The organism is Pseudomonas soli, assembly GCF_900110655.1.
GTDB lineage: Bacteria > Pseudomonadota > Gammaproteobacteria > Pseudomonadales > Pseudomonadaceae > Aquipseudomonas > Aquipseudomonas soli.
This window is the reverse complement of the sequence record NZ_FOEQ01000001.1, coordinates 57,672-112,096: the sequence shown is the minus strand read 5'-3', so window position 1 is coordinate 112,096 and position 54,425 is coordinate 57,672. Positions and strand designations below refer to the sequence as shown.

Sequence of the window (54,425 nt, the reverse complement as noted above, 5' to 3'; positions counted from 1 at the left end):
CGCACGGCCGGTTTTTCCCAGGTGCCGGGCACGCCAGACTGGCTGGCAATCAACTGACCAGGAGCGTGACGTGAACACACAAGACCTTCCCCTCGTTTCCCTTGCCATCCTCAAGGCCAAGCCAGGCCAGGCAGCAGCGCTGAAAGAGGCCTTGCTGGCCCTGATCGAGCCGACCCGGGCCGAGCCCGGCAATCGTGACTACATGTTGTTCGAGCGCAGCGACGAGCCCGGGACGTTTTACATGCGCGAAGCGTTCGACCATCAACAGGCTCTGGACACCCACCTGGCCACCGAACACTTTCAGTATTTTGCCGAGCAGGCTGACCAGCTGCTGGCAGAGCCATTGCAACTGATCTTCCTTGACCCAGTATCCAGTGTCGTTGCGCCCTATCCCTGACACCCCTGCAAGTCACCAGGGAATTTGCCTTCCGTCCCAAGCCCAGAAGGTACCGGTCTGTGATGGTCCATGCCGGCCGATGAGTTCGAGGATGCAACCGGCGGCAAAAGCAGGCGAGAACAGTTTGTCGATTGGCACATTGCCCTGGAAGGGGCGCGAGAGCTGGGTGTCGGTGGTCCCAGGGTGCAGGGCAAGGACTGTCGAAGCGGGGTTGAGCCGCTTGAGTTCGATGCTGGCCGTGCGCAACAGCTGGTTGAGCGCGGCCTTGCTGGCGCGATAGCTGTACCAGCCGCCAAGGTGGTTGTCGCCGATCGAGCCGACCCGGGCCGACAAGGCGGCGTAGGTGACCGGTTGCTGGCGCAGCAAAGGCAGCAGGTGCCTGAGCAGCAGGATAGGGGCGAAGCAATTGGTCACGAAGCTGGCCTGCAACCCCGCGATGTCCAGTTGCGCCAGGGACTTCTCGGGGCGAGCCGGGGGTTCGTGGAGTACGCCAAGGGTACTGATGACCAGATTCAACTGCGCACAGCTGGCCTGGACCTGCGCCGTCAGTGCTTGCAACGCCCGTTCATCCCGAGCATCGCAATCGATGCGCATCAACCTGCGGCCATGCGTCAGGGCCAGCGCATCGAGCGACGTGCTGCGGGTTGCCTGGCGCGACACGGCGATCAGCAGGCCCACGTCTTCGCGTGCCAGCAGTTGTTCGCACAGGGCAAGCCCGATGCCTTGGCTGGCGCCGCAGACCAACACGTTTGCGGGGCTGTGGAGGTTGGTGATGACACTCATCCGAAGTGCTCCCTGGTATGAATCGAGCTGCCCTTAATTTCTATACAACATTGAAAATTATCTGTACAAAGCCATAATCTTGTACAGGATTTGTCTTCTGTACAGGTTTTTCATGGTTTGCTCCGGACGATTAGCCTGCCTCTGTCTGCTGCTGATTTCGCTCACTTCGGTCGGCGCGGATTGGCGAGCCACGCTTGTGACGGCTCAACGGCTGGGTGAAGGGGAATTCACCTGGTTCGGCCTGCGTCTGTACAGCGCCCGTTTGTGGGCCGAGGGACCGGTGCTGGACTGGAGCCGGCCATTCGCCCTGGAGCTGAGCTACCACCGGTCGTTGTCCCGGGAAACGCTGGTCAAGGCAAGCTTGGAGGAGATGCGCCGTCTTGGCGCCGGCACCGTCACCACGCAACAGTTCGACGTATGGGCCCGTGAAATGCAGGCGGCATTCGTGGATGTGCGCCCCGGTATGCGCATCACCGGGGTGTTCCTTCCGCAAACAGGTTGCCGCTTCTACGTCGATGGCCGACTGCGCCATGAAGTGGCCGATGTGGCTTTCGCCCGGGCCTTCTTTGCCATTTGGCTTGACCCGCGCACCCGGGATCCACAATTGCGCCAGCGCCTGATCGGCCTGGCCGGTAACGATCGAGGACACTGAATATGTACAAAGCTTTGTTGTTGACCATGTGCCTGTTGCTCGGCAGCTGTGGCAACGTCGGCGTCGAGCACTACGCCGGCGAGCAACCCAAGCTGGACCTGGCGGCCTTCTTCGCGCGTCCGGTGCAGGCCTGGGGCATGTTCCAGAAGCGCTCAGGCGAGGTCGTGAAGCGTTTCCATGTGCGTATCGATAGTCACCGCGAGGGCGAGCGGCTGATCCTTGACGAGCGGTTTCTCTACAGCGACGGTACTCGACAGCGGCGCACCTGGACGCTGGAGCCCGATGGCCCCGGTCGCTGGCGTGGCACCGCGGGCGACGTGATCGGCGAAGCCCGCGGCGAGGTGGCTGGCAATGCGCTGCGCTGGCGTTACCAACTGGACCTGCCGGTTGACGGGCGGCACTGGCAGGTGGACCTGGACGACTGGATGTACCTGATGGACGACGACACCCTGATCAACCGCTCGCGCATGAGCAAGCTGGGCGTGGAGATCGGCCAGATCACCCTGTTCTTTCGCCGCCTGCCGGAGGGCACGCCATGAATCTCAATACACTCTTCGAGCAGGTCGCTGCCGGCCAGGTGCAGGCATTGGAACTGCTGTCGCTGGAGGGCGGTTTCTACCTGCTGCGGGCGATGGCCAATGCGGGGCCGGTCACACTGAGCGACGATCAGGGGCAGGCCGTTCGTTTTCACTCCATCACTCAATTGCGCCAGACGCTGGCCGGTTTGCAGCCGGTGCCGTGCATGCTGGTCCAGCAAGTGGTGCACGATGAAATGTGTGGGCAGCGTGACGGCCCTGTTGCGCCGCTGCGGGTGCCGGTGACGTTGGACGAGCAGTGGTAGCTTCGGCGATGCGTCTGGGCCTGGTGCTGGGCGACCAGCTGTCGTTCGACCTGGCCAGTCTCGCCGCGCTTGACCCGGCCCGCGATGCGATTCTGATGGCCGAAGTGGAAGGTGAGGCGCGCTATGTGCCGCATCATCCGCAAAAAATCGTGCTTGTCTTCAGCGCCATGCGTCATTTCGCCCAGGCGCTCAGGGCACGTGGCTGGCAGGTGCACTACGTCGAATTGGACGCCGACGGCAACAGTGCCAGCATTGCCGGCGAACTGCGGCGCTGGCAGCAGGCTCTGGGCGCCAGCGAGGTTCACTTGACCGAGTGCGGTGAGTGGCGCCTGGAACAGACGCTCCGCGAGGCGGGGCTACCGTTGGTGTGGCACCGCGACACCCGTTTCCTGTGCTCGCGAGAGGCGTTCGCGCGCTGGGCCCAGGACCGTACCCAACTGCGCATGGAGCATTTCTACCGCGGCATGCGCAAGCGCTGCGGCCTGCTCCTGGAGCCCGACGGCAGCCCGGCGGGGGGCGCATGGAATTTCGATAACGACAATCGCAAGCCGTTGGCGCGCGGCCTGCGCGGTCCGTTCCCGGCGCATTTCGCACAGGATGCCATAACCCGTGGCGTGGTGGCCCTGGTACGCCAGCGTTTCAGCGACCACTACGGCGAACTCGACGGTTTCGACTATCCCGTGACCCATACCGAAGCTCAACAGCTCTGGCAGCATTTTCTCGACTTCGGCCTGGCGGCGTTCGGCGACTACCAGGACGCAATGGCTGAAGGCGAGCCTTACCTGTTCCATGCGCGCATCAGCGCGGCGCTGAACATAGGGCTACTGGATGTGCGCTGCCTTTGTGAAGACGTGGAAAGCGCCTGGCGCCAGGGCCGGGTACCGCTCAATGCCGCAGAGGGCTTCATCCGCCAGTTGATCGGCTGGCGCGAGTATGTGCGTGGCATTTACTGGCTGCGTATGCCCGAGTACGCCAGGCTCAACCACCTGGGCAACACCCGCGGCCTGCCGGGCTTCTACTGGAGTGGGCAGACGCGCATGCGCTGCATGGCGCAGGCGATCGGACAGACCTTGCGCCTCGGTTACGCACATCACATCCAGCGGCTGATGGTCACCGGCAACTTTGCCCTGCTAGCCGGCATCGCGCCGCCCGCGATCTGCCAATGGTACCTGGCCGTGTACATCGATGCGTTCGATTGGGTAGAACTGCCCAATACCCTGGGCATGGTGATGCACGCCGATGGTGGCTACCTGGGTTCCAAACCCTACTGCGCCAGTGGTCGTTACATCCAGCGCATGTCCGATCACTGCAAGGCCTGCAGCTTCAAGGTGGATCAGGCGGTTGGTGAAGACGCGTGCCCGTTCAATGCGTTGTACTGGCATTTTCTCATTCGCCACCGCGCCCAGCTTTCAGGCAACCCCCGCCTGGCCTTGGTGTATCGCAGCCTGGACGGCATGGCGCCTGCCCGTCGCGAGGGTGTGTGGCAACGCGGTGAAACGCTGCTGGCGCGGCTCGATGCCGGCCAGGACCTATGAAGAAGCAGCATCTCCCGAGCAAAATATGCGCGGTGTGCGGCCAGCCTTTCGCCTGGCGCAAGCGCTGGGCGCGGTGCTGGGCGCAGGTGCGCTATTGTTCTGAACGCTGCCGCCGCTCAGCGCCGCGCGGCGAGACGCACCAGCAAGGGGAGGGCCAGGGCCCAGATCGGCACCAGCAGCAAACTTGTCACCACCGCCCCCAGGGGCAAGGTGACATCAGCTAGCCTGGCGCCGCCCAGGTACGCCAGCGGGCCTCCCAGCGCGCCCACTGACGCGCCGCGCCAGAACGGCCAGCCCGCCCACGCCAGGCTGTGGCGAAGGCCGCTGGCCAGTACCAGCCACAGCAATACCAGCCACAATGGCAGTGGCCATGCTTCAAAACGAAACAAGCCGATCGCCCCCAGCAGGCTATCAAGCACGCAACCGGCCAAGATCACGCGCAACAGTGCGCGAACTTCGCTGCCGCGAGCCGCGCACAGTGTCAGGTGCACCGCCATCCCCAGCGGCACCAACAACAGTAGCCAGGGAACCTTGGCGCCCAACACGCAGGCCCACCAGCCAACCTGCAGCCATAGCGCATTGGCGATCAGCCAGGCGCGGGGCATCGTCATTGCCCGGGCAACGGCGCCCGCCGCGCCTGGGGCGCCGCCCACAGCAACTGGGCCACGCCGATGGCACGTTCCTCGAAGCCGCCCTGGCAGTAGCACAGGTAGAATTCCCACAAACGCTGAAAGGTCTCGTCGTAGCCCAGGTCCGCCAGCGTGCCACGTGCTTGGCGCAGATTGTCGCGCCAATGCCCCAGGGTGATGGCGTAATCGACGCCAAAATCCTCCAGGTGCACGAGGTTGAGCGCGGTGCGCCGGCTGGCGGTGTCCAGCAACACACTCAGCGAGGGCAGGGCGCCGCCGGGGAAGATGTAGCGCTGGATGAAATCCACCGAGCGGCGCGCCCGGGCGTAGCGTTGGTCACGAATGGTGATGGCCTGCAGCAACATCAGCCCGTCAGGCTTGAGCAGTGACGCGCACTGGCGGAAGTACACGGGCAAGTAGCGGTGCCCCACCGCTTCTATCATCTCGATGGAGACCAGTTTGTCGAAAGTCCCCGTCAGGTCGCGGTAATCGTCACACAGCACGGTCACCCGTTGCTCCAGCCCAAGGTCCTTCACCCGTTGCAGGGTATAGGTGTACTGCGCGTGCGACAGGGTCGTGGTGGTCACCCGGCAACCGTGGCGGGTGGCGGCGTGAATTGCCAGGCTGCCCCAGCCACAGCCGATTTCCAGCAGGTGATCCTGCGCGCTGAGCTCAAGCTTTTGGCAGATGCGCTCCAGCTTATGCTGCTGCGCCTGCTCCAGCGATTGCCCGGGGTATTCGAACTGCGCGGCCGAATACATCATGGTCGGGTCCAGCAGTTGCTCGAACAGGGTATTGCCCAGGTCGTAATGGGCCAGGATGTTGCGTCGAGCGCCGCTGCGGTTGTTGCGGTTTAGCCGGTGCAGCAGCCGCAGGGCAGGACGTCCCAGGCGCGCCAGGCCGCCCTCGAGGGCGTCGAGCACATCGAGGTTGGCCACGAACAGACGGGTGACCAACGCCAGGTCCGGGCTGCGCCAGTAACCATGGATATAGGCTTCGCCCGCGCCAATCGAGCCATTGCCGGCGATCAGGCTCCAGGCGGCATCCTCGAGTATCTCTATCTCGGCCTGCAGGGCGCTGCCAGGGTCGCCGAAGGTCCACTGGCGACCGTGGCAGAGCAGGCGCAGATGGCCGTGACGCAGTTTGCCCAGCTGGGCGAGCACGGCGTTGCGCGCCAGGCTGCCAAGCAGCGGCGCCAAGCCCGCAGACTTGCTAACACTCAGGGTCGGATTGGACATGATCGGGGTCCTCGCAGGGGTGGCCGAGTGCCAGGTCGCCCCGGCTGGCGCTGTGGTCGTGTATGGGGGTGCGTTTGATGAACAGGCGCAGGGCTTGCCAGTAGATGGCCCAGACGGTGCGCAGGCTCATCCAGGGGAAGGTCAGGACGTAGGCGCGTATGTCCTTGCCATCCAGGGGGCGGCGTTTCAGGGCCAGGTCGGCTTCGAAGACCTTCTGCTCGCCTTGCCAGTTCTCCATGTGAATGCGTACCTGCGCCTGGTCCAGGTGAAAACGCAGCCGATAGTCCATGTCCAGGGGCAGGAACGGCGATACATGAAAGGCCTTGGCCATGGCGAATGGCCTGGTCAGATCACCTTGTACCGGTAGCACATAGTGGAAACGCTCACGCCACGGGGTGTTGCGCACTTCCAGCAGGATTGCCGCCAGGTGTCCGTCGCGGTCATGGCAGAAATAGAAGCTCACCGGATTGAACGACAGCCCCCAGCAACGCAGTTGGGTCAGCAGGTACACGCGCCCGTCAGGCACTTGCCCGGTGGCCTGGCTCACCAGCAGTCGCGCGGCTTGGGCCAGCGGCAGACCTTGGCGGGTGAGGCTCGGCAGGTAGTCGGCTTCGCGCCAGCACAGCGGGGCCAGGCGCCAACGCCCCAGCCAACGAGACAGCCCCAGCCAGCCAGCCTGTTCATCCAGATCCAGGTAGAACATGCCGATCCTGTAACGAAAGGCATGGGCCCGTGGGCTCAGGCGCCGGTGGCTGATCCAACCCTGGCATAGGCCACTGTTCACAGTTGCTCTCCGAAATGCCTGGCGACCTGCAACGCACTGACCACTCCGTCCTCGTGGAAGCCATTGCCCCAGTAGGCGCCGCAGAAGTAGCTGTGTTGCTGGCCTTGCAATTGCATTTGCCGAGCCTGCGCGGCGGACGCCGCCAGGCTGTACTGCGGGTGGGCGTAGCTGAACCGCGCGAGGATCTGCGCGGGGTCGATCAGCGCGGTCTGATTCAGGCTGACGCAAAAGGTCGTCGGCGCTTCAATGCCCTGCAGGATGTTCATGTTGTAGGTCACCGCAGCTGGCGCCTGTTCGGGGCCGCCGAGGCGGTAATTCCAGCTGGCCCAGGCGTTGCGACGGCGTGGCAGCAGGCGGCTGTCGGTGTGCAGCACCACGTCGTTCTCGGCATAGCCGATGGCGCCCAGCACTGAACGTTCGTGCACGCTCGGCGCTTCCAGCAGCGCCAGGGCCTGGTCGCTGTGGCAGGCGAATACCACATTGTCGAAGCGCTCGGTACCGGCGTCGCTGACCAGGGTAACCCCGCCTTCGTCGCGACCGACCCGGTGCACCCGGCAGTCCAAGCGGATGCGCTCGGCGAAGGGGCGGCACAGCGGGGCGACATAACTGCGCGAGCCGCCCGCCACGACACGCCACTGCGGGCGCTGGTTCACTGACAGCAAGCCGTGGTTGCGACAGAAACGCACGAAGAATGCCAGCGGGAAACCGAGCATGTCGGCTCGCGACATCGACCAGATCGCAGAGCCCATGGGCACGATGTAATGCTCGATGAAACGCTGGCCGTAACCTCCTTCATCAAGGTACGCGCCCAATGTGGTGGTGGGCTCGATCCGCTGCTGTTCCAGGTCGGCGAGAGACTGCCGGTTGAAACGCAGGATATCGCGCAGCATGCCCCAGAACCCTGGTGACAGCAGGTTGCGGCGCTGGGCAAACAACGTGTTCAGATCGTGCCCGTTATACTCCAGGCCGCTGAGCGGATCATGCACGGAAAAACTCATCTGCGTCGGCTGCGAAGCGACCCCGAGTTGTTCGAGCAAACGAATGAAATGGGGATAGGTCCAGTCGTTGAACACGATGAACCCCGTGTCGATGGCATGGCGCTCACCGCGCCACACCACGTCGACGGTGTGGGTGTGGCCACCGACCCAGCCGGCGGCCTCGAAAACCGTTACTTCGTGCTTGCGCGACAACAGGTAGGCGCAGGTCAGGCCGGCGATGCCGCTGCCGATGATGGCTATACGCATGATTGATCAGTCCGTTTCTTGACGAGCCAGGCGCCGGCCCAATGCCAGGCGCGCTTGCGCCGGCAGCGCTCCGAGCAGGCGCAACCCCCAGGTGAACAGGCGCGGGAAGTTTATTTCCAGCGGCCGACGCGGCAGCCGTCTGACGATGTGCCGGGCGGCGCGCTGGGCTGACCACAGCTGAGGCATCGGGAAGTCGTTGCGACGCGTCAGCGGTGTGTCGACGAAGCCTGGATTGATCAGCGTGACGTCGATGCCGGCTTGCGCCAGATCGATGCGCTGCGACTCCACCAGGTAGCGCACAGCGGCCTTGGATGCGCCATAAGCGCCGGCGCGGGGCAAGGCCAGCCAGGTTACCGAGCTGCCCATGACCACCAGGTGCGGGCCGATACCGGCACGCAGCAGGGGCAGGGCGACCGCCAGGCAGTGGCTGAGGCTCAGCACATTGGTGCGGATAACGCGCTCGACCAGCGCCGGGTCGAACCGGCCGGGTTCCAGGTACTCGCAGGTACCGGCGTTGAAAATCGCCATGTCCAGGGCGCCCCAGGCCTGGCGAATGCGGTCTGCTATCTGCGCGACCTGCTCGGGATCGTCCAGATCGCCGTTGGCCAGCAGCACCTGCCCGGGAAAGCGCTCGGCAAAGGGCACCAGTTGCTCGACCCGGCGACCGCCCAGGGCAACCTGATGGCCTTGTTCCAGCAGGCACTGCGCGAGCGCCGCACCGATGCCGCTGCTGGCACCGGTCAACCAGCAGCGGCTCATGCCAACCGCCCCTTGAGCCAGCGAATCGCCCCCCCCATCAGCGGAATGTGCTCGTAGAGCAGCGCGCCGGCGTCGAAGAAATCCTGGTGGTAATGCACCCGGTCATGCCATTGCAGGTAACTGCAGCCTTGCAGGGAAACCGGGCGACCGCCTGCAAGCCGCGGATGACGAAATTGCAGGGTCCAACGCAGGTACCCTTGCCCGGTCCTCACCTCGTCGGCACCGGAGAATACGTAGCGGATGTCATGGGCGTTGGCGTACAGCTGGGCAAAATACGCCCGCAGCTCGCTCAGCCCTTCAATCCGATGCAGCGGGTCGCGGAAGGTGACGTTCTCGCTGTACAGGTTCTCTAGCGCTTCGAGGTGCTGCCCATCGAGCTGGGCGAAGCGCTCGGCGAAATTCTGCAGGTACGTTGACATGCTCGGCTCCGACAAATCCTGTACAAACAAATTTTTTGTACAGGTATAGAAGAAGCCTACGTTTAAATCTGTACAAGTCAACGTTCTTGTACAGATATTTTGCTCAGTGTCCGACCGCTGCCAACTGGCGGCGCAGGTCGGCGACCTCGACCTCCAGCTCGCGCACCCTTTCTTCGGCAGCGATCTGCGCCGAGACATCGTGTTGAATGCCGATGTAATAGGTCAGCTGGTCTGCCTCGTTATGTACCGGGGTGATGGACAATTCGTTCCAGAACGGGCTGCCGTCCTTGCGATAATTGCGCAGCACCTGACGGCAGGGCTGGCCCGTGTGGATCGCCTCGCGGATCACCGCGATACCCGGCTGCTGCTGATCCTGGCCCTGGAGGAAGCGGCAGTCCTGGTAGAGGATATCGTCCCCGCAGTAGCCGGTGAGGCGTTCAAAGGCGGGGTTGACGTAGATCAGGATGCTGTCGCGGCCTTCCTGCTCGGCAACGACAATGCCATCGTTGGAGTGCTCGACCATCAGTTGCAGGAGTTTTGCGTTGATCATTGGGGACACCCATGAAAATCTGAGCTGTATGGCGGGCGCAACAATACGAAGCGCCGGCGCGATTCTGTACATAATGGCCTATCTGAGCTCGCCGCAGAAAGAGCGTATGGGTTTAGAATGGGCCATCTTTCTAATGATTCCTCCTGATGACCGAAGTCACCTCACCCGATTTACTGCCCATGCGCGATGTGGTCAGCCTGACTGGCATCAATCCGGTGACCTTGCGCGCCTGGGAGCGACGTCACGGCCTGATCAGCCCGCAACGTACCGACGGTGGTCATCGCCTGTACACGCCCAGCGACGTGCAGCGCATTCGCGACATCCTGCACTGGACAGCCAACGGCCTGCCGATCAGCAAGGTCGGCGAAATGCTCGCCGCTCAGCGTCACACGCCGGTGCAGCAGGATTCGGCCTTCCAAGACTGGCGCGCGGCCCTGAAACGCGCGGCAATGGCGTTCGATACGCGCGGGTTGGAGGGTGTCCATGGCCAGTTGTTCACGCTCCTGCCCAAGGCCACCGTGCTGCGCGAAGTGCTGCTGCCGGTCTGGCAGGCGATGGGCGCGGGCAGGGCCTTCGGTGAGCGCAGTCAGTGGCTGTTCCTTGACACCTTCCTGCGCGCACGCCTGTTGCTGCGCCTGCAGATGAACCAGGCCGATGCGCCAAGGGTGCTGCTGGCCGGTACCGAAGGGGCTGCCGAACTGCCGTTGCTGTGTACCGGCCTGTTGCTCAGCAGCGAGCAACAGCGCGTCGACGTGCTCGGCTGCTGGCAGCCGTTGGAGGAACTCGCCCTGGTGTGCGCGGCGACTCAGCCAGCGGCGTTGGTGATTGCCGTGCAAGGCCCGGTGAACGCCGGGCTGGCCAAGCGGCTGCGGGCCTTGCAGCTGGAGATTGCCTGCCCGCTGGCCCTCACCGGGGTAGCTGGACCGCAAGCCGCGTTGCAAGGCATCCCGCTGCGTGTGCTGGACGAGCAGGGGGATGATGTGGCGGGGATGCTCAACGCGTTGCTCAGGGGAGCCCTGGATCTCTGAGAGCAGGGCCGCTGCGCCGATTAGGTCAACGCCAAAATGGATTGAATTTTGCCCTGCATTGCCGGTTCTACCGCATCAAGCTCCTCGATTTCTTACTTGCCCGGAGCTTGATTGCAGGAGAGCCGTGTGCCTCGAATCATCACCCCATCGACCCCCGAACACGAAATCACCGAGCACAACGCCAGGATGTTCGGTTCGCCCAAGGAGCGTCTGGACTTCTATCGGCGCGAGATCCAGTACGAAACCAGCATCCTGGCCAATCGTACCGACGCCTATCTGGCCGCCCAGTCGTTTCTGGTCATCGCTTTCGTCTCGTCCATGGGCAACCTCAATCAAGGGTGGGGGGAGATGTTCACCCTGATCGTGCCCGCGTTCCTTGCTTTGCTTGGCGTGCTGAGTTCGCTCAATGCCTGGCCAGGTATTCGCGCGGCGTACAACATCATCGATCACTGGCAACTCAAGCAGAGCCACTTGCTGCGCAGCGAGCCCTTGATGGGGCTGGCCTATGACGAATCGCCCCTGTTCTGCGAGGCCGAAACATCACGTGCGGGGCATCGCAAGTCATTGCTCTTTTCCCTGCGTACTCCGTGGATCTTTCTGGTGTTCTGGGTGCTGCTGGGGAGTTACTCGGTGTATATCCAATTGGCCTGATTAGGTTGTCATGCGGGGAAGCATGGCCCCCGCTCGCTGGCACGGGGCAGGGGCCGTGCGGCAATGTCAGCGCCCCAGCGCAGCGATCAACTGTTCGTTGAACGCCGGGATATCGTCCGGCGTACGGCTGCTGATCAGGTTACCATCCACCACCACCGCTTCATCGATCCAGCTGCCGCCGGCGTTGCGGATGTCGTCCTGCAACGTCTTGTAGCTGGTCATTCGCTTGCCCTTGACCAGGCCGGTCGAGACCAGCAGCCATCCACCGTGGCAGATCACCGCCAACGGTTTGCCTGCAGAGTCATGGCTTTTGACCAATTCCTGGGCGCCGGGTATCAGGCGAATGGTGTCGGAGTTCTGCACGCCGCCGGGCAGCACGAGGGCATCATACAGATCGAGCCGGGCACTTTCGAACGTGGCATCCACCGGGAATTCGTCGGCGGGCTGGTCGTGATTCCAGCCGCGTACAGTCCCATCCTTTTCGCTCAGGATATCGACCACCGCGCCCAGCTTTTGCAGGGCTTCACGAGGGCCGGTCAACTCCACCTGTTCAAACCCGTCGGTGACCAGAAAGGCCACGCGCTTGCCATTCAATTGTGCACTCATCGTCGTGTTTCCTTTATTGATAGGCTTGATAGGGCAGGCCCCGGGCGTGCGGCGAAGTTCCAACGGATTGCCGGAAGGCCTCGCCGCGCACCGGACATCAGTGCTTGCCAGGTAACAGCGTCCCCAGGACCTGCTTGGCCGTCTGCACGATTATCCCTGCCTCGTCAGGGTCGCCCTTGAGCAGGGTGCTGGCGAACTGCTTCGCTTGTTCCAGCTTGATGTGCGGGGGGAGCGGCGGCACGTTGGGGTCGGTCTTGAATTCGATCAGCACCGGGCGGTCGGCGGCCAGGGCCCGATCCCAGGCGCTGGCGACCTCGTCTTCGCGCTCGACGAAGATGCCCTGCAGGCCGATGGAAATGGCAAACAGGTGGTAGGGCACATCGGGTATGGACTGGGACGCCTCGAACTTCGGGTCGCCTTCCATGACCCGCTGCTCCCAGGTGACCTGGTTGAGGTCCTCGTTGTTGAACACGGCGCAGATCCATTTGGGGTTTTCCCATTGCTGCCAGTACTTGGCCACGGTGATCAGCTCGGCCAGGTTGTTCATCTGCATCGCACCGTCGCCCACCAGGGCAATCACCGGGCGCTGCGGGTGCGCAAACTTGGCGGCGATCGCATAGGGCACGGCGGCGCCCATGCACGCCAGGCCGCCGGACAACGAACACTGCATGCCCTGGCGGATCATCAGGTCACGCGCGAACCAGTTGGCGCAGGAGCCGGAGTCACTGGTGACGATGGCCGCATCCGGCAGTCGCGGGGAGAGCTCGTGCACCACCCGCTGCGGGTTGATCGGGTCGGCCTTGGTCAGGGCGCGTTTTTCCAGGGTCTTGTCCCAGCGCGCGCGCCAGCCTTCGATCTTCTTGCGCCAGCGCCGGTCGGGCTTGTGCTCGAGCAATGGCAAGAGCGCCTGCAGGGTTTCGCCGGCGTCGCCGACCAGGTTGACCTCCATCGGATAACGCAGGCTGAGCATGTCAGGTTGCAGGTCGATCTGCACGCCGCGAGCCTGGCCTTCCTTGGGCAGGAATTCGGAATAGGGAAAACCCGAACCGATCATCAGCAAGGTGTCGCACTCAGTCATCAGCTTGTAGCTGGGCTCGGTGCCGAGCAGGCCGATTGACCCTGTGACCCAGGGCAGGGTATCCGGCAGCACGGCTTTGCCCAGCAGCGCCTTGGCAACGCCCGCCCCGAGCTTTTCGGCCACCGCCTCCACCTGTTCGCTCGCCTGCAGAGCGCCAGCACCGACCAGGATGGCCACCTTGCGACCGGCATTGAGCACATCGGCGGCCTGCTGAAGGTCAGACGTGTAGGGCAGCACCTTCGGCTTGCTGTAGCCGACGCCGGAGTGCACGGTGCCGTGGGCCCTGGCGGGCGCCTCATAGGGCAGGTCCTGCAGGTCATTGGGCAGGATGATGGCGGTTACCCGGCGCTCGCCCACGGCCGTGCGCACGGCGCGGTCGAGCAGGTGGCGTACCTGGGCAGGGGTGGACGCCTGCTGCACGAACGCCCCGGCCACATCCTTGAACATCGACAGCAAGTCCAGCTCCTGCTGATAGTGCCCGCCCAGCGCCGCTCGTGCCTGCTGGCCAACGATGGCCAGCACCGGCTGGTGATCCATGCGCGCATCGTACAGGCCGGTAAGCAGGTGCGAGGCACCTGGGCCCGAGGTAGCGATGCATACGCCCAGCTCACCGGTGAACTTGGCGTGGGCGCTGGCCATGAACGCGGCCATCTCCTCATGGCGGGCCTGAATGAATTCGATCTTGCCGTTGGCCCGGTTCAACGCGCCGAACACACCGTTGATGCCGTCGCCCGGGTAACCATAGATACGCCGCACGCCCCACTGGTACAAACGCTCGACCAGGAAGTCACCTACCGTCGTTGTCATCGTCGTGTCCCTGTCAGTGATGGATAGGGTCTGGACTGGATCGCGCAGGCGAAAGTTTCACTGGGTGTAGCTGGTCGCCCGGCATGAACCTCGAAGCTGGCTCGTATTCTCAAGGGTATTGCCCAACTTCATCGCGAGGCCCTCATGTTTACCCTCGACAGCACCACCCAACCGCAGAGGACGCTGCATTTCGCCGATGACGGCGCGACGCCGAACAGCCGCTTCGCCGTATTGCTCTACCGCCTGCGCCTTGCACCGGCCGATGACAACGCCAGCGCGTTCGAGGCGTTGTTCGCCGCCCACCAATGGACGCCGTTGTGGCGCGACGGCATTTTTGAGTACCAGCATTTCCACCCCAATGCCCATGAGGTGCTGGGTGTCGCAAGCGGGCAGGCGCGGGTGACACTGGGCGGCGCGGGCGGCCAGACGTTGACCGTGAAAGCGGGCAATGTCCTGGTCCTGCCGGCTGGCACTGGCCATTGCTGTGTCGAGCACAGCGATGACTTCCTGGTGGTGGGGGCTTACCCGCTGGGGCAGGAGCAGTACGCCATCCAACGACCCGAGGATGGCGCGCACGACCAGGCGCTGGCGCGCATCGCCGCCGTGCCCAGGCCAGCGCAAGATCCGGTGACCGGCGCACGAGGCGCCCTGATGACGCTATGGCGCTGATCACCAGCCAACGGCATTCAGGCCTCTTTGAAGCGCAGCATGTCTTCCTGGGGTAGCGCGGTGACCTTGATCGCCCGCACCGGCACGGCAAACTTCGCACCGATCCTGGAGAACCGCTCCAGCAGGTGGAAATTGATCGCCTGCTGGATATCCATGTACAGGTTGTAGCCGGGGTCCTTGACGATATACACGCACTCGAACTCCAGCGCCTCCTTGCCGAAGCCACGCAGGTGGGCGCGATCGAAGCGCGCCTGGCCCTGTGCCTTGATCGCCTCCTCGATGATGCCCGGTGCCTTCTTCACGGCATCGGTGGGGGTGTCGTAGGACAAGCCGAACTCGAACACGATGCGTCGCTCCTGCAGGCGCTTGTAGTTCTGGATGGTGCTGCTGATCATGCTGGCATTGGCCATGACGATCTGCTCGCCGCCCAGGCTGCGGATGCGTGTGGTCTTCAGCCCGACATGCTCCACGGTGCCGGCCAGGGGGCCGACGACGATGAAGTCGCCCACCTCGAAGGGCTTGTCCACGGCGATCGACAGCGAGGCGAACAGGTCGCCGAGGATGTTCTGCACCGCCAGCGCCACGGCGATGCCACCCACCCCGAGGCTGGCGACGAAGGCGGTGATGTTCACCCCCAGGTTGGACAGCATGGCCAGCACCACCACCGACCACAACAGCACCCGCGCGCCCCAGGCGGACAGGGTGGCCAGCGCGCTCCCCTGGTTCAGCCCGTCGCCGCCGTGCCGAGCGAAATAGCGGCGCAGGCCCAGGGCGATGGCGCGGTTGGCCCACAGGCCGATCTGCAGCGCCGCCACCACGAACCACAGGCTGCCCACCCGGGCTAGCCAACGCTCGGGCAAATCGAGCATGCCCAGGCCCACCAGCAGCGAGGCGAGCAGCAGCAAGGCATTGCTGGTGCCGTCGAGCACCTTGGCCAGCACTTGGCTGAACGCGCCGTCGTGTTCCGACCAGCGCCGTACCCGCCGCTGCACGAAGCTGATCGCCGCCCGCGCCGCGACAAAGGTCAGGGTGGCGACGCCCAACGCCAGCAGCAGGTTGAGGATTGAGATACCGAATAGTGCGGTATCGGTGAACAGTTCAATGATGCGGTCATTCATGAGTGGCTCGCCTCCTGGTTGCCCTCGGGGGATGTGCAGCGTCCTTTCATGGGACGTCGAGGTGCGGCCAGAGGTCGATCGGATTTTCACCGCCGGGTTTTCGGAACGTCTTGACCCCGCCGCCACTCCACCGCTTCACAGCGCCTGACAGGAGCAAGCGGATGATTTATCTAGGCTGTGCCGGCTGGAGCATTTCGCGACCTTATGTCGACGCGTTTCCCGCGCAAGGCAGCCACCTGCAGCGCTATGCGCGGCGGCTGAACGCGGTCGAGATCAACAGCGCGTTCTACCGCCCGCACCGCCCTGAAACCTATGCGCGATGGGCCGCCTCGGTGCCGACGACATTTCGCTTTTCCGTCAAGCTGCCCAGGACCATCACCCATGAACAGCGCCTGCACGCCTGCGGACCGCTGCTCGATGGGTTTCTCGCCCAGTGCGGCCAGCTGGGGGAGCGCCTCGGTTGCCTGCTGGTCCAGTTGCCACCTTCGTTGGCCTACGACGCCCAAATGGCGCGTCGCTTCTTCGAAGCGTTGCGCGAACGCCATGCCGGACCAGTGGCGGTCGAGCCGCGCCACGCTTCGTGGCATGCGGCGCAGTCAATGCTCGTCGCGCTGCGCATCGCCCAGGTGGCCGCCAGCCCGCCGCGCCTGGTCAGCGATGCCGAGCCCGGCGGGTGGCCAGGGCTGGAGTATTGGCGCCTGCATGGCGAGCCGCGTGTCTACTACAGCGCTTATTCCGACCATTACCTGCAGGCTTTGGCGGCGCGGCTGCGGGCGAGTGCTGCCAGCCAGACAGATATCTGGTGCATATTCGACAATACCGCCGCCGGCGCCGCCTTGGGCAATGCCCTGGCAACCTGGGATCAGTTGTGCTGATGCAGTCGGATCAAACTTTCCCAGGCGGCCGGTACTCTTCTGAAAGACAGTCATCCGCCACGGGACCCTTTCATGAAACAGCCTGAATCCAAACCCGCTGACAAGACCCCACGCCCCATTTCCTCGGAAGAGGCCCAAAAAGGGCAGCCTGCGCCGGATCCGATGCTCGAGCGCCCGGATCCGGATACAGAGGCGGTCGACAAGGTGATAACGCCGACTTCAATCAAAGAGCAGGAAGAGCAGATCCGTGCGATCGAGAAGCGCCTGCGCGACGTTGACGACAAAGCCTGATATAGACGTGCCAGCGAGGGATGAGCTTGATTGAGCACGCCGATGCGGCTGCGGCGCTGCTGGCCGCGCGGGCTCAATTCGCCATCACCATTGGTCTTCATATTGTCCTTGCCGCCTTCAGCATTGGCCTGGCGCAGTGGTTGATGGCCTTGGAAGCCTGGTGGCTGTGGCGCCGACAGCCAGCCGTGTTGGCGCTATACCGCTACTGGCTGAAAGTGTTTGCCTTGACCGTGGCCGCCGGGACCGCCTTCGGCCTGGTCATGGAGTATCAGTTCGGTCTGAATTGGGCACGGCTGTCGCTGGCAGTCGGCGAGATCATCGGTCCATTGATGCTCTATGAGGTACTGGTGGCATTCTTTCTGAAAGCGGGTTTTCTCGGGGTGATGTTGTTCGGCCAGAACAAGGTCGGGCCGAAGCTGCATTTTTTCGCGACCTACGCGGTGGCCTGTGCACTGGCGCTGGTGCTGGTGCTGGGTTACTCATGGCTGGGTGCCTGCTGGCTGTACTGGCGATGCGAAGGCCCGCTGCAACGTCGGGCAGCCAGCCAGGCCAAGCTGCTCTGCGGCCTATGCCCTGGCGGCGCTGGCTGGTGTGCTGGCGTTGACGTTGCAACTCGATACGCAGTATTGGCATCGCCTCGGCCAGCCCTCGCTGCTCGTAGGCGCCGGGGTAGCGAGCATTGGATTGCTGGTGGGGTTCGCTCGCGCCTGGCGCTGTGCACACCACTGGCTGCCGCTGTCTTGTGCCCTGGGCATGATCGTCGTGGCATTCACCCTCATGCTGGTAGCGCTCTTTCCCAATGCCATCCCGCCGGCACTGACTCTTGAACAGGCGGCGGCAAGCGCTGCCACTCAAGTGTTTGTACTGGTTGGCTTTGCCCTGGTTGTGCCTGTCACGCTGGGCTACAACACCTGGGGCTTCAGGGTGTTTTCGGGAAAGGTCAGGGCTCGGGCAGGCAGGGGACGACGCCTGGCCAATGAATGCGCCACGCCATTCGTCCGACATTCAGGAAATGTGCTGAACGCCTGGCAGGGTAAATGCCCTTATGCAAGTCAAACAGGCGCTATTCAACTTCCAATAAAAATACGGCCAGAGGCCTCTGCATAATGACGACTCCCCCGACCGACCTGGATGTGGCAATGGAAATTGGCATCAGCGAAACCGAGGTCAAGCGCTATCGGGGCGATACCTTTTTGCTGGGTGACGGCGCATGGCTTGTCCACTTCGGATACACCATGCCCAAGGAGCTGCGTTCGCGCCTGACCGGCAGCTTTACGCTTATCTTCAAGCCGCACATGTCACTAGGTGACAGACGAAGACCAGGGTAGGGCGCACGCGCTCCTGGTACACCTAATGGCGCCTGCGCTCCAGTGTCGCCAGCACCCAGCCCGCCACGAATCCCAGGGACAAGGCGGTTGCCAGGATGGCTGCGGGGTGGCGTTGCAGGCGCTCGACACCCGCCACCAGACGCCGTCCCTGCGTCGCTGCGAAGGCTGGAACTTCAGGTACTGATGGCCGCTGTCCAGGCTGTTCGACTTCACTGCCCCCCTCGTCGGAAGGCCAGTGTTCAAGGCGCGACACTGCCAGGGAAGTGCCATCCGCCAAGGTCAGCACCAGGTCCTTGATCTCGCCGGCGAAGCGGTTGGCGAACACCGGCTCGCCCGTGGCATCGAGGTTGTCATAGATGAATCGCCGCCCCTCCAGCCACCCCACGGCGGTCAGCAGCTCCGGCCCCAGATAGTACTTGCCGTCGAGGAAGAAGCCGGTGAACGGATGCACCCGCTCGAGGTTTTCCACGGTATAGCGTTCTCCCGGCTTCATACCGGTGGCGGGATCGATCATGGCTGCACGCTCCGTGTGGCGATAGTGCGAAACACACAGCCGTGCCTGCTCAGGACGAGCGGATCCGCAAGCATTTCGATACGGACATCGCCGGTACCGTGACAGATCAAAGGCCTCATGGGTTGGTTCTCCTGTACGCTGTGGGGATGGTCTATTCAGGGGAAGCCAGGAAGCGCGTTAAAGTTCAAGCGCAGATCACCAGTGGCATTTGCGTCGCGCCGACCGTCCAGGCGGCTGGAGGGAACCTCGTGCGACGCACAGGCATCTTCCGTCAAAGAAAGCAGGGCGGTCCGAGATGAATGCCTTCAGCGACCCGATGACCCCGGCGCAATGCCGGCTGGCAGCGATCAACCACTGGTTCGACACCTACGACAACCAGGCCCTGCGCCGGCACTGTCCAAGCACCTATCACGATGAACTCCTGCGCCAGGCCGACGAGATGGACCGGCTGCGGTTGATCGACTGGACTGAGTGGCGCGACCTGCGCCGGCTTGCTGATCGAGCGTTCGTGAAGGCGGTGGCCGGCGCGGACTACCACCTTGTGTAGCTGCTTGGGCACTGCCGACCATTCGTCCAGCCGATCGCACTTCGTCAGCGGCAATGGCTTCAACCGTTCAGCCGAACCCACTCAGGAGTGAGCGACATGCCCCGTGGAGACAAAGACAAGTACACCGAGAAACAGAAGCGCAAGGCCGAACACATCGAGCAAAGCTACGAGGACAAGGGCCTGTCCAAGGACGAGGCCGAGTCCCGTGCCTGGGCTACCGTCAACAAGCAGTCCGGCGGCGGCGACAAGTCCGGCGGATCGGGCAGCAAGACGTCGTCGAGCGAAAAGAAGACCGCACGTTCAGATTCGGCCAAGCGGGCCGCGAAAACCCGTCAGGGCCATGGACGTCAATCTGGCACCTCACTGGAGACGCAGACCAAGGAAAGCCTGATGAAAGAGGCGCGCAGCAAGGATATCAAGGGGCGTTCGCGCATGACCAAGGCGCAACTGGTCGAGGCGTTGCGCAGGAAAGGCTGATGCGGCGCTGACCGGCCAGTGACGGTTCTAGGCTTGGAGAAGGACAGCCATGCCTGATCCACCGGCGTTATTCAACGCGTCTCCGTTATGGTCGCCGCGGCCACTTCGGCCAGCCAGGCCAACAGTGCCTTCATGTGTGGCTGCCGTTCCCGGCCCGGTACGCAGACCGCCATGTAGCGCGGCCCCGGCAGGCTGACGTCGGGCCGGAAGGCCGCCAGTTCGCCACGTTGCACGCTATCGGCCACCAGTACGTTGCTGGCGAGCACCAGGCCTTGGCCTGCAACGGCGGCGCTCAAGGCAAAATGCTCGTCATCGAATTCGCGCATGCGTGCACGCTCAAGCCAGTCTTGGCAGCCCGCCGCCTCACACCAAAGCTGCCAGCTGATCGAACAGCCTTGCGGGACCTGCCAGCGCAGGTCGATCAACTGGAGCTGTTCAACCGCCATGGCGGCGAGCACCGCAGGCGCGGCATAGACCGCGAAACGCTCCTCCATCAACGGCAGGTTGAACAGCTTCGGGTCGGTGTGGCTGACGGCTCGAATTGCCAGGTCGATGCTGGAATCGCGCAGCAGGTCGACCAGTTCGTTGCCGGTGTCGATGCGCAGGTTGAACGCCTCGAAAGCACGGTAGAAATCGCCCAACCTCGGAATCAGCCAGGCGGCGGCCAGCCCGGGCGTAGTGGACAGGGTCAGGGACTGTGATGCGGTGCCGGGCAGGAAGTGCTCCAGGCTACGACTGATATCCAGGAGTGCGCCATGGACCTGGCGATAGAGCCGCTCGCCTTGCTCGGTGAGCCTCACACCCTGCGCGCTGCGCTCGAACAGCAAAGTGCCAAGCCGGGTCTCCAGCACCTTCACCTGGTGGGAAATGGCCCCGGGCGTGACCGAGAGCTCCTCGGCCGCGGCCTTGAAGCTGGTGAGGCGCGCCGCGGCCTCGAAGCTGCGCAACGCGTTGAGCGGAAGCGAAGAGAACACCGACCACCTCGAGGGATGAATTGGATTGATGCCCGCTCAATTTATCTCATTTTTCGTGGCGGTCACCGAGCGCTAACGTGGCGGCATCCGCTTTCACCGCCCACAGGTGCACCGCCATGCAAGGTCCCGCCCGCAAGATCGTCCAGGCCGTTCTTTACGAGGCGATCGCCGTCGCTGTGCTGTCACCGGCCATCGCCCTGGTCTACGACAACGGTTTGGCGCATGCCGGCGCGCTGTCGTTGATGCTGTCCGCCAGCGCGCTGGCCTGGAACGTGGTGTACAACTATCTGTTCGAGTTTTGGGAGCTCCGTCAGCCGAACCGTGCCCGCACCCTCGGCAGGCGCTTGCTGCACTCGGCGGGGTTCGAAGGTGGGTTGGTACTGCTGCTGGTGCCACTGGTGGCCTGGTGGCTGCAGATTTCCTGGTGGGCGGCGCTGGTGACCGACCTGGGGTTGTTCGTGTTCTTCTTCTTTTATGCGCTGGTGTTTCAGTGGGCGTTCGACCGCGTGTTCGATGTGCCTGTCTCGGCGCAGGGCGAGGTATCGGCCGAGGCTTGTGCGGGGCGAGGGTAGGGCGGCTGCGAGGCGAGGTGCCGAGCCGCCCGGATGCGTCAGTCCTTGCTGGCGTTGAGCTTGCGCAGCTCTTCGTAGGTGGCCGACTGGACGAACCAGAAGCCGGAGACGATGCACCAGCCGAGGCTGCCGACCACGAACACACCCAGGGCTGGCAGGAATCCGCCGGTGAACAGGGTGATGAGGGCGAACAGCCAGATAACGGCCAGGGAGACGTAGAGGACGATGTTGTTGACGCTGATGACGAAGTCTTTCACGAAGCGTATTCCTTGCGGGATATCAGAAGATTGCCCCTCCAGGGGCGCGCCGATGCTATCACATTGCTGCTACTGAGGGCTTGACCCGCGACCGATACCTGCTGTTGAATACGCGCCCTCGAATCCCCGCAACCTTTTGCCAAAGTGGTGAAGCCAGTGCCCTGCGCCATCAAACACGCCTGATACCGACGACGGTCCATCGTGCCTGATGGCTGCCCGTGCTTGCGCGCGGCGGCGCTTCATCCTCGTACCTGCCTGATCCTGTCGTCGGTTTTTCCCTATTACCAAGGAGAAACCCATGAACATGGATTTTCGTGCCGACGCACATTCCCTCGAACTGCTCAAATACCCCCGCACAGCACATCTGCAAGGCTCGCGCCTGCAGGACGGCGACAGCGATGCCGGCCAGGTGGCCTATGGCTCGCTGGCTGGCCAATGGTTGGTGGTGGAAGAGAAACTCGACGGCGCCAACGCCGGCATCAGCTTTACCAACGGTGGCGAGCTACGCCTGCAATCGCGTGGCCATTACCTCAGCGGCGGCGGCCGCGAGCGCCAGTTCAACCTGTTCAAGCAATGGGCCGTGGCCCACGAGCACTGGTTGCTCGAACGTCTTGAAGACCGCTTCGTGCTGTATGGCGAGTGGCTGCACAAGAAGCACTCGGTGTTCTACGACCACCTGCCGCATTTCTTCTGCGAGTTCGACGTGTGGGACCGCGCCACAGGCCAGTTCCTGTCCACTGCGGCGCGCCGACAGCTGCTCGCGGACGGCCCGGTGCTGTCCGTACCGGTGCTGTACGAAGGCCCGGCACCGCGCCGCTACGCCGACTTGATGGCGTTGCTCGGCGACTCGCTGGCCAAGACCGCGCGCTGGCGCGAAGTGTTCGAGCAGGTGGTACGCCGCGAAGGCCTCGACCTGGCCCGGGCCTGGCGCCAATGCGACCGCTCGAGCCGCATGGAGGGGCTGTACCTGAAGCTCGAAGACGAGCGCCAGACCCTGGGCCGGCTCAAGTGGGTGCGCCAGGACTTCGTCCAGGCCATCCTCGACGCCGACCAGCACCATGCCAACCAACCGTTCATACCCAATCAACTGGCCGCAGGCGTCGATCTCTATGCACCGCGCCTGTCCCTGGACTGGCACGGCGAACGCCGCGGCTACTGAAGGAGCTTCCCGAAATGGATATTCGCCAACTGCAACAACTGGTGCCCGACCCCGGGCACGACATGGACAGCGCCGCTTGCCTCGCGGCCATCCCGGCCCTGGCACGCCTGGCCGACACCCCGCAGGATCCGACCTATCACGCCGAGGGCGATGTGTGGGTCCATACCCGCCTGGTGGTCGAAGCGTTGCTGGCGCAGAGCGCCTACCGCGACGCCAGCGCCGAGCAGCGCTTTGTGCTGTTCTTTGCAGCCCTGCTGCATGACATCGCCAAGCCCGACACCACGGTGATCGACCCGCAGACCGGGCGCATCGGCCAACCCGGCCACTCGCGCCGAGGCGCGGTGGATGCACGCCTGCTGCTGTGGCGCGCTGGCGTGCCGTTCGCGCTGCGCGAACAGATCTGCCGGATCATCACTGTGCATCAATTGCCGTTCTTTGCCCTGCAGGGTGACCGCAGCGGACGCAGCGCGGAGTTTCTGCTGCACAAGCTGTCCTGGGAACTGCCGGTGTGGATGCTCTGCGCGGTGGCCGAGGCCGACATGCAGGGTCGCCACTATGCCGGCAAGGCCGATGTATTGACCGCCATCGAACTGTGGCGCGAGCTGGCGGCAGAGGAGGGGTGCTTGTACGGCCCGCGAGCGTTTGCCGACGACTACACACGCATTCAGTACCTGCGTGGCGCCCGTGTGCATCCGGATTATGCGCTGCACGAACCCCAGGGCTCCCAGGTGGTGATGCTCTCCGGCCTGCCGGCCAGCGGCAAGGATACCTGGATCGCCCGACACCACCCGGACCTGCCGGTGGTGTCGTTCGACGACGCGCGCCAGGCCCTGGGCCTGCGCCACGGCCAGAACGAAGGCGCGGCCGCGCACTACGCCATCGACCGGGCCAAGGCGCTGTTGCGCGAGCGCAGGCCCTTCGTGTGGAACTCGACGCACCTGTCGGCGCAGATGCGCAGCCGTACGCTGGACTTGCTGTACGGCTACGGGGCGCAGGTGGAGATCGTCTACCTGGAGCGGCCGGAGGACGAGATCATGCGGCGCAACCAGCGACGCGATACGTCGCTGCGCAATGACGATATACGGCGGATGATGTTCAAGTGGGAGGTGCCGTTGCCGACCGAGGCGCATCGGGTGAGGTATGAGGTGGTGACGGGCTGAGCATCGATCAGAAGAATATTGACAAGTTTCGGACTCTTCTGACTTTAGTGCGCCTTTTCGATCTGACGGGCTTGTTCGGAGTTGCCTTAACGGCGAAAAGCGATCAGTTGGCAATTTGTCCGCTCTAGTGGGAAAACCGCCACAGGCGGGATATATCGGTCAGGTATTATTTAACACGGGCGTAGCGCTGACTAAGTGCCCTCGCGGTAGCTGCTAAACAAAGGAACGTGAATATGCGGCACTGGTTTGACTCAGGAGTGGCGAAAAGAATCTTCACTGTCTCGTTTCCGTTGATGGGAACGATGGTCGGCAATTTACTGATGATGCTGGTCGACAGACTATGCCTGGCGCACTACTCACAAGATACGCTGGCCGCGTCTGGCCCTGCGGTATTCACAAGCATGGCGATCATCGCGTTTTTCTGTAGCACGGTGGGGGTGGCACGTTCCTTCATTGCGCAGGCGCATGGTCGATCAGGGCCCAGTGCAGCTTCGCGTGAAGCTGCACTGGGGCTGCTCCTCGGTATGGCCTGTGGGGCCCTGCTGTTCATCGCAGCCCCGCTGATCGCGATGATCCCAAAGCTCAGCTCTCGACCAGCGCAGATTGTCAACCTGGAGTCGCGGTATATGCTCTGGGCGGCGCTCTTCGGTGGCGTAATGACGATCGACACGGCGCTGTCCTCGTTTTTCAACGGTGTTGGTCGCACCCGCGAAACACTTATAGTGGGAATCATCGGTCAAGTAATCGACTCGATCTTCACTGTCGGCCTGGTCTTCGGCAAGTTCGGGCTGCCCGAAATGGGCATGACTGGGGCCGCTGTCGGTACATTGATCGGCACGCTGTCCATGCTGGCATGCTATGCCGTAATGCTGCCTCGAGAAGTCTGGCTTGAGGTGATGAACATCTTCATTGCCCGCAGCGAGCACCTAGTGCCGCAGCTGTTTTTCCGGTTGCGTAGAGGTGTTCCCGGTGGCCTATCCGCCGGAGTGGATCAGCTAGGAAACACTGCGTTCATCTGGATTGTGGCGGTACTGGGCGCCAGTGCACTAGCGGCAAACAACGTCAACCTAACCGTGAATTACCTAGGCATCATCCCAATCATTGGGTTAGGCATTGGTTGCAGCATTCTGTGTGCGACTGCAGTGGGCAAGGGGCGCTACACCGAGTTGGCAATGATCCTGCGGGTCACGGTGATCATTGAACTGCTCTACGTCCTGCTGGTTTCCACCGTTCAAATCACAGTGCCGCAAGTCTTGCTCAGGGCGTTTGGTGATCTGGGACAAAACGCGCAGACGATGGCCCTGGCCATCGATACACAACGCGTGCTGTGGACATTCTCCACTGCCTTTGTCTTCTCGATGACCGGGGCCGCCGTCCTGGAGAGTATTGGCATGGCCCGATTTTCACTGGTCGTGCGCCTGACGCTGATGTGGTGCATGAGCATTCCGTTGATCTATTGCGTCGCCATGAGCAATCGTGACGCCCCGTCGTCGCTAATAACTTGCTGGATTATTGGTTCGGTGTTTGAACTTTTGATTGGCTTAATTTACTTCTGGCGAATCGCCAAAGCCATTCGGGGGGCCGAAAACCGTCTTCACCTGGAGTCTCATTCAGCTAGCGAGAACGCTTTGTGAACCTGAATGCGAGCATCAGCGACTGGGCCAAGCGTTCTACAACCACTTCAACCTGCACAAGCTCGCCGATCAGGCTGCATTGTGTAACCTTTTCGAAGCAGACGATGAGAAAGCGTCAGGCTTGATCTTGAAGCTTTTTCGTCTGCACTGAATGGCAGCTTCCGACCCAATGAAGACACTCCTCAGCTGAGTATCAGCCGTCCTCCTGTGACATGCGCCCTACCTGTCGTTCACTCGGATGCAAACGACGGTCGCTCGGCGAACCATGCCACCGCCAGCTCCTTGAACGCCTCGGCCGAAGGCGTCAGCGGGTAGCGCTGGTCATGCGCCAGTACGATGCTATGGGTTGGCAGTTTCTCCTGAGTCGGCCGACACACCAGCGCCTGGCCATCGTAACTATGGTCACCAAATGGCCGGGTATAGATCAGCGCCACGCCAAAGCCATTGGCGACGAGGCTGCGCTGCAACTCAAAGGTGCGCACACGGTGCACAACCGCGGGTGAAATGTCGTAAAAGCTGAACAGATCCAGTACATGCTGCCAACTGTGGACCTGATCGGTGACGACCAGGGTGTATTCGGCCAGCGCCTTGAGGCTGACGCGCGGTGCCTTGGCCAACGGGTGATCGGCCGACAGCAGCACCTGGGCAGTCAGCTGACACAGCTGGGTGCATTGAGTGTTTGGCGGTAAACCCAGGTCATAGGTGATGGCCAGCTCTATCGCGCCCTCACTGAGTCGCTTGCCCACATAATCGAAGCTGCCATCGCGCATATCGACCGTGACCCGTGGGCAGGACTGCTGCATCCGTCGCACGATCTGCGGCAGGCAATAGGGCGCCAGATCTTCAAAACAGCCCACCACCAGTTCCCCGACACACTCACCTGCATTGGCATTGATCTCGGCAAAGGTCTGGGCCTCTGCCAGCACGCGACGCGCTTGCACCATGACGGTACGACCGAAGGGAGTCAGCGATATGCCAAGACCACGCTGGCGTATGAAGATTGCCTGGCCCAGCACTTCCTCCAGTTCGGTGATGGCCGCCGAGATGGAAGGCTGTGATACATGAAGCTCCATGGCGGCAGTGGTCAGGTTTCCGTGCTTGGCCGCTGCGAGCGCGTAGCGAAGCTGCCTGAGTGTGAACTTCATAGGTTTTTCCGTGGTGAGGCATCAGGACTTATTATTTTATCCTCTTTTGTCGTTGTGAAATATTTCTCCTGCGCAGTGATCATCTTGTTTGGGAGCGTCACAATGACAATTACAAAAGCTCTGCTGTCCACGACACTTTCCTTAGGGCTCTTGGCGTGCGCAGGCGCCAGCCAGGCCGCCGGTTGGTGCGAGTCTGGCAAGCCGGTGAAATTCGCCGGTCTGAACTGGGAAAGCGGGATGCTGCTCACTGAGGTGATGCAGTTCGTGCTGAAAAATGGCTATGGCTGTGACACCGACAGCCTGCCGGGTAACTCCATCTCCATGGAGAACGCCCTGAGCAGCAACGATATCCAGGTGTTCGCCGAGGAGTGGGTAGGGCGCAGCGAGGTCTGGAACAAGGCGCAGGCCGCCGGCAAGGTCGTCGGTGTCGGTTCGCCAGTGGTTGGCGCGGTCGAAGGCTGGTATGTGCCGCGTTATGTGATCGAAGGCGATGCCAAGCGCAAACTCGAAGCCAAGGCACCGAACCTCAAGAGCATTGCCGACCTGGGGCAATACGCCCAGGTATTCAAGGACCCGGAAGAGCCGGACAAGGGGCGCTTCTACAATTGCCCGGCCGGCTGGACCTGCGAGCTGGACAACAGCCAGATGCTCAAGAGCTATGGCTTGGAAAACAGCTACACCAACTTCCGCCCGGGCACCGGCCCGGCACTGGATGCCGCCGTGCTCTCGAGCTACAAGCGTGGCGAGCCGATCCTCTTCTACTACTGGTCGCCAACCCCGCTGATGGGCCAGGCCGACCTGGTCAAGCTGGACGAAAAGCTAGGCGTGGACAAATCCGTGACCATCAAGGTGGGTGTGTCGAAGACCTTCCACGAGCAGGCGCAGGAACTGGTGGCGGTGCTGGAAAAGGTCAACCTGCCGATCGATCTGCTGAACCAGAACCTGGCGCGCATGACCAGGGACCGCATCGAGTCGGCGGAACTGGCGAAGGCGTTCCTCAAGGAGCACCCCGAAGTCTGGCACAGCTGGGTCAGCGAAGACGCAGCCAAAAAGGTAGACGCGGCACTCTGAAGGGTGGGCCGGTCCGGCGCCTGCCGGGCATGCCACACAGCAGTCCGCTTCACGCACTTGCTCGAGAGAACTCCATGTTTCCCAAAGACTTCACGTTTTCCATTGCCGACTGGGTCAATGGTTGGGTCGATGCGCTGGTCACCAACTACGGTGACGTGTTCCGGCACATTTCCGACACCCTGCTGTGGGCCATCGTCAATCTCGAAGGTTTACTGCGCGCAACACCCTGGTGGCTGATGCTGGCCGTCGTCGGCGGTATTGCCTGGCACGCCACCCGCAGAATCGTACCCACCGCGGTGATCGTCGGCTTGCTGTTCCTGGTCGGTGCGGTAGGGCTCTGGGACAAGCTGATGCAGACCCTGGCGCTGATGCTGGTGGCCACGCTGATCTCGGTCCTGGTCGGCATCCCGCTGGGTATCCTGTCGGCGCGCAACGATCGCCTGCGGGCGGTGTTGATGCCGCTGCTCGACATCATGCAGACCATGCCCAGCTTCGTGTACCTGATCCCGGTACTGATGCTGTTCGGCCTGGGCAAGGTGCCGGCGATCTTTGCCACCGTCATCTATGCCGCGCCGCCGCTGATTCGCCTGACCGACCTGGGCATTCGTCAGGTGGATGGCGAGGTCATGGAGGCGATCAACGCGTTCGGGGCCAATCGCCTGCAACAACTGTTCGGCGTGCAGTTGCCACTGGCGTTGCCGAGCATCATGGCCGGTATCAACCAGACCACCATGATGGCCCTGTCGATGGTGGTCATCGCCTCGATGATCGGTGCCCGTGGCCTGGGTGAAGACGTCCTGGTCGGCATCCAGACCCTGAACGTGGGCCGAGGCCTCGAAGCGGGCCTGGCCATTGTGATTCTGGCGGTTGTGATCGACCGCATTACCCAGGCCTATGGCCGGCCACGGCATGGGGTGGGCAAATGAGCGCCAAGCAGACGATGAACAAGATCGAAGTCAAGAACGTCTTCAAGATCTTCGGTGCGCGTGCCGAAGATGCCCTGAAATTGATCCGCCAGAGCAAAAGCAAAGAGCAGGTCCTGGCCGAAACCGGTTGTGTGGTGGGGGTAAACGATCTGTCGTTGTCCATCGGCAGCGGCGAGATCTTCGTGATCATGGGGTTGTCGGGCTCGGGCAAGTCGACCCTGGTGCGTCACTTCAACCGCCTGATCGACCCCACCAGCGGCCAGATCCTGGTCGATGGCGAGGACATTCTGCAGTACGACATGCAGGCCCTGCGTGAATTCCGCCGGCGCAAGATCAGCATGGTGTTCCAGAGCTTCGGCCTGTTGCCGCACCGCACCGTGCTGGACAACGTCGCCTACGGCCTGAAAGTACGTGGCGAGAGCAAAGCCCTGTGCACGGAGCGAGCCCTGCACTGGATCAACACCGTGGGCCTGAAGGGTTACGAAAAATCGTACCCGCACCAGTTGTCGGGCGGCATGCGCCAACGTGTGGGCCTGGCGCGTGCGTTGGCTGCCGACACCGACATCATCCTGATGGACGAAGCCTTCAGTGCGCTCGACCCGCTGATCCGCGCCGAAATGCAGGACCAGTTGCTGGAACTGCAAAAGACCCTGCACAAGACCATCGTCTTCATCACCCACGACCTTGACGAAGCGGTGCGCATCGGCAACCGCATTGCCATCCTCAAGGACGGCCGCCTGATCCAGGTTGGCACGCCGAAAGAAATCCTCTACCAGCCTGCGGACGAATACGTCGATCGTTTCGTGCAGCGTCGCGTAGCTTCGCTATAAGGACCCGCGTGTATGTCGTTTGCCGAAAAGATCATCATCGCCGACACGCCCGTTCGCTGGCAGGACGTGGTGGCTGTGGCCCGGCATGGCGCGAAGCTTGAGCTGGCCCCATCGGCCTGGGCGCGGATCGAGAACGCCCAGGCGATTGTCCAGCGCATCGTTTCCAGCGGTGACCGCGCCTATGGCGTCAACACCGGGCTTGGCGCCTTGTGCAATGTCTCGTTGCAGGACGAACAGCTCAGCCAGCTGTCGCACAACACCTTGCTCAGCCATGCCTGCGGCGTGGGTACCGCGTTGTCGGACGAGCAGACCCGGGCGATCATGTGCGCGGCGATCATCAACTTCTGCCAGGGCCGTTCCGGCCTTCAGCGCAAGGTGGTCGAGGCGCTGCTGACCTTGCTCAACCAGCAAATCACCCCGCAGGTGCCGAAACAGGGGTCGGTGGGGTACCTGACCCACATGGCCCATATCAGCATCAGCTTGCTGGGTGTCGGCCAGGTCAGCTATCGCGGCCAGATCGTGCCGGCGCAGCAAGCCTTGGCCGAGGTCGGCCTGGCGCCGATCAAGCTGGGTGCCAAGGATGGCCTGTGCCTGGTCAACGGTACCCCTTGCATGACCGGCCTGAGCTGCCTGTCCTTGGACGATGCCACTCGGCTGAGCCAATGGGCGGATGTTATCGGCGCCATGAGCTTCGAGGCCCTGCGCGGCCAGCTTGATGCGTTCGACCCTGAAATCATCGCGCTGAAACCGCACCCTGGCATGCAGCGCGTGGGCAGGAACTTGCGGCGCCTGCTCGAGGGCAGCGAAATCATTGCCAGCAGCCATGGCATCCGCACCCAGGACGCCTTGAGCATTCGCTCGATCCCGCAGGTGCATGGCGCCGCGCGCGATCAGCTGGAACACGCGGCACGGCAGATCGAGACCGAACTCAACTCCACCACCGACAATCCGATGTTGCTGGGCACACCCGAGTCGTACCGGGTGGTTTCCCAGGCCAATCCCCACGGCCAGTCCGTGGCCATGGCGGCCGACCTGCTGGCGATTGCGGTGGCCGAGATCGGGGCGATTGCCGAGCGTCGTCTCGATCGCCTGATCAACCCGTTGGTCAGCGGTTTGCCGGCCTTCCTGGTCAGTCAGCCGGGGGTGAACTCGGGCATGATGATCGTCCAGTACGTGGCCGCTTCACTGTGTGCCGAAAACCGTCAGCTGGCTCAACCGGCCGTCATCGACAACTACGTCACCTCCGGCCTGCAGGAGGATCACCTGAGCATGGGCACCAATGCCGGGCTGAAGCTGCACCGCGCCCTGGAGAACTGCACGCAGATCCTCGCCATCGAGTACCTGTTGGCGGCCCAGGCCTTCGAGTTCCTCAAGGAGCAGCGCTTTGGCGCCGGTACCAGCATTGCCTGGCGGTTGTTGCGCGAGCAGGTCCCGGCCTATGCCCAGGACCGTTGGCTGGCACCGGATATCGCCAGCAGTGCATCGATCCTGAAAGATCCCGACCTGCTTGGCGTTGCCTTCCCCGAGTTGCTATGAGCGATGCAGGCAGCAGGAGCGGCGGCAGGCCACGGTCATAAGGCTGGTATGTAATTGAGGGCCTTATCGCCGGGTTCTCTATGCATCTTGTCATTTGCAATGGCTTAGGGCAGGGTCGATGCCAAGGACAACTCTGCCAAAGGAGCCACACCATGTCGAAGATATATCCCGCTATCGATCCCGAGGGGCTGGTCGAGTATTCGGTGGTCTACACGGACCGCTCGCTCAACCACATGTCCCAGTCGTTTCAGGGGGTGATGAAGAACATTTCAACCACCCTGAAACACGTCTACAACGCCCAGGCGGTTGCGGTAGTCCCAGGCAGTGGCACGTTCGGCATGGAAGCGGTAGCCCGGCAGTTTGCCACCGGGCAGCAATGCCTGGTGCTACGCAACGGCTGGTTCAGTTATCGCTGGAGCCAGATCCTTGAGATGGGCAATATTCCAGCGGCCACAACGGTGCTCAAAGCCCGGCCAGTTGAAGCGGGGCGCCAGGCTGCCTACGCCCCGGCCCCGCTGGAAGAAGTGTTGGCGGCCATTGAGTCGCAGAAACCGCAGATTGTCTTCGCCCCCCACGTTGAAACCTCATCAGGGATCATCCTGCCCGATGAGTACCTGCGGGCCGTGGGCGACGCCGTGCATGCGGTGGGTGGCCTGTTCGTGCTGGACTGCATCGCCTCAGGCGCGATCTGGGTTGATATGGACAAATGCGCTGTCGACCTGCTGATCAGCGCACCGCAGAAAGGCTGGAGCGCCTCACCTTGCTGCGCCCTGGTGATGCTCAGCGCGTTGGCCCTCGAGCGCATCGAGTCGACGCAAAGCACCAGCTTCGCCTGCGACCTGAAGAAGTGGCTGCAGATCATGCAGGCCTATGAGCAGGGCGGCCACGCCTACCATGCGACCATGCCCAGCGATGCCCTGGCGCGATTCAACGAAGTGATGGAAGAGACACAGGCCTACGGTTTCGACAAGGTCCGCGACGAACAACAGGCCTTGGGTGATCGGGTGCGCGCAATGATGACTCGCAAAGGCATCAAGAGCGTGGCCGCAGCAGGCTTCCAGGCTCCTGGCGTGGTGGTGAGCTACACCGATGATGCCGATATCAAGAGTGGTAAGAAGTTTGCCAGCCACGGCTTGCAGATTGCCGCCGGCGTGCCGTTGCAATGCGACGAGCCGGCCGACTTCCAGACCTTCCGCATCGGGCTGTTCGGGCTCGACAAGCTGCACAATCTCGAGCGCACGGTCAGTACCCTTGAGCAGGCGCTGGACGAGGTGATGGTTAACTAGGCGCACGGTTGGAGAACCTGCCATGACAACAGAGGATGCGCGGTCGCGATTTGAAGCCAAGCTTCTTCGTCCGGCAAAGCCCGGTGATGGCAGGTCGTGGGCGTTCGCAGTGCTTCCGAGGGACGCGAGTGAACGGCTTCCGAGGCGGGGAAGGGCGACTGTTAACGGTACGATCAATGGGCATCCTTTTCGGGCTACCCTTGAACCCGATGGGCAGCTGAGCCATTGGTTGAAGGTCGGTAGCGAGTTGCTCGATGCGGCGGGGGTGGCTGTTGGCGATATCGTTACCCTCGAACTGATCCCGGTGAGGAAGGAGCCCGAGCCTGATATCCCAGCGGATTTCGAGAAAGCCTTGGCAAGCAGGCCTGAGGCTCAAAAGGTTTGGAGCACAACGACGACCCTCGCGCGGGTGGACTGGATCCACTGGATTACTTCAGCGAAGCAACTCAAGACGCGTGAAAAGCGAATTGGGGATGCCTGCGAGATGCTTGCGACCGGTAAGAAGGCGGTGTGCTGTTTCGACTCGTCTGGTTACTACAGCAAAGCATTTCGGGCGCCTGAGGCGGAAAATTGACCTGTGGTGCAGCCCGGGAACATCCAGGGACGCAACCAGCCCTATGTTGACGACAAGAGAACACTTTTTATGTGCTCTGAATCGGATTTTCCCTCTTCTCTGTAGTCCATTTCCGAAACATACTCCTAGCCCCTTACAGCCTGTTGCCACCCTTCTACCCGCCATCTAGTCTCGGCAAGTCGCTTCAAACCCAGCGACCGGCTTTGACAGGCCGCAGGTAGAACGAAGTCTCGTAGCAAGCCGTTATGGCGGCTGTACGTGGGGCACCTCGTGTGCGCCGGGTTTCCTTCGTCTCCTCGGTCTGTCAACCCACGTACAGCTGCCACCCTCTGTTTGACAGCAGGGTGTGGTGGCTCCACCGAGACGGAGAAACAACATGCTAAAGATCGTCCCCGATCCACCCCAGCACGACAAATACACTACCCACACCCTCGAAGACCTCCTGGTCCAGATCTCCGAATACCTCGTCTGTGCCCTGACCGTCAGCCAGCAGACCGTCCTGCTGCACGCCAAACCGCCAGGCCAGGTCCTGACACTCGCCGCCATGCACGAAATCGACAGCGCTCGCACCCTGGTGGAAGTGGCGCTGAGCCGCGTGCAATCCCGGCACTGACCTGGCGAGCCTGGGCTCGCACTTGATGTTCACCGATCAGGCCCCGCGCCGTTCGCGGGCCGCAGGAGGAATGGTATGGATAAGGAATTGCAAAACCCGCGCATCAGCAAGCTGGCAACCACTGGCGTCGGGCATTTCGGCGAGGCTGCAGAGGAGGGTGGTCAAGACCCGCTGTTCCGTGTTGTGGCGGGCCATTCAATGGAGCATGCGGTTGAGCAGGCAACCGTGCTGATGTGTGCAGTGCACAAGATCAGTGATCTGGCCATGGCGGAGACGGATCATTTGCCGACTTTGCTCACGGCGGTGCATTACCTCAGTGGCATGGCCAAGGCACTGGCCCAGGATGTGAATCATGGGTTGTTGGTTGGTCGGAGGGTTGAGTAGGAATGCCGTGGCCGCTCTGGCTGGTGTCAGTCTGTTAAACCCCAGGGCCGCTTTGCGGCCCATTGCCGGCTGGGTGCGCATTGGTTGGCGCTGCGCTTGTTGGTCGGACGCGCCTAGGAGGCTGGCACATGATGGCAGTGGTCAGGTTTTCGGTAATGCAGTTACTCAAGTTGCACCTGCTGCGCTGTCCAGGACATTTGGCATAGCCTCTGCTTGAGGCACAACAGGTTCGGCTGAAGTCGTAGCGTCGAAGCCTAAAGCGGAAACCATCTGCTCATAGTGCGTGCTGTCAACCTCTTTCATCCATGTGAAGATGTCTGCGATGACATTATGGCTTTCACCAACAAGGTTTTCGGGTGAATCCTCTCCGATTTCAATCATCGCGTTGTGGGAGTATTTGTTGATGAATCGATAGATTTTTTCCTTGGTTTGGGGCGTGGTTAAAATGCACCCATTAAGACCCTGCTGGAACAGGTTCGCCATGTCTCCTTTGTGCAGCGGATACTTAAAGCTGAAGAAGGCCTCAAGGATTTTGCGAGCTAGGTTGGCCGTGAGGAACGCCTCATCCCGATCAATTTGTGCTTGCTCCTTATAGTTGTAAAGGCGACCGAAGATATAGTGGTACTCCGAGCTGTAAGCGTGAAGGCTCTTTGGAGCGTCTTTCAGAGTTGACTTCCTCGGGTTGCTGGTGCTGGCTTCGACTGTGTAGAAGAAGCTGTTGGCTGGACGAGGCGGCCTCCTATTTTTTCGGTTTGTATTATTTCCTTCTAGCCAGTCTCTGACCAGCTTGAAGAAGTTGAAATTGTGCGTAAGTACAAATAATTGAAGCGCTGGCGTGCAGTGATGACGTAAGTAGGAGTAGGCGTGAAATAGGTGATTTGAGTCAAAGCTGGAAATCGGGTCGTCTACTACAATGATCAGCTTTGCGAGGTCGTTGTCGCCCTCTGAAAGCTTAGTGATGAAGTATACGAATGCTATCGCAGTTTTTTCTCCCTCACTCAGATCCTTGACATGGCGTTGCTCGGTCCCCCGATTAATTTCATATCCAAGCATCTGCGGGTTGAAGCGAAGACATAGGTCAGACCGACCCAGAAAAATGTGGAGGTGCTTGTTGAATTCCTCAGCGCCCAATACTTCATTTGAAAGAGAAGCCTCAAGCGCTAGGATTTCTCGCTGCCTGGCATTCGCTTTTGACTGGATTTCGGATGCCTGCCTAGACAAGGCGTCACGCTTTTGGATTTTGGCGAAGTAGCCGAAGGCCTTAACCTCTATCGCGGCATAATGAAGCTCGATCTTTCGCTTGATGGCTCCGGTCTCTTTCGTAAAGTCCTCTGTCTTTTTGTTGTGGCGGACAGTCAACTTGTTCATCTGTTCTAACGCAGCATCGAAGCCAGCACATGCCGCGGGATCGATACTGGGCACAGTGAAGTCAATTCTGAACTGGTCGGCAATTTTCTCTTGAAGAAGCTCCTGCCAGTGCGCTATCCCCCCGTTGATGGTCGCAACGTGAGTCACAACCAGGTCCCTGGCATTGGCATATTCAGCCTGCATTTCCTCGTACAATTGGTCACCTTGGCTCAGGTCTCCTAGGTCGAGGACTTGCTGCCTCAGCCACTGCTCAGCGCTGACGAGACGACTTTGGAAATGACGATATTCGTCACTGAAATGCGCGTTGATCTCGTCAAGTCGAGACAGGGTAAGCATGGCCCCGCAAAATTCGCAATTTTCAGATTTGTGGTCGTTATGGATGGCCAACCCGGTCTGAACCCACGTTTGTATGTCTGGATTCTCTTTAAGCCTGGATAACACAATGCTGGTTGCGGTGTGTTTGAGTAGGGCTTGTAGGCGAGACTGTGCATCTTTTAGCTTTGCTGCATCAAGACTGCTAGTGATACTTGAGATCTGTGGTTTTGATACAGGCTTAGCCGCCACCACTAGAGCCAGCAACTCATCATCTTGGAGGATAGAGGAGGGCGCGCGGACCGCTTCAGAGTTAGATGCAATAAAGCTTTCTAGTTTTGTGCGATTATAATTGATGTAGTGATTATCTTCAGTGCCTATTATTTGAAGACTGGTTTTTGTTCTTTTTGCACTGTCAGTCAAGAATTTTTGCAATTCGGCCGTAGCCTTTGATGCATCATTATTCGACCTTTCAACGGACTTTAGATCTGCCTCTTGCTGGCTTTTGAGTACTTCAAGGACTTTTCGATCGTCGATCTTCTCTTTCGCGACCAGAAGAATGCTTTTTACCGAGCTGTCCCAGTCGATGTTTTCCTTGATGAATCCGGCGTTAAAGGTGCGTACTGCAGTGCTTGATTGAGGGATCGTTTTTTCAGTGATGACGACTTCGCTATCTAATATAACTGAGAACTCGCAATTTGCATCAGCGGTGGCTTGTAAGTTTTTGCGTTTTTCTAGCGACTCAAATAATTTCGAGAGAGTAGATTTACCACTACCATTCCAGCCATAGATTAAATTGAATTTACCGAATGCCTGAATGTTGTCGCCGCTGTAGTCCCTGAAGATACCAAAATTCTTTAATTTTTTTATTTTTGTAATCATGGTTGCGGTCCTTTCGCCTAAGGCTGCCAGTTCGGTGAGGGAGGTGTGGCACCTAGCCAGCATATGAGCCTTCTTTGAAATCTGCAATTCCGAAAATTCGATCATATAACCATATGATAATTATATGATTTATTTGAAATTGAACTACGCATGCTGGAGGCTGAGCACCGCATGCGCTAACAGCGGTGCATAGGACGAATGTGCTAGATAGCCCTTTACCTCATGTTCAGGGCGAGAAACTGTTGCCCTCAAAGATAAAGGCAAAGGACTGGCCCCCATGACCGCTTTCAAGAAGCAGCTCCTGCCTGTCGCCTTACTGTGCAATGTCCTTGCTGCCCAGGCGAGCGATGTGCAGATGGGTGACTTTTGGGTAGTCCATTACCAAGGTGGCTTGGGCAAGAACCAGGTGTTTGTCGCGGACGGCGACTCCAACAACATCTTCAATCGCCCAGGTGGCGCGAAATCATTGGGCGTCTATCAGTTCTACGAAGAGCCCGGCAAACCCACATTCACTGCGTACGATGTCGAAATCGACTGCGCCAAGAACCGCGTGCGCATCACGGGTGCGCAGGATTTTCGCAGCGTTTTCAATGAATTGCGCAACGCCAAGTATTCCAGCCAATGGCAGAGCAAACCTGACACCTGGTTGGCGCAAAGTCGCGATTTCCTGTGCAAACCGGCTGACCGCCAGGCTCGGAAAATGGAGCGCCTGGGTGTGATGCCGGCATCGCAAATAGCCAAGGCAGGGCCGCAGCTGTTCCAGATACTGAACCGAGAGGCTGCCAAGGCAGCCATCATGCAGAAGATCGACGAAGGGTTCGCACAGATGTCTGCCAAGTAAAGCGGCCTTCAGGGAGAAGACCTTATGAACCGATTGTTAGCATTGGGCCTGTTGGCCACATTGCTCAGTGGCTGCGCATCGCTGGAAGCCAGCAGTGCCTGGAAAGATCGGCCGGTGGGCGAGCTGATCGATTTCTTCGGCGTGCCACGGCAGGTCATGGTGGTGCCGGAAGAGGATCTGGTCGTGCTCAGGTATGTGCGCGACAGCAGTTATGTCACGCGTGAAGCCGCGGGCACTTACACGGGGCCGCAGAACGGGCAGATTGTGCATACGGAATACTGGGAAGACGTGCAGCACTCGGGCAGCTGTCAGATCGATGTGTTCATCAACAGGGCGCGACTGGTGCAGAAGGTACGCACGAAAGGACGCTGTGCAGTTGTCGAGATGGCGCCGGCAGCTCGAGCGTGATCTGGCAGACGCAAACCACAGATGATCGACTCAGGAGGTCACCTCCCGTAATACGTGATTTAACATAATATACATTATGCGTAGGTTCGTATTGAGCAGTACGCCCAGAGGGAGGCCAGATTCCAGCCTCCACCAAGCCCATTTCCAATCCACTCACTCGAATCTCAATCCTTTCGGCACTTCATACCGGCCGCCGTCATAATTCAGGCTGAACCTTTTCGTCTGCGTGGCACGCTCGATTTCCTGACAGTCATCAGCGCCCTTGGGAACACTTTGGCTCCCGGTCGATATCTCGGTAACCCGCAATTTGCTGAAACCGTCCTTGCCGGGTTTTCCCATTGCCAGCGTCCGTTTGATCTCATCGAATTCTCCAGCGCAGACACCATCCCATTCGCCGTGACTCTCGCTCACAACCAAGTGCCTCGTGATCTGCCGCAGTTGCGAACCGTCGTTCACGTACAGGCTCAGGGTTTCACTGCTGAACGGATTGACCCGTGACGATCCTGTGTGACGAATGCGCACGCCAAATGCTCGTAAGCCTGGTGCTAGCTGATAGCGCGCAGTGTCCAGCGTCAGGCCTGAAAACTGCACCGCATCGGAGACGATCGCCGCCTCCTGGTAATGATGGGCAATGATCTTGCCGCTGCTGGCATCGGCCACCAGTACATCCAGGCTGTAATCGCCTTGCCCGTATTCATCAACGTTCACCTTCAACGGCAAGGCTGCCAAGACCTGGCTGGTATCTGCCGGATTGACCTTGCAGACTGCAAAGTCGCTGGCTAGCGACAGTGTCGGGTGCAAGGCCTGGGCCCAGGTTTGCAGGTTCTTCGTGCAGTCGCCCCAGGCGATCATGGGGGCAAACAACAACGGTAAAGCGGCGAATCTACGCATGGTCGATGTCTCATTCCTTTGAGGATAAGTGAGCTGGATGCACACTACACAGGGTCTCTGGCGTCAGCAAACGTCCGTACGCCCTGCCCGACTTTTTTATGGCATAAACATATAACTCAACTAAATATTCATTTAGTTGAGTTATATGAGGCATCTCCTCACCGCACCTCAGCGCCGTTCTTTTCCCCCTGCGAAATACCTCCAACCATCTATGCTCAGCAAACCCACCCCACGGAGCCTGTTCGAAAATGGACATTCGCCAGAAAACCATCGGGTTCGGTCTTGTCAGCATCCTCGCCGCCCTGTTGCTTGGCGGCAGCGGCCTGCTCGCCGAGCATGACCAGAACCAGGCGTTGCAGCGCAGCGAGGCCAGCATGGCCGCCCTGCGCAACCACATGGAAGGCGACATGATGCATGATGCGCTGCGCGCCGATGTGCTGGCCGCCCTGCTGGTCAAGCCGGGCGATACTGACAACGCCAACCAGGTGCTGGCCGACCTCGACGAACACGCAAAGTGGTTCCGCAGTGTCGTGCAAAGCAACCTGGAACTGCCCCTGGACGCCGACCTGCACCAGGCCATCAATGACCTCGGCCCCCTCCTCGACCACTACATCGCCAGCGCCACGTCGATCATCCAGCTGGCATTGCAGTCGCCTGAACAGGCCCAGGCGCAGCTGCCGGCCTTTGTCACTGCTTTCAAGGAGCTGGAGCAGCGCAACAGCACCCTGAGCGACCTGATCGCCGGCAATGCCGACAAGAGCCGCGAACAGAGCACCGCCACCCTGCACCAGGGCATCAGCGTGCTGGTGGGCGGGATGATTTTGGCCACGCTGGCGTTGGCGCTGTGCACCTTCCTGCTGCTGCGCTCCATCCTGCGGCCGTTAAGCCAGACCATGGCGGTTGCCGAGCGTATCGCTCAGGGCGACCTCACCACCGCGATCGAGGTCCACGACCGTGACGAAACCGGGCATCTGCTGCGTTCGCTGGCGGACATGCGTGACAGCCTGGGCAACATGATCAAGGCCATCCATGAAGAGAACCTGCTGCTGCGCGAAGTAGCCGATGAACTGGGCCAGGCTTCCAGCAGCCTGGTGCAACGCACCAGCCAGCAGTCCGACAGCGCCGTGAGCATGGCCTCGGCCACCGAGCAGATGATCGCCAACCTGACGCGCATCGCCGACCACGCCCGCGATGCGCAGGCCATCTCCGGGCAGTCCGAGCGCCTGGCCAGCGACGGCGGCGAGGTCATCCTCAACGTGGTCGGCGGCATGCAGGGGATCGACGAGGCTGTCAACCGCTCCTCTGAAACCATCACCGTGCTGGGGCAAAGCTCGGAAGAAATCCACTCGATCATCCAGGTAATCAACACCATCGCCGAGCAGACCAACCTGCTGGCCTTGAACGCGGCCATCGAAGCCGCCCGTGCCGGCGAGGCCGGGCGCGGCTTTGCCGTGGTCGCCGATGAAGTACGCGGCCTGGCCGGGCGCACGGCGCAGTCGACCCGGGAGATCACCGGCATGATCGAACGCATCCGGCAGAGCACGGGCAACGCCGTCGACAGCATGCAGACCGGCGTCACCCGGGTGCGTGCCGGCGTGGAGCTGGCCACCCAGGCCGGAGCGTCGATCCAGCAGATTCGTGAAGGCGCGCGCCGCGCCGCGTCGGTGGTCGAAGAAATCTCGCAGACCATCGGCGAGCAGACCCGGGCCAGCCAGGATGTCGCCCATCAGGTAGAACTGATCGCCCGCATGTCGCGGGACAGCACCGACACCACGCGGCAGCTAGCCTCGGCGGCGCAGCGCCTGGGCGAGATTGCCCAGGGCATGCAGGCGAGCGTGTCGCGGTTTCGCGTGTGACTGGGCAGGCGCTTGCCGGCGCCCTGCCCTCGCCCGGCGTTACTTGCTCAACGCCTTGCCCACCGCATTGACGAACACCGCCTGCTCGTCATACAGCGAGCCGGGGCTCTCGGCGTTCTTCCAGGTCGACCACTGCACCACCACCAGGCGCTCCGCCGGATTGATGGCGATGCTCTGGCCGAAGATGCCCAGGGCCCAGAACGTCTGGTCGCTGGTGTCGGTGCGTTTGGGTTCGGCATCGCTGTCCGGGGCCGGGGCGTTGTACCACCACTGGTAGCCGTATTGACCTTTGGGCGCGGCGGCTGTCACTGAGCCCTTGGCTTGGGTCCAGTGGGTGGAGCGCGCGATCCAGTCGTCCGGGAGCAGCTTTTCACCCTGCGGCAATTGTCCGCCACTCAGCACGAACTGGCCGAACCGCCCCCAGTCACGCAACGTGGCATTGAAACCGTGGCCGCCCATGTCCACCTTGCCGGGCACCAGCGCATGCCAGACCCCGGCCTGCTGCATGCCGTAGCGGCTCCACACGCGGCTCTGCAGGTACTCGGCGATGGTCATGCCGGTGGCGTTTTCCAGCACCCGGCCCACAAGCCAGGCACCGCCGGTGTTGTACGACCAGACCTCGCCCGGCTTGACCCCGGGCTTGCGCTTGACCGAACGCACCAGGTCGAGCACGCAGTGATAGGGATCGGCAGTGGCCTCGCACTGGGTCATGTGCGAGAAGTCCGAATCCTTCGAGGCGTAGTTCTCGTCCCAGACGACGCCCGAGGTGTGCTGCAACAGTTGCTGCAGGGTTACGTGCTGCCACTCGGAACCTTCCAGCTCCGGGACATAGCGGCTGATCCTGTCATCCAGCGAGTGGATCTTGCCTTCCTTGACGGCGATGCCCACCAGCACGCTGACCACCGACTTGGCCACCGAGCGCGATGTCCACAAGGTCTGCGGGGTGTTGCCCTTGCCGTAGTGTTCATAAGCGATCTTGCCATCCTTGAGCACCAGCAGGCCGGTCACGCTCTGGTTGGCCAGGTAGTCCGCCAGGTTATGGGGCTTGCCGGCCAACTGGTACTGCACGTCGCTCAGTTTGTGACTGGCCTGCGGCAATGGGTATGGCATGGCGCCGCGCGGGGCGAAGACATCGCCGCCGTACAGGCGATAAGTGTTGCGAAAGCCCACGACCCGGGTGTCCTGGTCCCAGGTGAGCATGTCCTTGGCCGCCGGCAGCACCTTGTCGAAAGGCTGCGGGCAAGGCTCAAGCCCCGGCACGCCGCAGGCCCCCTGGCTGTCGGCCGCCTGGGCCGCGCCGGCCAGTGCGGCGAGTGCCAGTGCCAGGATGGAAAGACCGTTGAACGACTTCTTTATTGTTATTGGCCGCATCGGAGGGCTCCTCGAAAAGCGCGGAAATACGCTGCCCCGAGTGTCTGCAACTTGAGCCAGCGGGAAAAGCACAATAAATTTGCCTTCACTATTAAAAAAACTAACAACCAAGGAATGCCCATGGCCGAAGATCGCCTGCCCCCGCTCAACGCCGTGCGCGCGTTCGAGGCCGCTGCCCGCCTGGGCAGCTATGTCGCGGCTTCCCAGGCGCTGCACGTGACCCAGCCGGCGATCGGCCGGCATGTGAAAAACCTCGAGGACTGGCTGGGTGTACGCTTGCTCGAGCGCTCCCCGCGCGGGGTGACCCTTACCCTGCCCGGCGCCCATTACTACAAGGCCGCAGCGCAGGCGCTGCAGATCCTCGCCGGCGCCGGTGCGCGCCTGGGGCAACGTGGTGAAGAGCGCTGGCTGCGCATCCTCTGTGTGCCAGCGTTCGCCTCACGCTGGCTGACACCGCGCATCGACACCTTGCGCAGCCTGCGCCCGGACCTGAGGATCGCCATCGAGCCCAATGCCACGTTCACCAGCGTGGATGCCCGCCAGGCGGACCTGGGCATCGCCTTCGGCCTGCCGGGTGAGATGAGCGGTGTACGCGAGGTGTTGATCCGCCCGAAGGTGTTCGCGGTATGCGCGCCGAGCTACCTGGCGCAGTTGCCCGCAGGGCTGAGCGCTGCCGACCTGCCCGCCCTGCGGCTGATCCATGTCGATGACGGCACCTGGTGGAACAGCTGGTTCGCCGCCAATGGCCTGAGGGTGCGGGTCAAGGCCTATACTTCGCATATCAGCAACGATATCGTGCTGAACCTGGCCCAGCGCGGCCACGGCATCGCCCTGGCCACCGAGGTGCTGGTCGGACGTGAACTGCGCGAAGGCAGCCTGGTGCGTTGCGTGGAGCAGGCCGTGGCGCTGGAGAGCTATCAGTTGCTGACGCCACCCCAGCCGCCGAGTGCCGATGCGTTGTGGTTCATGGATTGGCTGGGGAGCAGCCTGCGCGAAGAGTTTCCGGACGCACTGTGAGCGCGGCACCGGCCGCGCCGGTGGTCGCGGGGCAAGTCGCATCGGCTCACCGCCGCTCCCACGCAGCCAGTGTGGAGTTGGCTAGAAATCCACCGAGGTGGAGAACAACAACGACCGCGGCGTGCCCAGCCCACCAGACAGGCCGCTGCCGTCGCCGCCGTTCCACGAGCCGATCCAGTAGGCCTTGTTGGTCACGTTCTGCACGGTGGCACGCAAGGTTACCGGTTTGTCCGAGAGCTTCAGGGTATACCGGGCGCCGAGATCGAAAATCGTGTAGGACGGCAGCGACAGGTTGTTGGCATCGGTGGCATAGCGCCGGCCGGCATAGTTGGCGTTGCCGGTCAGGGTCAGCCCGGGCATCTCGCGCAGGTCGTACTCGACGCCAAGCTTGGCCAGCACCTTGGGCACGCCGGTGGCCTGGTTGCCTTCGTTTTCCTTGCGTATCGATTTCGTCAGCTCGGCCTTGGTGTAGGACGCACCGCCCAGCAGGCGCAGGCCCGGCTCGAGCTCGCCGAAGAACGACCATTCCAGGCCACGGTTGCGCTGTTCGCCGTACACGCCGTAGATCTGCGTCAGCGGATCGGTATAGGCGCTGGGTTTCTTCACCTGATAGACACTGACCGTGTGCGCGAAGGTGCCCAGGTCGAGCTTGGCGCCCAGTTCGTACTGTTTGGTCTGGTACGGCGCCATGATCGCGCCGGCGTTACGCGCGTTGTCCGGGGCGATGCCGCCCTGGCTCAGGCCTTCGATGTAGTTGCCGTACAGCGAAAGTTCGTCGGTGACCTTGACCAGCAAGGCCGTGGCCGGCGAAACCCGGCTTTCATCGTAGGGCTTGGAGGTGCGCTGGTGGTTGCCGTTGTAGTTCGACGCGCGCACGTTCTGGTGGCGTGCACCGACGGTCCACTGCACCTTGTCATCGAGGAACGACATCGTGTCGAGCAAGGCTTCGCTGCTCAGCCGGGCGCGCATGCGAGAGGTGACGTTGCCGTACTCGCCGATCTCCGGGCGCGGGCCATAGTCCAGGTTGTAGTAGTTGGTGAGGATGCGTGTCGGCAGGCGCTTGTCCTTGAAACTGTTCTCGGAGTCGTAGCGGGTGGCCGCCAGCGACCAGGCATGGTCGACCGGGCCGGTGGCGAAGCGCCCGCGCAGGCCGACTTCGCCGGACTTCTGCTCGCCATCGCGGGCCGAGCGGATCGGTGTGGCGGCGATGTCGCCGGCATCATTGAGCAGCATGCCGCTGGTCATCAGCGCGTTGTAGCCCCCTTCCCGATGGCCCCAGCCGGCGAACGCGGTGAGCGAGTCGTTGAGGTCGTACTCGCCGCGCAGCACCACGGTGTCGGTGTCGTTGACGGTGTAGCCCCACTCCGGGGCCAGCGAGTGATCGCCCTTCTTGGCCTTGGGCAGGTGGGTCACGCCGGGGCTGATCGAGGCAATGCCGAAATAGTTGACCCCGTCCATGCGTTCGCGCTGGTGGTAGTAGTCCAGCGACGCCCTCGCCCGCTCGCCGCGCCAGTCCAGGGCCAGCGACGACAGCTGCATGCGGTGCTGCTGGTCGTCCACCGGGGTGTCGCCGTCGCGGTAGACGCCATTGAAGCGCACGCCGAACTGTTTCTGGTCGCCGAAGCGGCGGCCGATATCGGCATGCATGCCGGCCAGGCCATCGGACTCGTAGGAGGCGGTCAACCGGGCCAGGGGCTCGTCGCCGGCACGCTTGGGCACGATATTGATGCTGCCGCCGACGCTGCCGTCGGGGGGCATGCCGTTGAGCAGCGCCGACGGGCCCTTGAGTACTTCGATACGCTCGGCAAGCTCGGTGGAACCGCGCATGTTCGGCGCCATGCTCGGCAGGCCGTTGAAGGTGATGTCGTTGCCGGTGCTGTACAGACCGCGGATAAAGAAGGTCTCGAAGATGCCGCGCTTGCTCGGCACGTAGACCGACGGATCGGTGGCACCGATCACCGAGCCGATATCCTGGGCCTGGCGGTTCTCGATGTATTCCTTGGTGTAGCTGATGGCGTTGAACGGGGTTTCGCTGAAGTCCTTGTTGCCCATCAGCCCTACCCGGCTGCCCGAGCCAACCTGGCCCCCGGCATATTCCGGTGGCGGGGCACCGAGGGCGTCACGGGTTTCCTGCACCAGGGTTTCCGGCAGGGTCAGGCCCTCTTCCTTCACATCGGGGGTTTGCTGCTGCGCCGAGGAGGTGCTGCGTGGCGGTTGCGCGAAGGCGTTGCCGGCGATGGCGGCCATGCCCAGCAGCACGGCCATGCGCAAGGCCCTGCGGGGCAGTTTCGGTGCCTGGGGATGTTGCAGTGGAGGCATGAGGGATTCCTTACAGGACAGAATGGTAATGTTTCTCATTAGTCATTCCGTACGAGTCGGCGAATCCCTCAACAGAAATTACAGTCACTTGGCCACTATCGGCTTAACCACCACAGGGACCAAAGCGGGGGCTCAGCGCTGATATCCCTTCACCACCTCGTCCGCTACCCGCTCCAGGCAGGTCACGCTGGCGGTGCACAGGTACCAGGTCTGTGGATCGACGAATACCACATGGCCGTTCTTCCACGCCTTGGTCTGGCGCAGCAGCGGGTTGTCCAGGGTCTCGCGGTCCAGCGCGGCGCGGCGCTCCATCACCGCGGTGCGGTCGATCACGTAGAGGATGTCCGGGTCGGCCTGGTAGATGAACTCATTGGAGATCGGCTGGCCGTGCAGGCCGGCCTGCATATCGTCGCTGGCCGGCTTGACCCCGAGGGTGTCGAAGATGAAGCCGTAGCGCGAACGCACACCGTAGGCGGTGAACGCGCCGTTGTTGTGCAGCACCACCAGCGCCTTCTCCGGGCGCCCGTCGGTAACCTTGCGCACCTGGGCCACCTTGGCATCGATGCGCGCGGCGGTTTCCCGGGCCAAGTCTTGCTTGCCGAGAATTTGCCCGACGGTCAGCAGGTGCTGCTTGGCGGTGTCGATGACATTGCCCTGGCGGTTGTCCATGTCGATGTCGTAGTGCACCGTCGGCGCGATCTGGCTCAGCTCCTGGTAGCTCTGCGCCTGCAGTGGCGAGATCAGGATCAGGTCGGGCTCGAGCGCGTGCAGGCGTTCGAGGTTGGGCTGGATGGTGGTGCCAACGTCCGCCACCTTGGGGTCATCGCGGTATTTGGCCAGGAAACCCGCGACATAGTCCTTGGCGATACCGACCACCGGCGCGCGGAGCTGGTCGAGGGTGTCCAGCTCGCTCATGTCGAAGGCCACCACGCGTTGCGGCTGGTGTTCGACCAGCGTGGTGCCCAGGGCGTGCTCGACCTTCACCGGGGCATAGTCGGCGCTGGCGGCGCGCGCTTGCTCCGGCGGGGCCTGGTCGCAGCCCGGCAACGCGGCCGCCACGGCGGCGGCCAGGAGTATCTTGCAGATTCCGTTCATACCAGCTCTCTCGATAGTGATGGATTGAAGTAGTTGCAGACGAAACCCTGCGCGCTGGGCAGGATCTCGAACGCCAGGCCGAACAGCGCGCGCAGGTTGGCCTCGGTGACCACCTCGGCGACCGGCCCGTGGCTGTGCACCGCGCCCTGCTTCATGGCGACGACGTGGTCGGAATAGTTGGCGGCGAAGTTGATGTCGTGCACCACCAGGATCACCGTGCGGCCCTGCTCGTCGCAGAGCCTGCGGATCGCCTGCATGATCTGCACCGCGTGCTTCATGTCGAGGTTGTTCAGCGGCTCGTCGAGCAGCAGCAGGTCGGTGCGCTGGGCGATGGTCATGGCCAGGAAGGCCATCTGCCGCTGGCCGCCGCTGAGTTCGTCTAGGTAGGCGCGGCGCAGCGCTTGCAGCCCCAGGAAATCCAGGGATTCGTCGATTACCTGGTGGTCGTCGGCGGTCAGCAGGCCGCGGCTGTAGGGGAAGCGGCCGAAGGCGACCAGATCCTCGACGGTCAGGCGCAGGTTGAAGTCCAGTACCTGGCGCAGGGTGGCCACGCGGCGGGCGTAGTCGGCGATGGCGATGCGGCCGATGTCCTGGCCGTCAAGCAGGATGCGCCCGCGGCTTGCCGGCAGCAGTCGGGCCATGCACATCAGCAAGGTGCTCTTGCCGGCGCCGTTGGGGCCGATCAGCGAGGTAACCTGGCCAGCCGGGAAAGCCAGGCTCACGTCTTCGAGCACGGTCTTGTCGCCATAGGCCTTGTGCAGGTGTTCGAGGGTGATCATGGGGTGCCTCGGGTACGGACCATCAGCGCTAGGAAGTACGCGCCGCACACCAGGTTGACGAGGATGCTCACGCTGGTCCGGTAGTTGAACAGATGCTCGACCAGCAGTTGGGCGAGCAGGAACATGCCGATGGCCACGGCGCAGGCCAGTGGCAGGGTCACCTGGTGCCGGGCGCTGCGTGCCAGGGCGTAGGCGATGTTGGCGACGAATACCCCCATGAACGCGGTCGGCCCCACCAGACTGGTCGACACCGCCACCAGCACGGCGATCAGCGCCATTTGCAAGCGCAGGCAGCGGCCATGGTCCAGGCCCAGGGCAATGGCTTGGTCGCGGCCCAGCGCCAGCACGTCGAGCACCCGAGTGCCGCGCGCCACCAGCACTGCCACTGCCGCCACCAGCAGGCCCGAGTACAGCACCTGGGCCGGCTGGGCGCGGTTGAAGCTGGTGTAGCCCAGGCTCTGCAGAATCGAGAACTCCCCCGGGCTGGTCTTGAGCTGGATGAACTGGGTGAAGGTACCCAGCACCATGGTCAGCACCAGCCCCAGCAGCAACAGGCGGTAGACATCCCCGCGCCCCTCGCGTAGCAGCCAGCGCTGCAGCAGCCACGAGTAGCCGAGCATCAACGCCATCGACAGCAGCGCGTTGCCCTGCGCGCCGAGCCGCGCCACGCTGCCGGTGCCCAGCCACAGCACCAGCACCGCCTGGAACAGCAGGTAGATGCCTTCGTAGCCCATGATCGCCGGGGTCAGCACACGGTTGCCGGCCAGGGTCTGGAAGATCACCGAGGACAAGGCGATGCACACCCCGGCCACCACGATCGCGCCCAGGCGCACCAGGCGCTTGGGGATCACGTAGTTGAAGTCCAGGCCCGAGCCCAGCAACAGGAACGCCAGCACCAGGGCCGGCAGCAACAACCAGGCGGCGCGGCGCATCATTTGCACTTCCACAGGATCAGCACCAGGAACAGCACACCGCCGACACTGCCGGCGGTCAGGCCAATGGGCACTTCGTAGGGGTGGATCAGCAGCCGGCCGAGGATGTCGCAGGCCAGCAGCAGCGCCGCGCCGCACATGGCGACGATGGGCAAGGTGCGCTTGAGGTTCTCGCCGTAGCGCAGCGCCACCAGGTTCGGCACCACCAGGCCGACGAAGGGGATCGCGCCCACGGTTATCACCGTGGCCGACACCGTTACCGCCACCAGCACCAGGCCGAGGATCGCGGTGGCCGCATAGTTCAGGCCGAGGCTGGTAGCCATGCCCTCGCCCATGCCCAGCACGGTGAAGCGCTGGGCATATAGATAGGTGAGCACGACGATCGGCAGGATCAGGTAGATGATCTCGTAGTTGCCCTCGATCACCCGCGAGAAGTCGCCCAGCAGCCAGCCCTGCATGCTCTGCAGGATGTTGTGGCGATAGGCATGGAACTCGGCGATGGCGCTGAGCACGCTGCCGTACATCAGGCCGATCACTGGCACCAGCACCAGGTTGGTGAAGCGTATGCGGCGAATGATCGCCACATACGCCAGGCTCGCCAGCAGGCAGAACACCAGGGCGAACAGCATGCGCCCGGTGGCCCCGGCACCCGGCAGCACGGTCAGGGCCACCAGGATGCCCAGCTTGGCCGCGTCGAGCCCGCCGCAGGTGGCCGGCTCGACGAAGCGGTTGCGCACGATCTGCTGCAGGATCACCCCGCAGATCGACAGGCCGACACCCGTCAGCACCAGCGCCGCCAGGCGTGGCAGGCGGCTGGCGGTGAGGGTCAGCCAGGCATCGTCGGAGGCCGACAGCAAGGCCGACCAGGACATCTGGCTGGCCCCGACCATCAGTGAAACGCCACACAGCAGCAACAACAGTGTTGGCAGCAACAACCGACTCAAGCGGTCACTCCATCGCCTGCGGCTTCACCGATGCGCCAGCCCTTGGCGGCCCGGCGCTGCTCGAGGAAGTGCGCGTACAAGCCACCCTCGGCAGCCAGCTGGGCATGGGCGCCCTGTTCGCGGATACGCCCCTCGTCCAGCACCACGATCTGGTCGGCCATGGCCACCGTCGACAGCTGGTGGGCAATGACGATCAGCGTGCGCTTGCCGCGCAACCGCGCCAGCGCTTCGGCGATGGCCGCCTGGTTCTCGGCGTCCAGCGCCGCGGTGGCCTCGTCGATCAGCAGGATCGGCGCGTCCTTGATCAGCGCGCGGGCAATCGAAATGCGCTGGCGTTCGCCGCCGGACAGACGCGCACCGCCCTCGCCCACTGGCGTGTGCAAGCCTTCGGGCAGACGTTCGAGGATCTCCTGCACCCCGGCCAGCCGCGCCGCCTCGAGCACTTCGGCCTCGCTGGCGTCGGGTTTGCCCAGGCGGATGTTGTCGGCAATGCTGCCCTGGAACAGGTAGGCGTCCTGGAAGATCTGGCTGATCTGCCCGGCCAGCTGTTCGGCGGACATCTGCCGCACATCCACCCCGCCGACCTTGACCCGGCCCTGGGTGACGTCGAAGAAACGGGCGATCAGGCGCACCAGGGTAGTCTTGCCCGAACCCGATGCGCCGACCAGCGCCGTCATGCTGCCGGGCGCGATGTCCAGGCTGACCTCGCGCAGCACCTCTGGCTGGTCATCGCCGTAGCGGAATCCGACCTGCTCCAGCTGCACCGAGCCGTCGGCCGGCGGCTGCGGTGCGGCGGGCTCGGGCAGCGGCTCGACGGCCAGCAGCTCGGCTACCGCCTGCAACTGGCCGCGGGTACCGCGCAGCACCTCGCTGTAGCCGGCCACATCCAGCAGCGGGTCGATGAAACGGGTCGCCAGCACCAGCGCAACCAGGGTGGCGATCACCGTTGCGTTGTCGAAGCCTGCGCCGGCCTGCTCGCCGAGCCACAGCGTGGCGACCACCAGCAACGCGGCGAAGCTGGCCTGCACCGCCCAGACGTTGAGCACCGATGACAATGCCGACAGCTGGATCAGCTTGCGCGCCGCCTGTTGTTGCTGGGCCACGGCCTGCTCCAGGAAGCGCGTTCCGCCCTGTTCGCCATTGAAGGCACGCAGCACCGACTGCGCCTGGGCGAACTCGACCATGCGCTGGCTGGTCTGCGCGGTGTCGCGCTGGTGGCGCTGGTCGGCGCGCTGGCCAAGGCGCATTGTCGCCAGCATCACCAGGGCCAGCAGCGGCAGGCTGACCAGGGCCACCAGGCCCAGGCGCAGGTCGACCAGCAACAGCGCAACGAGGATCACCAGCGGCGTCACCACCCCGGTGAACAGCGGCGTGAACACATGGGCCGGCAGTTGCGCGATCTCCATCATGCCCTGGGTGGTGACATGGCTCAGGCGCGCGGTGTTGGCGGCATTGAACCAGCCCACCGGCAGCGTGCCGACATGCTCGCCCAGGCGCTGGCGGCCACCGCGCAGCACGGCAATGCCCACGGCGATGCCGGCCTTCTCCACCCGGCGCCGCAGGTACCAGCACACCACTACGCCCAAGGCCAGCAGCGCCAGCCACTGGCCGGCGGCCTCCAGCTGATTGCCCAGCAGGTGGCGCAGGATCGGCACCAGGGTGACGATGGTCAGCCCGCACAGCACGCCATACACCAGCGCCAGGCGGATGTAGCGGCGCAGGAACACGGCGTCGTCGCCGAGCAGTCGAACGAAAGTCCCCAACATGATCAGTGCTCCTCCACCTGCGCGGTCGCCCGCGTCTTCGCATAGCCGCCGGCGGCCCACAAGCGGGCATACAGCCCGCGACGGGCCAGCAGTTCGTCGTGATTGCCGCGCTCGGCGACGGTGCCCTGGTCCAGCACCAGGATCTGGTCGGCGTGCATCACCGTGTCCAGGCGATGGGCGATCACCAGCAGCGTGCGCCCCCGGGCGAAGCGCGACAGCGCCTGTTGCAGCTTGACTTCGTTCTCGGCGTCGGCCGCCGCGGTGGCCTCGTCGAGCACCAGCACCGGCGGGTCGAGCAGCACCGCGCGGGCAATGCTCAGCCGTTGCAGCTCGCCGCCGGAGAACTGCACGTCCTCGCCGATCACCGCGTCGTAGCCGCGCGGCTGGGCGAGGATGCGCTCGTGGATATTGGCAATCCGCGCCGCCGCCTCGATCTGCTCCTGGCTCGCCGAAGGCCGGCCCAGGGCAATGTTCTCGCGCACACTGGCATGGATCAGGCGCACGTCCTGCAGGACAAAGCCGATGCGCCGGTACAGTTGCGCGCTGTCGATCTGTCGCAGGTCGACGCCGCCCAGGGTGATACGCCCGGCACTGGGGTCGAAGAAGCGCAGCAGCAGGCGCGCCAGGGTCGACTTGCCGGCGCCCGAGGCGCCGACCACCGCTGTTACCGTGCCCGGTTCCAGGGTGAACGACACCTCGCTCAGCACCGGATTGCGCGGGTCGTAGTGATAGCCCAGGCCCTGCACCTCGATGCGCGCATCGGTCGGCAGTTTGCCGGCGCCCTGGCCGTCGGTCTCCAGCACCGCCGTGTTCAGCAGCGCCTGCACGCGCTGGGCGGCACCGGTGGCGTTGTTCAGGTCGTGGGTGATATAGGCCAGCAACAGCAGCGGCGCACAGATGCCCGGCGCCACCAGGGCGAACGGCAGCACCTGCACCGGGGTGATCCAGCCCAGGCCGACGAACAGCGTGCCGAACGCCAGCACCACGCCCAGTACCGATACCGGCGCGATCATCGCATTGGCGTTGGCCATGGCGCTGACCAGCGGCCGGGTGAAGTCGGTGAAGGCCGCGGCGAAGGCGTCCACCGCCTCGCGGTAGCTGCCATGGGCCTTGCGCTGCCCGCCGAAGGCCTTGACCACCGGGATGCCGTTGACGAACTCGACCACCGCCTGGTTGATCCGCCCCATGCCGGCGCCGAAGGCCTGCATGTTGCGGGCGCTGGCCTGGTGGGCACGGGCGAAGAACAGGAAGAACAGCGGGAACGGCAGCATCGACACCAGCGCCATGCGCCAGTCCATGGCGAACAGGTAGACGATCGACGCCAGCACTGCCCCGGCGCTGCGCCCGAGGGTGGTGTAGAAGTGCGCGGTGAGGCTGTGCAGGATGCCGATATCGTCCTGCATGGCCTGCTTCACCTCGCCGGAGGCGCGGCTGGTGAACCAGCCCAGCGGTACCCGTGCCAGGCGGCGGATGATTGCCAGGCGCAGGGTGCCGGTGATTTGGTTGTCGGCCAGGTGGGCCACCAGGTCGCCCAGCGAAATCAAAGCCATGCCGACGAACAGGCAGCCCAGCCCCAGCACGATCACCGGCCAGGCCTGCGCGACGCCCTGCCCTTCGGCGACCGCCAGCCGGGCGACCTCGGCGATCGCGGCCAGGGGCGCCAGGCTGAGCATGGCGCCCAGCGCGGCGAGCAACCCGGCGACGATCAAGCGCCCGCGAATCGGCGCCAGCACTGCGGCGACCGGCCCCTTGGCGGGCTGCTGCACCGCCACCCCTTGTTCAACACTCATGAATGCTCCTTTTCAGCACGAAGAGCAGACCGGGCAGCCACTTGGGCGCCCGACCAGCCAGTCCTTCTCAACCTGTATTCCGCTTGAGGCGGGCAAAACCGCAAAAAACAATGCCCACACTCAGGCGCCACTGCCGATGCGGTAGCGCCTGCAGGTGCGGACGCCGGCGGCGATGTACTTCTCGACCGAGGACACCGACACCCGCAACTCGGCGGCGATGGCGCGATGGGCCATGCCGTCGAGCCGGCACAGCAGCAGGGCCTGGCGGGCCTTGGGCGAATGCCGTTGCAGGGCGCTGTCGATCGCACCCAGGGCCTCGACCACCAGCGCCCGCGCCTCTTCCGACGGCACCCGCGGCTCGGGCTGCAGGCCATGGTCCTTGAGGTAGCGGGTTTCACGTTGGCGGCGGCGGTACAGGTCGATGACCTTGCCGTTGGCGATCTGCGTCAGGTGGCAGCGCGATTGCTCCGCCGTCGGCACCTGGCCCTTGTTCATCAGGTGCAGGTAGATATCGTGGGCCAGGTCCGCCGCGTCCACCGCGTTGCCCAGCTTGCGGCGCAGCAGCTCGCACAACCAGCCGTGATGATCCTGATACAGCTTTTGCAGCTGTTGACGAAGCGCGAACGTTCCGTTGTCCACGGTACCTCTCCCTGAGCGTGGTGCATTCCAGACGGCTTCCTTTGACGTGCGCCAATCTAGATGATAATTATTTGCATCTTTCTCACCATAACGAATCCTCGGGATTCACGCAATGCACCCCGATGGTGCGAACCCTCTGCGCGGCCACTCACCGCGATCCACGGATGGCAGTGAAGGCCGACGCGGGCCTTGATCGATCGAACAGCAGGAAGCTAACCATGTTGGAACGCAACACCACCCTACCCTCGCCCCAGGCCCTGGATGAACACGAAGAACTCGCCTGGTTCGCCCAGCAACAGCAACCCGAGCAACTGCACCGGCAACTGGGCGCCTGGCGCCTTGGGCCCACGGCCGACCTGTCGCTGCTGGCCCTGGCCGTGCAGGCGGTGGTCGAAGCCACGCCGGGCCTGAACAGCCGCTACCACTTCAGCGATGACGGCGACCTGTACAAGACCCAGGAACCCGGCTGGTACCCGTGCCTGCGTATCGAGCGGAGCACGGCCGAGGGCATGGACGCCTTGCTGAGGGCGCGTCAGGTGGCGCCCTGGGATTCCACCACGCAGCCGCCGTTCGAGGCCCTGCTGCTGGCCGGCGATCACCAGGCTGCGCTCGGTCTGCTCTGCCATGCGGTGTTGCGTCAGTCGCCCCAAGCCCTGCTCGAACGCATCCGCGCCGCCTATGACGCCCAGGCCGGCGACCAGCCACTGGTGCTCGAACCGTTGTCGCAGGCGCCCTCGACGGACATCGCGCAACGCATCCTCGACGCATTCCGCCAGGCATTGGCGGAGCCTGGCATGACCCTGGACGATGACTTTTTCGACATGGGCGGCCACTCGCTGCTGGCCACCCGGATCATCGGGCGCTTGCAGGGCGAGCATGGCATCGAACTGCGCTTCAGCGACTTCTTCGCCTCGCCCAGCGCGTCGGCGCTGGCCAGCCGCGCCAAGCTGAGCCAAGGGCAAGCCAGCCAGGCCAGCGATCAGGCCAGGGATATCCAGCAGGCGCCGATGGCCTTGGCCCAGGCGTCGTTGTGGCGCGCCTGCGCGGCCTTCGACTACGGCACCCTCTTCAACCTGCCGTTTGCCCTGGACTTCCACGACCCGGTGGACGAGGCGCTGCTGCAACAGGCCTTCACCGACCTGCTGGAGCGCCATGCCAGCCTGCGTACCACCTACCATGGCGAGGGCGACGACGCCTGCCAGCGCATCGTGCCGCTGGCCGAGCTGGGCCGTTTCAAGTGGTTCTGGAACAGCGCCGAAAGCGCCGGCACGAGC

The 54,425-nt window shown here is 62.8% G+C and carries 56 protein-coding genes and 3 pseudogenes (1 of these 59 only partly in view); 33 read left to right on the top strand and 26 right to left on the bottom strand.

Annotation, left to right across the window (positions count from 1 at the left end; translation table 11 throughout):
* The first annotated feature begins 70 nt into the window (after positions 1-70).
* Entirely contained in the window at positions 71-397 is a 327-nt protein-coding gene (locus BMY03_RS00525) for a putative quinol monooxygenase (RefSeq protein ID WP_023630321.1), read from the top strand.
* Positions 398-409: 12 nt separating this feature from the next.
* On the opposite strand, the gene BMY03_RS00520 is transcribed toward BMY03_RS00525, so the two are convergent.
* Positions 410-1,180, bottom strand: coding sequence for an SDR family NAD(P)-dependent oxidoreductase (locus BMY03_RS00520; RefSeq protein WP_094009958.1), 771 nt, complete (start codon positions 1,178-1,180; stop codon positions 410-412).
* Between the two features lie 112 nt (positions 1,181-1,292).
* On the opposite strand from BMY03_RS00520, the gene BMY03_RS00515 reads away from it, so the two are divergent.
* The 5 genes and pseudogenes from BMY03_RS00515 to BMY03_RS26830 all read left to right on the top strand — a co-directional run.
* Positions 1,293-1,832 (top strand): chalcone isomerase family protein, encoded by a 540-nt coding sequence (locus BMY03_RS00515; RefSeq protein ID WP_094009957.1) that lies wholly within the window; start codon positions 1,293-1,295, stop codon positions 1,830-1,832.
* A 2-nt stretch (positions 1,833-1,834) separates the two neighbouring features.
* On the top strand, positions 1,835-2,371 hold the full coding sequence (locus BMY03_RS00510; protein ID WP_023630324.1) for a DUF3833 domain-containing protein: 537 nt from the start codon (positions 1,835-1,837) through the stop codon (positions 2,369-2,371).
* Positions 2,368-2,673 (top strand): DUF6482 family protein, encoded by a 306-nt coding sequence (locus tag BMY03_RS00505; protein WP_023630325.1) that lies wholly within the window; start codon positions 2,368-2,370, stop codon positions 2,671-2,673. Before BMY03_RS00510 ends, BMY03_RS00505 begins: the two co-directional genes overlap by 4 nt.
* 8 nt (positions 2,674-2,681) lie before the next feature.
* Positions 2,682-4,208, top strand: a complete 1,527-nt coding sequence (locus tag BMY03_RS00500) for a cryptochrome/photolyase family protein (RefSeq protein WP_038706157.1) — start codon at positions 2,682-2,684, stop codon at positions 4,206-4,208.
* Positions 4,205-4,327, top strand: a pseudogene (locus BMY03_RS26830) (DUF2256 domain-containing protein); the annotation flags it as partial. The gene BMY03_RS00500 and the pseudogene BMY03_RS26830, both read left to right, overlap by 4 nt.
* On the opposite strand, the gene BMY03_RS00490 reads toward BMY03_RS26830, so the two are convergent.
* From BMY03_RS00490 to BMY03_RS00460, 7 genes are all read right to left on the bottom strand, one after another.
* Positions 4,325-4,813 (bottom strand): DUF2878 domain-containing protein, encoded by a 489-nt coding sequence (locus tag BMY03_RS00490; protein ID WP_094009956.1) that lies wholly within the window; start codon positions 4,811-4,813, stop codon positions 4,325-4,327. The pseudogene BMY03_RS26830 and the gene BMY03_RS00490 overlap by 3 nt on opposite strands.
* Before the next feature lie 2 nt (positions 4,814-4,815).
* Positions 4,816-6,075: an SAM-dependent methyltransferase gene (locus BMY03_RS00485; RefSeq protein WP_094009955.1), complete on the bottom strand. Its 1,260-nt coding sequence runs from the start codon at positions 6,073-6,075 to the stop codon at positions 4,816-4,818.
* Positions 6,050-6,859 carry a DUF1365 domain-containing protein gene (locus BMY03_RS00480; RefSeq protein WP_038706154.1) on the bottom strand — a complete coding sequence of 270 codons (810 nt, stop codon included), beginning with the start codon at positions 6,857-6,859 and terminating at the stop codon, positions 6,050-6,052. The genes BMY03_RS00485 and BMY03_RS00480 overlap by 26 nt, the downstream gene beginning before the upstream one ends.
* Positions 6,856-8,103 carry an NAD(P)/FAD-dependent oxidoreductase gene (locus tag BMY03_RS00475; RefSeq protein ID WP_094009954.1) on the bottom strand — a complete coding sequence of 416 codons (1,248 nt, stop codon included), beginning with the start codon at positions 8,101-8,103 and terminating at the stop codon, positions 6,856-6,858. The genes BMY03_RS00480 and BMY03_RS00475 overlap by 4 nt, the downstream gene beginning before the upstream one ends.
* Positions 8,104-8,109: 6 nt before the next feature.
* On the bottom strand, positions 8,110-8,862 hold the full coding sequence (locus BMY03_RS00470; RefSeq protein ID WP_094009953.1) for an SDR family NAD(P)-dependent oxidoreductase: 753 nt from the start codon (positions 8,860-8,862) through the stop codon (positions 8,110-8,112).
* Entirely contained in the window at positions 8,859-9,281 is a 423-nt protein-coding gene (locus BMY03_RS00465) for a nuclear transport factor 2 family protein (RefSeq protein WP_023630689.1), read from the bottom strand. The genes BMY03_RS00470 and BMY03_RS00465 overlap by 4 nt, the downstream gene beginning before the upstream one ends.
* A gap of 103 nt (positions 9,282-9,384) precedes the next feature.
* Positions 9,385-9,831, bottom strand: coding sequence for a PAS domain-containing protein (locus tag BMY03_RS00460; RefSeq protein WP_094009952.1), 447 nt, complete (start codon positions 9,829-9,831; stop codon positions 9,385-9,387).
* 146 nt (positions 9,832-9,977) lie between these two features.
* Between BMY03_RS00460 and BMY03_RS00455 the strand changes: the two genes are divergently transcribed.
* Both BMY03_RS00455 and BMY03_RS00450 read left to right on the top strand, forming a co-directional pair.
* Positions 9,978-10,859, top strand: a complete 882-nt coding sequence (locus tag BMY03_RS00455; RefSeq protein ID WP_038706152.1) for a MerR family transcriptional regulator — start codon at positions 9,978-9,980, stop codon at positions 10,857-10,859.
* A 126-nt stretch (positions 10,860-10,985) separates the two neighbouring features.
* On the top strand, positions 10,986-11,510 hold the full coding sequence (locus BMY03_RS00450) for a hypothetical protein (RefSeq protein ID WP_023630687.1): 525 nt from the start codon (positions 10,986-10,988) through the stop codon (positions 11,508-11,510).
* A 66-nt stretch (positions 11,511-11,576) separates the two neighbouring features.
* Here BMY03_RS00450 and BMY03_RS00445 read toward each other — a convergent pair whose 3' ends face one another.
* Together BMY03_RS00445 and BMY03_RS00440 are read right to left on the bottom strand one after the other, a co-directional pair.
* The gene (locus tag BMY03_RS00445) at positions 11,577-12,116 is read right to left on the bottom strand and encodes a type 1 glutamine amidotransferase domain-containing protein (RefSeq protein WP_023630686.1); all 540 of its coding nucleotides are present in this window, start codon (positions 12,114-12,116) and stop codon (positions 11,577-11,579) included.
* A 97-nt stretch (positions 12,117-12,213) separates the two neighbouring features.
* Positions 12,214-14,001 carry a thiamine pyrophosphate-requiring protein gene (locus tag BMY03_RS00440; RefSeq protein ID WP_094009951.1) on the bottom strand — a complete coding sequence of 596 codons (1,788 nt, stop codon included), beginning with the start codon at positions 13,999-14,001 and terminating at the stop codon, positions 12,214-12,216.
* Between the two features lie 144 nt (positions 14,002-14,145).
* Here BMY03_RS00440 and BMY03_RS00435 point away from each other — a divergent pair, with 144 nt between their 5' ends.
* Positions 14,146-14,670: a cupin domain-containing protein gene (locus BMY03_RS00435; RefSeq protein WP_038706150.1), complete on the top strand. Its 525-nt coding sequence runs from the start codon at positions 14,146-14,148 to the stop codon at positions 14,668-14,670.
* A 17-nt stretch (positions 14,671-14,687) separates the two neighbouring features.
* On the opposite strand, the gene BMY03_RS00430 is transcribed toward BMY03_RS00435, so the two are convergent.
* Positions 14,688-15,788 carry a mechanosensitive ion channel family protein gene (locus BMY03_RS00430; RefSeq protein ID WP_094009950.1) on the bottom strand — a complete coding sequence of 367 codons (1,101 nt, stop codon included), beginning with the start codon at positions 15,786-15,788 and terminating at the stop codon, positions 14,688-14,690.
* A 161-nt stretch (positions 15,789-15,949) separates the two neighbouring features.
* Between BMY03_RS00430 and BMY03_RS00425 the strand changes: the two genes are divergently transcribed.
* From BMY03_RS00425 to BMY03_RS00410, 5 genes and pseudogenes are all read left to right on the top strand, one after another.
* Positions 15,950-16,663: a DUF72 domain-containing protein gene (locus BMY03_RS00425; protein WP_094009949.1), complete on the top strand. Its 714-nt coding sequence runs from the start codon at positions 15,950-15,952 to the stop codon at positions 16,661-16,663.
* Between the two features lie 72 nt (positions 16,664-16,735).
* Positions 16,736-16,954: a hypothetical protein gene (locus BMY03_RS00420; RefSeq protein WP_094009948.1), complete on the top strand. Its 219-nt coding sequence runs from the start codon at positions 16,736-16,738 to the stop codon at positions 16,952-16,954.
* A gap of 20 nt (positions 16,955-16,974) precedes the next feature.
* Positions 16,975-17,349, top strand: a pseudogene (locus tag BMY03_RS26825) (cytochrome ubiquinol oxidase subunit I); the annotation flags it as partial.
* Between the two features lie 52 nt (positions 17,350-17,401).
* Positions 17,402-18,061 (top strand): cytochrome d ubiquinol oxidase subunit II, encoded by a 660-nt coding sequence (locus tag BMY03_RS26820; protein ID WP_425311891.1) that lies wholly within the window; start codon positions 17,402-17,404, stop codon positions 18,059-18,061.
* 32 nt (positions 18,062-18,093) lie between these two features.
* Positions 18,094-18,282, top strand: coding sequence for a hypothetical protein (locus BMY03_RS00410; protein ID WP_237750143.1), 189 nt, complete (start codon positions 18,094-18,096; stop codon positions 18,280-18,282).
* A 237-nt stretch (positions 18,283-18,519) separates the two neighbouring features.
* Here the strand turns inward: BMY03_RS00410 and BMY03_RS26495 are convergent.
* Positions 18,520-18,796 (bottom strand): annotated as a pseudogene (locus BMY03_RS26495) (SDR family oxidoreductase); the annotation flags it as partial.
* Between the two features lie 295 nt (positions 18,797-19,091).
* Here BMY03_RS26495 and BMY03_RS00400 point away from each other — a divergent pair.
* Together BMY03_RS00400 and BMY03_RS00395 are read left to right on the top strand one after the other, a co-directional pair.
* Complete coding sequence (locus BMY03_RS00400; protein WP_023630435.1) at positions 19,092-19,343, top strand: hypothetical protein; 252 nt, start codon at positions 19,092-19,094, stop codon at positions 19,341-19,343.
* A 96-nt stretch (positions 19,344-19,439) separates the two neighbouring features.
* Positions 19,440-19,820, top strand: a complete 381-nt coding sequence (locus BMY03_RS00395; RefSeq protein WP_094009945.1) for a termination factor Rho — start codon at positions 19,440-19,442, stop codon at positions 19,818-19,820.
* Between the two features lie 71 nt (positions 19,821-19,891).
* On the opposite strand, the gene BMY03_RS00390 is transcribed toward BMY03_RS00395, so the two are convergent.
* Entirely contained in the window at positions 19,892-20,794 is a 903-nt protein-coding gene (locus tag BMY03_RS00390; protein WP_094009944.1) for a LysR substrate-binding domain-containing protein, read from the bottom strand.
* Between the two features lie 116 nt (positions 20,795-20,910).
* Here BMY03_RS00390 and BMY03_RS00385 point away from each other — a divergent pair, with 116 nt between their 5' ends.
* Positions 20,911-21,366: a PACE efflux transporter gene (locus BMY03_RS00385; RefSeq protein WP_094009943.1), complete on the top strand. Its 456-nt coding sequence runs from the start codon at positions 20,911-20,913 to the stop codon at positions 21,364-21,366.
* Between the two features lie 38 nt (positions 21,367-21,404).
* Here BMY03_RS00385 and BMY03_RS00380 read toward each other — a convergent pair whose 3' ends face one another.
* Entirely contained in the window at positions 21,405-21,623 is a 219-nt protein-coding gene (locus BMY03_RS00380; RefSeq protein WP_023630431.1) for a hypothetical protein, read from the bottom strand.
* 298 nt (positions 21,624-21,921) lie between these two features.
* Here BMY03_RS00380 and BMY03_RS00375 point away from each other — a divergent pair, with 298 nt between their 5' ends.
* The 3 genes from BMY03_RS00375 to BMY03_RS00365 all read left to right on the top strand — a co-directional run bounded on the left by BMY03_RS00375 (position 21,922) and on the right by BMY03_RS00365 (position 25,576).
* Positions 21,922-22,782 (top strand): RNA ligase family protein, encoded by an 861-nt coding sequence (locus BMY03_RS00375; protein WP_094009942.1) that lies wholly within the window; start codon positions 21,922-21,924, stop codon positions 22,780-22,782.
* Positions 22,783-22,796: 14 nt separating this feature from the next.
* The gene (locus tag BMY03_RS00370) at positions 22,797-23,942 is read left to right on the top strand and encodes an AAA family ATPase (RefSeq protein ID WP_094009941.1); all 1,146 of its coding nucleotides are present in this window, start codon (positions 22,797-22,799) and stop codon (positions 23,940-23,942) included.
* Positions 23,943-24,175: 233 nt separating this feature from the next.
* Positions 24,176-25,576, top strand: coding sequence for an MATE family efflux transporter (locus BMY03_RS00365; RefSeq protein ID WP_094009940.1), 1,401 nt, complete (start codon positions 24,176-24,178; stop codon positions 25,574-25,576).
* Positions 25,577-25,806: 230 nt separating this feature from the next.
* Here BMY03_RS00365 and BMY03_RS00360 read toward each other — a convergent pair whose 3' ends face one another.
* On the bottom strand, positions 25,807-26,721 hold the full coding sequence (locus BMY03_RS00360) for a LysR family transcriptional regulator (protein WP_094009939.1): 915 nt from the start codon (positions 26,719-26,721) through the stop codon (positions 25,807-25,809).
* 102 nt (positions 26,722-26,823) lie between these two features.
* Between BMY03_RS00360 and BMY03_RS00355 the strand changes: the two genes are divergently transcribed.
* From BMY03_RS00355 to BMY03_RS00320, 8 genes are all read left to right on the top strand, one after another.
* Positions 26,824-27,792: an ABC transporter substrate-binding protein gene (locus BMY03_RS00355; protein WP_094009938.1), complete on the top strand. Its 969-nt coding sequence runs from the start codon at positions 26,824-26,826 to the stop codon at positions 27,790-27,792.
* A gap of 74 nt (positions 27,793-27,866) precedes the next feature.
* On the top strand, positions 27,867-28,718 hold the full coding sequence (locus BMY03_RS00350) for an ABC transporter permease (protein ID WP_023628999.1): 852 nt from the start codon (positions 27,867-27,869) through the stop codon (positions 28,716-28,718).
* On the top strand, positions 28,715-29,548 hold the full coding sequence (locus BMY03_RS00345) for a quaternary amine ABC transporter ATP-binding protein (RefSeq protein WP_023628998.1): 834 nt from the start codon (positions 28,715-28,717) through the stop codon (positions 29,546-29,548). The genes BMY03_RS00350 and BMY03_RS00345 overlap by 4 nt, the downstream gene beginning before the upstream one ends.
* Positions 29,549-29,560: 12 nt before the next feature.
* The gene (gene hutH, locus BMY03_RS00340) at positions 29,561-31,084 is read left to right on the top strand and encodes a histidine ammonia-lyase (RefSeq protein WP_094009937.1); all 1,524 of its coding nucleotides are present in this window, start codon (positions 29,561-29,563) and stop codon (positions 31,082-31,084) included.
* A gap of 152 nt (positions 31,085-31,236) precedes the next feature.
* A complete protein-coding gene (locus BMY03_RS00335; protein ID WP_094009936.1) occupies positions 31,237-32,370 on the top strand; it encodes a pyridoxal-phosphate-dependent aminotransferase family protein in 1,134 nt (377 codons plus the stop codon).
* 22 nt (positions 32,371-32,392) lie between these two features.
* The gene (locus BMY03_RS00330; RefSeq protein WP_094009935.1) at positions 32,393-32,944 is read left to right on the top strand and encodes a YdeI/OmpD-associated family protein; all 552 of its coding nucleotides are present in this window, start codon (positions 32,393-32,395) and stop codon (positions 32,942-32,944) included.
* A 376-nt stretch (positions 32,945-33,320) separates the two neighbouring features.
* A complete protein-coding gene (locus BMY03_RS00325) occupies positions 33,321-33,557 on the top strand; it encodes a hypothetical protein (protein WP_069017822.1) in 237 nt (78 codons plus the stop codon).
* Between the two features lie 75 nt (positions 33,558-33,632).
* Positions 33,633-33,941, top strand: coding sequence for a DUF3077 domain-containing protein (locus tag BMY03_RS00320; protein WP_094009934.1), 309 nt, complete (start codon positions 33,633-33,635; stop codon positions 33,939-33,941).
* Between the two features lie 165 nt (positions 33,942-34,106).
* Here BMY03_RS00320 and BMY03_RS00315 read toward each other — a convergent pair whose 3' ends face one another.
* On the bottom strand, positions 34,107-36,503 hold the full coding sequence (locus BMY03_RS00315; RefSeq protein WP_177182869.1) for an AAA family ATPase: 2,397 nt from the start codon (positions 36,501-36,503) through the stop codon (positions 34,107-34,109).
* 277 nt (positions 36,504-36,780) lie between these two features.
* On the opposite strand from BMY03_RS00315, the gene BMY03_RS00310 reads away from it, so the two are divergent.
* Positions 36,781-37,344 carry a hypothetical protein gene (locus BMY03_RS00310; protein WP_094009932.1) on the top strand — a complete coding sequence of 188 codons (564 nt, stop codon included), beginning with the start codon at positions 36,781-36,783 and terminating at the stop codon, positions 37,342-37,344.
* Between the two features lie 24 nt (positions 37,345-37,368).
* Positions 37,369-37,752, top strand: a complete 384-nt coding sequence (locus BMY03_RS00305) for a hypothetical protein (RefSeq protein WP_094009931.1) — start codon at positions 37,369-37,371, stop codon at positions 37,750-37,752.
* Positions 37,753-37,905: 153 nt separating this feature from the next.
* Here BMY03_RS00305 and BMY03_RS00300 read toward each other — a convergent pair whose 3' ends face one another.
* Positions 37,906-38,643 carry a PA3715 family protein gene (locus BMY03_RS00300; protein ID WP_094009930.1) on the bottom strand — a complete coding sequence of 246 codons (738 nt, stop codon included), beginning with the start codon at positions 38,641-38,643 and terminating at the stop codon, positions 37,906-37,908.
* 248 nt (positions 38,644-38,891) lie between these two features.
* Between BMY03_RS00300 and BMY03_RS00295 the strand changes: the two genes are divergently transcribed.
* Entirely contained in the window at positions 38,892-40,499 is a 1,608-nt protein-coding gene (locus BMY03_RS00295) for a methyl-accepting chemotaxis protein (protein WP_094009929.1), read from the top strand.
* A gap of 39 nt (positions 40,500-40,538) precedes the next feature.
* Here the strand turns inward: BMY03_RS00295 and BMY03_RS00290 are convergent, their stop codons facing one another.
* Positions 40,539-41,870, bottom strand: coding sequence for a serine hydrolase domain-containing protein (locus tag BMY03_RS00290; protein ID WP_094009928.1), 1,332 nt, complete (start codon positions 41,868-41,870; stop codon positions 40,539-40,541).
* A 120-nt stretch (positions 41,871-41,990) separates the two neighbouring features.
* On the opposite strand from BMY03_RS00290, the gene BMY03_RS00285 reads away from it, so the two are divergent.
* The gene (locus BMY03_RS00285) at positions 41,991-42,887 is read left to right on the top strand and encodes a LysR substrate-binding domain-containing protein (RefSeq protein WP_094009927.1); all 897 of its coding nucleotides are present in this window, start codon (positions 41,991-41,993) and stop codon (positions 42,885-42,887) included.
* Positions 42,888-42,968: 81 nt separating this feature from the next.
* On the opposite strand, the gene BMY03_RS00280 is transcribed toward BMY03_RS00285, so the two are convergent.
* The 8 genes from BMY03_RS00280 to BMY03_RS00245 all read right to left on the bottom strand — a co-directional run bounded on the left by BMY03_RS00280 (position 42,969) and on the right by BMY03_RS00245 (position 53,151).
* On the bottom strand, positions 42,969-45,206 hold the full coding sequence (locus tag BMY03_RS00280) for a TonB-dependent receptor (protein WP_094009926.1): 2,238 nt from the start codon (positions 45,204-45,206) through the stop codon (positions 42,969-42,971).
* Positions 45,207-45,338: 132 nt separating this feature from the next.
* Positions 45,339-46,301 (bottom strand): siderophore ABC transporter substrate-binding protein, encoded by a 963-nt coding sequence (locus BMY03_RS00275; protein ID WP_094009925.1) that lies wholly within the window; start codon positions 46,299-46,301, stop codon positions 45,339-45,341.
* Entirely contained in the window at positions 46,298-47,080 is a 783-nt protein-coding gene (locus BMY03_RS00270; protein ID WP_094009924.1) for an iron ABC transporter ATP-binding protein, read from the bottom strand. Before BMY03_RS00270 ends, BMY03_RS00275 begins: the two co-directional genes overlap by 4 nt.
* On the bottom strand, positions 47,077-48,012 hold the full coding sequence (locus BMY03_RS00265) for an iron chelate uptake ABC transporter family permease subunit (RefSeq protein ID WP_094010350.1): 936 nt from the start codon (positions 48,010-48,012) through the stop codon (positions 47,077-47,079). Before BMY03_RS00265 ends, BMY03_RS00270 begins: the two co-directional genes overlap by 4 nt.
* A complete protein-coding gene (locus tag BMY03_RS00260) occupies positions 48,012-48,956 on the bottom strand; it encodes an ABC transporter permease (protein WP_094009923.1) in 945 nt (314 codons plus the stop codon). Before BMY03_RS00260 ends, BMY03_RS00265 begins: the two co-directional genes overlap by 1 nt.
* Complete coding sequence (locus tag BMY03_RS00255; RefSeq protein WP_094009922.1) at positions 48,953-50,722, bottom strand: ABC transporter ATP-binding protein; 1,770 nt, start codon at positions 50,720-50,722, stop codon at positions 48,953-48,955. Before BMY03_RS00255 ends, BMY03_RS00260 begins: the two co-directional genes overlap by 4 nt.
* A gap of 2 nt (positions 50,723-50,724) precedes the next feature.
* Complete coding sequence (locus tag BMY03_RS00250) at positions 50,725-52,512, bottom strand: ABC transporter ATP-binding protein (RefSeq protein ID WP_094009921.1); 1,788 nt, start codon at positions 52,510-52,512, stop codon at positions 50,725-50,727.
* 120 nt (positions 52,513-52,632) lie between these two features.
* A complete protein-coding gene (locus BMY03_RS00245; protein ID WP_094009920.1) occupies positions 52,633-53,151 on the bottom strand; it encodes a sigma-70 family RNA polymerase sigma factor in 519 nt (172 codons plus the stop codon).
* Between the two features lie 218 nt (positions 53,152-53,369).
* Between BMY03_RS00245 and BMY03_RS00240 the strand changes: the two genes are divergently transcribed.
* Positions 53,370-54,425 carry the 5' portion of a condensation domain-containing protein gene (locus BMY03_RS00240; protein ID WP_143067504.1) on the top strand. The gene runs 1,050 nt beyond the window's last position, so only the first 1,056 of its 2,106 coding nucleotides appear in the window; the start codon lies at positions 53,370-53,372; the stop codon falls past the right edge of the window.

What these genes read in the sequence shown, in the direction of transcription:
- BMY03_RS00520 (WP_094009958.1), bottom strand. Translation starts at nt 1,180, where the DNA reads ATGAGTGTCATCACCAACCTCCACAGCCCCGCAAACGTGTTGGTCTGC.
- BMY03_RS00515 (WP_094009957.1), top strand. Translation starts at nt 1,293, where the DNA reads ATGGTTTGCTCCGGACGATTAGCCTGCCTCTGTCTGCTGCTGATTTCG.
- BMY03_RS00510 (WP_023630324.1), top strand. Translation starts at nt 1,835, where the DNA reads ATGTACAAAGCTTTGTTGTTGACCATGTGCCTGTTGCTCGGCAGCTGT.
- BMY03_RS00505 (WP_023630325.1), top strand. Translation starts at nt 2,368, where the DNA reads ATGAATCTCAATACACTCTTCGAGCAGGTCGCTGCCGGCCAGGTGCAG.
- BMY03_RS00500 (WP_038706157.1), top strand. Translation starts at nt 2,682, where the DNA reads ATGCGTCTGGGCCTGGTGCTGGGCGACCAGCTGTCGTTCGACCTGGCC.
- BMY03_RS00490 (WP_094009956.1), bottom strand. Translation starts at nt 4,813, where the DNA reads ATGCCCCGCGCCTGGCTGATCGCCAATGCGCTATGGCTGCAGGTTGGC.
- BMY03_RS00485 (WP_094009955.1), bottom strand. Translation starts at nt 6,075, where the DNA reads ATGTCCAATCCGACCCTGAGTGTTAGCAAGTCTGCGGGCTTGGCGCCG.
- BMY03_RS00475 (WP_094009954.1), bottom strand. Translation starts at nt 8,103, where the DNA reads ATGCGTATAGCCATCATCGGCAGCGGCATCGCCGGCCTGACCTGCGCC.
- BMY03_RS00470 (WP_094009953.1), bottom strand. Translation starts at nt 8,862, where the DNA reads ATGAGCCGCTGCTGGTTGACCGGTGCCAGCAGCGGCATCGGTGCGGCG.
- BMY03_RS00465 (WP_023630689.1), bottom strand. Translation starts at nt 9,281, where the DNA reads ATGTCAACGTACCTGCAGAATTTCGCCGAGCGCTTCGCCCAGCTCGAT.
- BMY03_RS00460 (WP_094009952.1), bottom strand. Translation starts at nt 9,831, where the DNA reads ATGATCAACGCAAAACTCCTGCAACTGATGGTCGAGCACTCCAACGAT.
- BMY03_RS00455 (WP_038706152.1), top strand. Translation starts at nt 9,978, where the DNA reads ATGACCGAAGTCACCTCACCCGATTTACTGCCCATGCGCGATGTGGTC.
- BMY03_RS00445 (WP_023630686.1), bottom strand. Translation starts at nt 12,116, where the DNA reads ATGAGTGCACAATTGAATGGCAAGCGCGTGGCCTTTCTGGTCACCGAC.
- BMY03_RS00440 (WP_094009951.1), bottom strand. Translation starts at nt 14,001, where the DNA reads ATGACAACGACGGTAGGTGACTTCCTGGTCGAGCGTTTGTACCAGTGG.
- BMY03_RS00435 (WP_038706150.1), top strand. Translation starts at nt 14,146, where the DNA reads ATGTTTACCCTCGACAGCACCACCCAACCGCAGAGGACGCTGCATTTC.
- BMY03_RS00430 (WP_094009950.1), bottom strand. Translation starts at nt 15,788, where the DNA reads ATGAATGACCGCATCATTGAACTGTTCACCGATACCGCACTATTCGGT.
- BMY03_RS00425 (WP_094009949.1), top strand. Translation starts at nt 15,950, where the DNA reads ATGATTTATCTAGGCTGTGCCGGCTGGAGCATTTCGCGACCTTATGTC.
- BMY03_RS00420 (WP_094009948.1), top strand. Translation starts at nt 16,736, where the DNA reads ATGAAACAGCCTGAATCCAAACCCGCTGACAAGACCCCACGCCCCATT.
- BMY03_RS00410 (WP_237750143.1), top strand. Translation starts at nt 18,094, where the DNA reads ATGGAAATTGGCATCAGCGAAACCGAGGTCAAGCGCTATCGGGGCGAT.
- BMY03_RS00400 (WP_023630435.1), top strand. Translation starts at nt 19,092, where the DNA reads ATGAATGCCTTCAGCGACCCGATGACCCCGGCGCAATGCCGGCTGGCA.
- BMY03_RS00395 (WP_094009945.1), top strand. Translation starts at nt 19,440, where the DNA reads ATGCCCCGTGGAGACAAAGACAAGTACACCGAGAAACAGAAGCGCAAG.
- BMY03_RS00385 (WP_094009943.1), top strand. Translation starts at nt 20,911, where the DNA reads ATGCAAGGTCCCGCCCGCAAGATCGTCCAGGCCGTTCTTTACGAGGCG.
- BMY03_RS00375 (WP_094009942.1), top strand. Translation starts at nt 21,922, where the DNA reads ATGAACATGGATTTTCGTGCCGACGCACATTCCCTCGAACTGCTCAAA.
- BMY03_RS00370 (WP_094009941.1), top strand. Translation starts at nt 22,797, where the DNA reads ATGGATATTCGCCAACTGCAACAACTGGTGCCCGACCCCGGGCACGAC.
- BMY03_RS00365 (WP_094009940.1), top strand. Translation starts at nt 24,176, where the DNA reads ATGCGGCACTGGTTTGACTCAGGAGTGGCGAAAAGAATCTTCACTGTC.
- BMY03_RS00360 (WP_094009939.1), bottom strand. Translation starts at nt 26,721, where the DNA reads ATGAAGTTCACACTCAGGCAGCTTCGCTACGCGCTCGCAGCGGCCAAG.
- BMY03_RS00355 (WP_094009938.1), top strand. Translation starts at nt 26,824, where the DNA reads ATGACAATTACAAAAGCTCTGCTGTCCACGACACTTTCCTTAGGGCTC.
- BMY03_RS00350 (WP_023628999.1), top strand. Translation starts at nt 27,867, where the DNA reads ATGTTTCCCAAAGACTTCACGTTTTCCATTGCCGACTGGGTCAATGGT.
- BMY03_RS00345 (WP_023628998.1), top strand. Translation starts at nt 28,715, where the DNA reads ATGAGCGCCAAGCAGACGATGAACAAGATCGAAGTCAAGAACGTCTTC.
- hutH (WP_094009937.1), top strand. Translation starts at nt 29,561, where the DNA reads ATGTCGTTTGCCGAAAAGATCATCATCGCCGACACGCCCGTTCGCTGG.
- BMY03_RS00335 (WP_094009936.1), top strand. Translation starts at nt 31,237, where the DNA reads ATGTCGAAGATATATCCCGCTATCGATCCCGAGGGGCTGGTCGAGTAT.
- BMY03_RS00330 (WP_094009935.1), top strand. Translation starts at nt 32,393, where the DNA reads ATGACAACAGAGGATGCGCGGTCGCGATTTGAAGCCAAGCTTCTTCGT.
- BMY03_RS00325 (WP_069017822.1), top strand. Translation starts at nt 33,321, where the DNA reads ATGCTAAAGATCGTCCCCGATCCACCCCAGCACGACAAATACACTACC.
- BMY03_RS00320 (WP_094009934.1), top strand. Translation starts at nt 33,633, where the DNA reads ATGGATAAGGAATTGCAAAACCCGCGCATCAGCAAGCTGGCAACCACT.
- BMY03_RS00315 (WP_177182869.1), bottom strand. Translation starts at nt 36,503, where the DNA reads ATGATTACAAAAATAAAAAAATTAAAGAATTTTGGTATCTTCAGGGAC.
- BMY03_RS00310 (WP_094009932.1), top strand. Translation starts at nt 36,781, where the DNA reads ATGACCGCTTTCAAGAAGCAGCTCCTGCCTGTCGCCTTACTGTGCAAT.
- BMY03_RS00305 (WP_094009931.1), top strand. Translation starts at nt 37,369, where the DNA reads ATGAACCGATTGTTAGCATTGGGCCTGTTGGCCACATTGCTCAGTGGC.
- BMY03_RS00300 (WP_094009930.1), bottom strand. Translation starts at nt 38,643, where the DNA reads ATGCGTAGATTCGCCGCTTTACCGTTGTTGTTTGCCCCCATGATCGCC.
- BMY03_RS00295 (WP_094009929.1), top strand. Translation starts at nt 38,892, where the DNA reads ATGGACATTCGCCAGAAAACCATCGGGTTCGGTCTTGTCAGCATCCTC.
- BMY03_RS00290 (WP_094009928.1), bottom strand. Translation starts at nt 41,870, where the DNA reads ATGCGGCCAATAACAATAAAGAAGTCGTTCAACGGTCTTTCCATCCTG.
- BMY03_RS00285 (WP_094009927.1), top strand. Translation starts at nt 41,991, where the DNA reads ATGGCCGAAGATCGCCTGCCCCCGCTCAACGCCGTGCGCGCGTTCGAG.
- BMY03_RS00280 (WP_094009926.1), bottom strand. Translation starts at nt 45,206, where the DNA reads ATGCCTCCACTGCAACATCCCCAGGCACCGAAACTGCCCCGCAGGGCC.
- BMY03_RS00275 (WP_094009925.1), bottom strand. Translation starts at nt 46,301, where the DNA reads ATGAACGGAATCTGCAAGATACTCCTGGCCGCCGCCGTGGCGGCCGCG.
- BMY03_RS00270 (WP_094009924.1), bottom strand. Translation starts at nt 47,080, where the DNA reads ATGATCACCCTCGAACACCTGCACAAGGCCTATGGCGACAAGACCGTG.
- BMY03_RS00265 (WP_094010350.1), bottom strand. Translation starts at nt 48,012, where the DNA reads ATGCGCCGCGCCGCCTGGTTGTTGCTGCCGGCCCTGGTGCTGGCGTTC.
- BMY03_RS00255 (WP_094009922.1), bottom strand. Translation starts at nt 50,722, where the DNA reads ATGTTGGGGACTTTCGTTCGACTGCTCGGCGACGACGCCGTGTTCCTG.
- BMY03_RS00250 (WP_094009921.1), bottom strand. Translation starts at nt 52,512, where the DNA reads ATGAGTGTTGAACAAGGGGTGGCGGTGCAGCAGCCCGCCAAGGGGCCG.